Here is a 56,541-nt window from a genome sequence, read left to right on the forward strand (position 1 = left end):
CCGTCGGCCCGATCGTCGCGGCGTTCGGCGTCGCTTTGCTCTACGTGGCGATCCGCGGGCCTAGGAAGCGCTGACCCGGAGCACCGCCCATTGGTAGTGCATGGCGCCGCCGTCGTTCCAGGTCGTCCATTGCTCCAGCTCGCCGTGCCGGCCGAGGACCTCCTGCATCCCCTCGTCGCTGCGGATGCTGAAGAAGCGGCCCGGGCCGTAGCCCTTGCCGTCGTCCCAGACGTGTTCGCTGCCGTTGACGTCGCCCCAGAGGCCGACGGCCAGCGGCGCGCCCGGGCGGAGCACCCGGACGATCTCGCGCAGGGCTTGATCGAGGTCCTCGTCCGCCACGTGCAGCAAGGTGCTCATCGTCCAGCCGGCGTCGAACGTCGCGTCGCCGAACGGCAGGTCGAGGACCGACGTGGCCTCCGCATGCAAGCCGAGCTCGCGGCACGCCTCGACGCTCGCCGGCGACAGGTCGACGCCGGTGTAGGTGAAACCGGCCGCCGCGATCGCCTGGCCGTCGCGGCCGGGGCCGCAACCGAGCTCGAGCACGGCGTCGCGGCCTTCAGCGCGGAGCTGGTCGAGGTACGCCGTACGGCGGGCGACACGTGGCTCGGGCAGGTCCCGGCCGACGCGAGCCTGGATCTCACCGGTGTAGTAGGCGATCAGGTCCTGTTCACGGTCCGCGCGGCTCATCGGATCGCCTTCAGCGCGAAGAACAGCGGGATGCGAGGGGCGTCGTCCGGCAGGCGCCACCAGCCGTCCCGCGTCTGCCGCATCGCCGCCCAGCGGGGCCAGGGCAGGACGTCGGACTCGCGCAACCCGGTGACCTGAAAGCCTGTGGACGCGAGCGTGGTGACGATCTCGCCGAGGCCGTGCCGCCACTCGTAGCTGGTCTGGCGGCCGGGCACCTCGTCGCCGGTGTAGGTGACGGTGGAGTCGTGCGCGATCGGCCCGCGCCCCTCCAGGTAGTCGGCACGGAGCACCAACTCGTCGGACTCGCCCGGGAGCGAGAGCTCGCGGAGCGCGTTGAGCAGCGGGTGGAACTCGACGATGTAGAGGACGCCGCCAGGCTTGAGCAGATCGCGGACCACCTCGGCCCACTGCTGCAGGTCGGGCAGGTAGCATAGCGCGCCCTTGCCGGTGTACACGACGTCGAACTGCCGGCCACCGACCGCACCCACGGCGTCGTACACGTTGGCGTGCAGGTAGTCGACCTCGACACCGGCCTCGGCTGCAATCTCCCGGGCCGCTTCGAGCGACTTCTCCGACAGGTCGAGTCCGCTGGTGCGCGCACCCCGGCGCGCGAACTCGATCGTCTCGGTGCCCAGATGGCACTGCAGGTGCAGGACGTCGCGGCCGTCGAGCGGGCCGAGGTCCTCCCACTCGTAGTCCGCGAACCAGAACTCCGCGGGCCGGTCGTAGAACTCGCTCGCCGCGTGCAGCGGGGCGCGAGCGTTCCAGTCGGCCTCGTTGGCGGCCACCATCCGTTGCGTCTGCGCGTCCAGGGTCACAGGCAGAAGTGTGCCCACAACCGGGGTCCAGTCGGCGTTGGTTTTCCACAACCCTTGTTCAAGGTTTGTGGATAAGCTTGAATAAGGGTATGGCACGGGTTGAGTTGCACCGCTGGCCCGGGCACCCCGACGGGTTCACCCGGGCGGAGCGCCTGGGCGGGTCGTACGAGCTGTACTTCCCGGATCCACTGGCCGGGCGTGAGTTCGACCTGAGCGACGACGTCCTGGCGCTGCTCGAAGACGCCGCCGGCGACCTGGCCCGCCTGGACGCGACCGCCGCCGTGCTGACCAACAGCGAGGCGCTGGCGCGGTTGCTGCTGCGCGCCGAAGCGGTCGGGTCGTCGCACATCGAAGGCCTCGTCGTCGGTGCGCGCCGGTTGCTGAAGGCCGACGTACTGCGCGACCGCGTGCACGACGTGACCGCCGAGGAGGTCCTCGGTGCGGTGGACGCGATGACGTGGGTGACCGAGTCCGTCCAGGCCGGCGACAAGCTCGAGGTCGACCACCTGCTCGAGGCGCACCGCCGGCTGATGGCGCACTCGCCGAACCCGGAGTACGGCGGCGAGATCCGCTACCTGCAGAACTGGATCGGCGGCCGCTCCCCCGCCGAGGCGTACTACGTGCCGCCGCCGGCCCAGCTGATCCCGGACCTGCTCGCTGATCTGATGACGTTCGTGCGCGAGTCACCGTTGCCGGTGCTGGCCAAGACCGCGATCGCGCACGCGCAGTTCGAGACGATCCACCCGTTTGCCGACGGCAACGGCCGCACCGGGCGCGCGCTGATCCACCTGATCCTGCGCGCCGACGGGCTGGTCACGCGCACCGTGCCGCCGGTCTCGCTCGCACTCGCCACCCACGCCGCGGAGTACGTCGACACTCTGACCGCGTTCCGGTACGTCGGACGCGCGACGACCGCGAAGGCCCGCGCGGCCGCGAACCCGTGGTTGCGGATGTTCGCGACCGCCTGCACGCACGCGACGGCCGAGGCCGCGCGCTTCGAGCAGACCGCCGCCGACCTGAAAGCTGCCTGGCGGGAGCGGGCGGACCCGGTGCGGGCCGGCTCCGCGGCCGAGCTGCTGATCGAGGCGCTGCCGGCCGCGCCGGTCCTCACCCTCGCCGCCGCGGCTCAGCTCATCGACCGCTCGCAACAGGCCGCGAACCAGGGCCTGGCCCGGCTGGTCGAGGCGGGCATCCTGCGCGAGATCACCGACGGGCGCCGCAACCGCGTCTACGAGGCGCCGGAGCTGATCGACGCCTTCACGCTGCTGGAGCGCCGGTTCGCGAGCCCGGCCGCGGACACCCGGGTCGAGCCGCCTAGCAGACCGGTCCCGTCGAGGCCACGACCGACACACCAGAAGGTTTGACTTTCCGGTCGCGATCGAGCAAGAATTCGAACACATGTTCGATCGTACAGGGGAGTTGTGATGCCGGAGGCGTTCGACTGGGACATCCTGCACCGGCCGTCGGCGATGGCGATGGTCCGCGGACAGCTCGGCTTCAGCTGGATGGTGCTGTCCGGACGACTCGCCCAACTGACCGACGAGCAGTACTTCTGGCGACCGGGCAGCGAAGCGCTCACCGTCGTCCGGCGGCACTATGCCGGGCAGTTCCGCGCGCTCGGCTCCGGCGAGTGGGTCGCGCAGTGGCCCGCCGAGCCGGACCATCGCGGGCCACGCACGATCGCGTGGCTGATCGCGCACCTGACCGAGATGTTCTTCGAGCGCTGGGAGTGGACGTTCGGCGAGAGCAGGCAGGGGCGTGACGACATCACGCTGCACGGCAACGCCCGGGACGCGGTGGCCTGGTTGACCTACTGGGTCGATGCCTGGCAGGACGCGATCGCCGCCCTCGACGAGGACGAGGCGATGACGGTCGGCCTGAGCCAGGCGAACGAACTGGACGCCTCCGAGCCGTTCGGCCACGTCGTCCTCCGGCTGAACCGTGAGCTGATCCATCACGGGTCCGAGATCATGACCCTGCAGGACCTCTACGCGGTCGCGGCGTGAGGACCACAACATGTGCGACACGCGGCGTGGCGCTACCACAAGATCTAGGAGACTCGGCCTAGCATCACTACTGCTGGTGGTTCGGGGCGAGCAACACCACAAGATGTTGATCGTCCCGAGGCAACAGGGGAATCCGGTGCAACTCCGGAGCTGCCCCGCAACGGTGAGCGGACACGCTGTCGAACGGTGCCCGCGAGTCCGGATACCTGCCACCGGCGCGTGCACCGCCGGTGCACGCGGTCCGAGATCTCGCGGGTGGATCGCAGGACGTGACGGCGGTGTTCCCGGCCGGTGCTGCCGGTCCCGTCGTGCGTCCGCTCGCGTGGTCCCGGGTATCCGAACTCTCCTGGAGCACACACCTGTGACCATTGCTTCCTCATCGGCTGCGGCCACCGCAGACCTCCGGACGGAGCTCACCGTCATCCGCCGCGACGGCAGCAGCACGCCGTTCGACGCCACCAAGATCTCCGTCGCCATGACCAAGGCCTTCCTCGCCGTCGAGGGCTCCGAGGCCGGCGGCACGCACCGGGTCCGCGGTCTGGTGACCGACCTGACCGGCCGGGTCGTCACCGCCCTGACCAGCCGCGGCGCCAGCGCCCGCAGCGTGCAGGTCGAAGACATCCAGGACCAGGTCGAGCTGGCGCTGATGCGCGCCGGCGAGCACCAGGTCGCCCGCGCCTACGTCCTGTATCGCGAGGAGCGGACCAAGGCGCGCACTCCCGCCGACGCGGCGGGTGTCACCGAGCCCCCGCCGCTCACCGTCCGCGCGGCCGACGGCAGCCGGGCGGCGCTCGACGTCGACCGGCTCCGGGTTGTCGTCGCCGAGGCCGCCGCCGGACTCGACGCCGTCGACCCCGACAAGATCCTGAACGAGACGCTCGGCGCCTGCTACGACGGCATCGCCGAGCACGAGGTCGAGCTCGCCCTCGTGATGGCCGCCCGAGCTTCTGTCGAGACCGAGCCGCAGTACAGCTACGCCGCGTCCCGCCTGCTGCTGGACCAGATCCGCCGCGAGGCGCTCGGCCGCGTCCACGGCGAGCCCCGTCAGGCCAGCCAAGCCGACATGACCACGGCGTACGCCGACTACTTCCCGCGCTACATCCAGGTCGGCATCGACGCCGGGCAGCTCGACCCCGAGCTCGGCCGCTTCGACCTCGACCGGCTCGCGGCGGCGATCAAGCCCGACGCCGATCTGAACTTCACCTTCCTCAGCCTGCAGACCCTGTACGACCGCTACCTGTTGCACCTCGGCAAAGTGCGCTACGAGTTGCCGCAGGCGTTCTTCCTCCGGGTAGCGATGGGGATGGCGCTGCGCGAGGACAACCGCGACGCGCGGGCGATCGAGTTCTACGAACTGCTCAGCTCGTTCCGCTTCATGTCCTCGACGCCGACCCTCTTCAACTCCGGCACCACGCGGCCCCAGTTGTCGTCCTGCTTCCTCACCACCGTTGACGACGACCTGTCCGGCATCTTCACCGGCATCCGCAACAACGCCCTCCTCGCCAAGTACTCCGGCGGCCTCGGCAACGACTGGACCCCGGTCCGCGGCATCGGCGCCCACATCCGCGGCACCAACGGCGAGTCCCAAGGCGTCGTCCCCTTCCTGAAGGTAGCCAACGACACGGCAGTAGCCGTGAATCAGGGCGGACGCCGAAAGGGCGCGGTCTGTGCGTATCTGGAGACGTGGCACATCGATGTCGAGGAGTTTCTCGAGCTGCGGAAGAACACCGGGGACGAGCGGCGGCGGACGCATGACATGAACACGGCCAACTGGGTGCCGGATCTGTTCATGCAGCGGGTCGAGGCCGGGGGCGAGTGGACGTTGTTCTCGCCGGACGAGGTGCCGGATCTGCACGATCTGTACGGCGCGGCGTTCGCCGCGGCCTACGTGCGGTACGAGGAGGCGGCGGACCGCGGCGAGATCCGGGTGTTCAAGCGGGTCAAGGCGGTCGACCTGTGGCGGCGGATGCTGACCGTGCTGTTCGAGACCGGGCATCCGTGGATCACCTTCAAGGACGCCTGCAACCTGCGCTCGCCGCAGCAGCACGACGGCGTCGTCCACTCGTCGAACCTGTGCACCGAGATCACCCTGAACACCACCGTCGACGAGACCGCGGTCTGCAACCTCGGCTCGGTCAACCTGGTCGCTCATCTCACCGAGGACGGGCTCGACGCCGACCTGCTGCGGGACACTGTAAAGACCGCGGTGCGGATGCTCGACAACGTCATCGACGTGAACTTCTACACCACCCCGGAATCGGAGCGCGCCAACCAGCGGCACCGCCCGGTCGGCCTCGGCCTGATGGGATTCGCCGACGCGCTGTTCACGCTGCGCATCCCGTACGCGTCGGACGCGGCGGTCGAGTTCGCGGACCGGTCGATGGAGCAGATCAGCTACCACGCGATCGAGGCCTCGAGCGCGCTGGCCGCCGAGCGTGGCCGCTACTCGTCGTACGACGGATCGCTGTGGAGCCTCGGGATCCTGCCGATCGACTCGCTCGACCTGCTGCACACCGCGCGCGACGGCGACGTGATCATCGACCGGAGCACACAGCTGGACTGGGACGCGCTGCGTGCGAAGGTCCTGCGCGACGGCCTGCGCAACTCCAACGTCATGGCGATCGCGCCGACCGCGACGATCTCCAACATCTGCGGCGTGAGCCAGTCGATCGAACCGACGTACAGCAACCTGTTCGTGAAGTCGAACATGTCCGGTGAGTTCACCGTCGCGAACCCGTACCTGGTCGCCGATCTGAAGGCCCGCGGGCTGTGGGACCAGGTGATGGTGTCGGACCTGAAGTACCACGACGGCGTGCTCGCCCGGATCGAGCGGATCCCGGCGGACCTGCGCGAGCTGTACGCGACGGCCTTCGAGATCGATCCGCACTGGCTGGTGAAGGCGGCGTCGCGGCGGCAGAAGTGGATCGACCAGGCACAGTCGCTGAACCTGTACATGGCGCAACCGTCGGGCCGCGCGCTCGACGAGCTTTACCGGTCAGCTTGGCGTTATGGACTCAAGACGACTTATTACCTGCGTTCCCAGTCAGCGACCCACGTGGAGAAGTCCACCCTGCAAGGCACCGACGGCCGGCTGAACGCCGTACCGGTAGCACTCCCTGAACCCACCGGAGCGGTCTGCTCCCTCGACGACCCGGACTGCGAGGCCTGCCAGTGAGCACCATTTCGGTTGGAGCTGCAAGGGTGGAAGTTGCCGACAAGGCGATGATCAACTCGCGCGCGGACGTCAACCAGCTGCTGCCGTTGAAGTACACATGGGCCTGGGAGAAGTACCTTGCCGCCTGCAACAACCACTGGATGCCTACCGAGGTCTCCATGCAGGCCGACATCTCGCTCTGGAAGTCGAAGGACGGCCTCACCGAGGACGAGCGGCTGATGCTCAAGCGCAACCTGGGATTCTTCGCCACGGCTGAGTCCTTGGTTGCGAACAACATCGTGCTCGCGGTCTACCGCCAGCTGAGCAACCCCGAGTGCCGGCAGTACCTGCTCCGCCAGGCGTTCGAGGAGGCCGTGCACACGCACACCTTCCAGTACATCTGCACGTCACTCGGTCTCGACGAGGGCGAGCTGTTCAACATGTACCGGGAGGTCCCGTCGATCGCCGACAAGGACGCCTGGGCGCTGAAGTACACCCGGCATCTGGAGGATCCGGACTTCCGCACCGGGACACCCGCGGCGGACACCGCGTTCCTGCGCGACCTGATCGCGTTCTACGTGGTGTTCGAAGGGATGTGGTTCTACACCGGGTTCGCGCAGATCCTGTCGCTCGGCCGGCGGAACAAGATGGTCGGCATCGCCGAGCAGTACCAGTACATCCTGCGCGACGAGTCGATCCACCTGAACTTCGGCATCGACTGCATCAACCAGATCAAACAGGAGAACCCGCACCTGTGGACGGCCGCGTTCCAGGCCGAGGTCCGGCAGATGCTGACCGAGGCGTGCGAGCTGGAGGTCGCCTACGGCCGGGCCACGATGCCGAACGGCATGCTCGGCCTGACCGCGGACCTCTGCGAGCAGTACATGCACTTCGTCACCGACCGCAGAGCGGAACAAATCGGTCTCGAACCGATCTTCGGTGAAACGCGGAACCCCTTCGGATGGATGTCAGAGGTGATGGACCTGAAGAAGGAGAAGAACTTCTTCGAGACCCGCGTCATCGAGTACCAGTCCGCCGGCGGACTCAGCTGGGACTGACACCCGACCGACCGGGCGACCCACCGAGACCGGAAGGCCCGCGGCGCAACTCGCCGCCCCGCGGGCCTTCCACCTCAGGCGTACTTGTGGACGAAGTCGAGTGCGGTGCGGGCGACCTGTTCCCAGCCGTTGTCGATCACCAGCGAGTGGCCGCGGCCCGGGAGCTCGACGAACTCGGTGACGCCGGGGTTCTTCGTGTGCCGTTTATAGGCCGCGTAGGTCATCGCGTGCGGTACCGTGTGGTCCTTCTCTCCCGAGATCAGCAGGATCGGCCCCCGGTTCGCCGCCTTGAAGTCGACCTTGGTCTCGCTGAACGGGTTCAGGTTGGCGACAGCCGCCTGGAAGATCGGTACGCCGGACGCCGCCACGTGGAACTCGTCGTACAGCTGCCGGGCCTCCTGCTCGTCGAGGCTGTTCGCCCAGCCGTACTTGAACTCGTCGAATGTCAGCGTCACCGACCGCCGCGCGTTCGCCGGGTTCCCCAGCACTGGCGAGCCGGCCTTCAGCGCGGACGGCGGCAACGGCAGCACACCGCGCCCCGGCGCGGGATCGATCGCGACCGTGACGGCCGCCGCGCCCTCGCCGGCGATCTTCTGCGCGATCAGTCCACCGAACGAATGCCCCACGACGGCGGGCTTGCGATCCAGCCGCCCGATCGCGTCCAGGTAGTGGTCGGTGACCGCCTGGACCATCTTGTGCGCGAACGCCTCAGGGTGCTCGCGGGCCTCGGCCACCGTCTCCGGGTCGTCCGGCCAGCCCGGCGCGACGGTGGTGTAGCCGTTCTCCTCGAACAGCCGGCGCCAGCGGTCCCAGCTGCTGGAGAGCAACCAGAGACCGTGAACGAACACCACGGGTTGCTTGCCGGACGTGTTGGCCTGCTCGATCTGCGCCTGTTCGCCATCAGTCAGCGGCATGAATCCCCTCCTACGCTCGACCTGATCGCGACGCTAGCCCGGTCACCTCCGGCCAGGCAACGAAAACGCGAAATGTCAGCCGAGCAGGGCGAGGATCTCCGCCGTCGCGCCGGTTTCGCCAAGATCCGGGTGAGCGAGGTCTCGTGGGCGTCGGCCGACAGGTCGGTCATAGCGTCAGTGGCGAGCGTGACGCGGTAGCCGTGTTCGTACGCCGCGAACCCGCGAGGCGACGACTACACCGAGGTCGGGGCCAGCGCACCGACCAGACCGGCGACGCCGACGAGCCTGGTGGCGATCAGGTAGAGCGGCCGCGGGCCGAAGAGGTCGGGCGGCGTTACAGCTGACGTCACCGCGGGACCGCCCCGGAGGCCCAACCGGTCAACGGCCGCTCGCCGCGTCGATCGCGTGATCCAGCAGTGCAAGCGCCTTGATGATCTCCTGCCGCTCGCCCTCCGTGCAGTGGTCTTGCGACGTACGCGCCAGCCACTCCTGCCGCACCTTGCGGTCTCCCTGCAGGCGATGCCGACCGGCCGTGGTCAGCAGCGACACCACCTGCCGGCGGCCGTCCTCGGGATCCGGATGCCGCTCGATCGTGAACTGTCCAGTTTGAACTGCTCAGTTGGAACTGATGGACACCTCGAGGACGCCGATCACCTTCTCCAGCCGGGCGGCGACCCGGTCGGCGTCGAAACCGTTGCCCTCGACGACGATCCGGAGCGTGCCGTCGTCCAGCGACAGCGACAGCTCACGGACGTCGTACGGGTTCAGCAGTACGGCGACCCGCGCCAGCAGTCCCTCGACCTCGACGACCTGCGCCGAGAAGGTGGTGACGGCGCGTTCCACCGCGACCAGGCTCATCGCGCGACCTCCTTGTGGCGGAGCAGACCGAAGGTGACGCCGTCGACGAGCGCCTCCCAGGACGCCTCGACGATGTTGTGGCCGACGCCGACCGTCACCCAAGAGCCCTCGCCGTCAGCGGTCTCGATCAGCACCCGGATCACCGCGTCCGTCCCGTGGCCCTGGTCGAGGATGCGGACCTTGTAGTCGACGAGGTCGAACTTGTTCACCACCGGGTACGCGCGCTCGATCGCGGCCCGCAGTGCGTGGTCGAGCGCGTTGACCGGCCCGTTGCCCTCGCCGGTGACGACCTCCCGCTCGCCGCCCGCGACCAGCTTCACCGTCGACTCCGACACCGCCTCGCCGTCGGCGCGCGACTCGGTGATCACCCGCCACGACTCGACGTCGAAGAAGCTCGGCCGCTTGCCGTCGACCTCCTCGGTGAGCAGCAGCGAGAACGACGCGTCGGCCGCCTCGAACGTGTACCCGCGGGCCTCCAGGTCCTTCACCCGCTCGGTCACCCGGCTGACCAGCTCACGGTCGTTGCCGAGGTCGAAACCGAGCTCCCGGCCCTTCAGCTCGACGCTCGCCCGGCCGGCCATCTCGGAGACCAGCATGCGCATGTCGTTGCCCACGCGAGCCGGATCTGTGTGCTGGTAGAGGTCCGGGTCGACCTTGATCGCGCTGGCGTGCAGGCCCGCCTTGTGGGCGAACGCGGACAGCCCGACGTACGGCTGCCGGGTCGACGGCGGCACGTTCGTCACCTCGGCGATCGCGTGCGCGATCCGGAACGAGTCCGCGAGGTTGCCGGGCGGGAGGAGTCGCATGTCCCGCTTGAGTTCGAGGTTGGCGACGATCGCCAGCAGGTCGGCGTTGCCGGTGCGCTCGCCGTACCCGTTGATCGTGCCCTGGACGTGCGTGACGCCGGCCTCGACGGCGGCGATCGAGTTCGCCACCGCGCAACCGCCGTCGTTGTGGGCGTGGATGCCGAGCCGGGCCCCGGTCGAGGCGAGGACATCGCGGACGACGTCCTGCAGCTCCCGCGGCAGGGTCCCGCCGTTGGTGTCGCACAGCGCGACGACGTCGGCGCCGGCCTCGGCGGCTACTCGTACCACCTCGAGCGCGTAGGCGCGGTTCGCGCGATAGCCGTCGAAGAAGTGTTCGGTGTCGAGGAAGACCCGCTGGCCGTTCTCCCGGAGGTGCTGGACGGTGTCGGCGACCATCCGCAGGTTCTCGTCGAGCGTCGTGCGCAGGGCCCGCTCGACATGCGCGTCGTGGCTCTTGGCAACGAGCGTGACCACGGCGGCCCCCGACTCCCGCAACGCGGCCACTTGCGGGTCGTCGGCGGCCGCCGACCCCGGCTTGCAGGTCGCCCCGAACGCCGCGAACGTCGCGTTCCGCAGGTGCAGCTCGGTCTTCGCCCGCTCGAAGAACTCGGTGTCCTTGGGGACGGCGCCCGGCCAGCCGCCCTCGATGAATCCGACCCCCAGCTCGTCCAGGTACTGCGCGATGGCGATCTTGTCGGCCACGGACAGCGCCAGACCCTCCTGCTGCGCACCGTCGCGCAAGGTGGTGTCGTAGACGTGGAAATCGTCCGAGATGCTCATGGGCCGGCCTTCCGGAGGGGTTGTCAGGCAAACAAAAAACCTCCCGCAAGGTGCGAGAGGTCTGCGCGCTCAGGTACAGCTTGCTGAGCGCGCCTAGGAAATAATCACCCGATAGTGCTTCATGACGTTTTGCAGTCTGCCACACAATGTCCGGACCATGAGGTCCCCGTCTCGCATCACGAACATTCAGTACGCCGACCAGTACTCCAGCGCCCGCCCCAGTGCAGCACTCCCTGCCGGTCCCACCCACCACCGCGACATCCGTCGCACCAGCGGATAACCGCTCGTGTTGGGGGTTCTTCGCTGGCGTGAGAACGAAGAACCCCCAACACGAAGGGTTATCCGCTCGAACGAGTCCCGTCCCGTCGTGCGAGCCAAGGGCGGCGGCAGGCCGGAGTTCAGGCGGTGAGGGACCAGCCCGGGTCGTCCCAGGCGGTGTAGAAGTCCTCGCGGGTGAGCGGCCGCAGGCCCCAGTCGTCGCGGTCGAGGGACCGGTCGGTGAGCATCCCCTCGTCGTCTTCCAGTCGCTGCCACCAGTACCGCGTGACCTCGCCGTCCTCACCGACGCCGAGCTGCCGGACGACGACCCATTCGCGCTCGTGCCAGACGGCCTCGTAGAGCCAGTCAGTGCCGTAGTCGTCGACGGCCGCGCCGTACGTCCGCGACGCCGTCCCACGATCCAGGTCCCGGATCAGCTCGACGGTCGACCGGATCGCGGCGACGGTCTCCCCGGACCACCCACGCCGCTCGCCCAGCTCCGCGTAGTACGCCTCAACCTCGTCCGGGAAGCCGCTCATACCGCCCGACCCTATCGAAAAAACACAACGTCCGAAGAACCCGAGGGGATCTTCGGACGTCGTGGTGGAAAGTCAGGCGATGCGGGTCATCCAGCCGTGCGGGTCGGCCGCGCGGCCGTACTGGACGTCGAGGAGGGCGGTGCGGACGGCCGCGGTGACCGGGCCGCCGTCGCCGTCGCCGATCCGGGTCTCGCCGTCCTTCCACTTCAGCGACGCGACCGGGGTGACGACCGCGGCGGTGCCGCAGGCGAACACCTCGCGCACCTTGCCGGACTCCGCGCCGGCACGCCACTCGTCGACCGAGATCTTGCGCTCGGTGACCGTGTAGCCGAGGTCGGTGACCAGCTTCAGGATCGAGTCCCGGGTGACGCCCTCGAGGATTGTGCCGGACAGCTCCGGCGTGACGACCGAGTTGTCGTCGAGGACGAAGTACAGGTTCATCCCGCCGAGCTCCTCGACCCACTTCTTCTCGACCGCGTCGAGGAACGCGACCTGGTCACAGCCCTGCTCGATCGCCTCGGCCTGGGCGAGCAGCGAGGAGGCGTAGTTGCCGCCGGTCTTCGCCGCGCCGGTGCCGCCGGGGGCCGCGCGGGTGTACTCCTCGCTGAGCCAGATCCGGACCGGCTTCACGCCGTTCGCGAAGTACGACCCGGCCGGCGAGGCGATCACGCAATACGTGACCTGGGCCGACGGGCGGACGCCGAGGAACGGGTCCGAGCCGAACATGAACGGCCGCAGGTACAGCGAGGTCTCGCCGCCGCCCGGCACCCAGGCCTTGTCGATCTCGACCAGCTTGTGCAGCGAGTCGAGGAACGCCGCGGTCGGCAGCTCGGGCAGCGCGAGCCGGTGCGCGGAGCGCTGGAACCGGACCGCGTTGGCCTCGGGACGGAACAGGTGGATCGAGTCGTCGGGATGCCGGTAGGCCTTCATCCCCTCGAAGATCGTCTGGGCGTAGTGGAACACCGAGGTCGCCGGAGACAGCTCCAGCGGTCCGAAGGCGGTGATCCGTGCGTCGTGCCAGCCCTTCTCGGCCGTCCAGGTGGCGATCGCCATGTGGTCGGTGAAGTACTGCCCGAATCCCGGGTTCGCCAGGATCTGGGCGCGCTGGTCGTCGCTGGCCGGTTGGGTGTCGGGCTCAACGGTGAACTGCAGATCGGCGCTCATAAGCGCACCGTACCTCTAGGCCAAGTGGTCATGCGAGTGTCGCCCTTCAGCCGGCTGCGCGCTTGGCGATCGCGTCGCCGATCTCGGACGTACTGCGGGCGGCGCCGGTGCGCTCCTCGATGTCCGCCTCGACGGCCGCCTCGATCGCGCGGGCCGCCTCGGTCAGGCCGAGGTGCTCGAGCAGCAGCGCCGCGGACAGGATCGCCGCGGTCGGGTCGGCCTTCTGCTGGCCGGCGATGTCCGGCGCGGAGCCGTGCACCGGCTCGAACATGCTCGGCGCGGTCCGGTCCGGGTTGATGTTGCCGCTCGCGGCCAGCCCGATCCCGCCGCTGATCGCGGCCGCCAGGTCGGTGATGATGTCGCCGAACAGGTTGTCGGTGACGATCACGTCGAAGCGCGCCGGGTCGGTGACCAGGAAGATCGTCGCGGCGTCCACGTGCAGGTAGTCGACGGCGATCTCCGGGAACTCCTCGGCGACCTTGTCGACGGTCCGCTTCCAGAGGTGGCCGGCGTGCACGAGCACGTTGTTCTTGTGTACGAGCGTGAGCTTCTTGCGCGGGCGGGCCTGGGCGCGGGCGAACGCGTCGCGGACGACCCGCTCGACGCCGTACGCCGTGTTGACCGACACCTCGGTGGCGATCTCGGCCGGGGTGCCGACGCGGAGCGCGCCGCCGTTGCCGACGTACGGGCCCTCGGTGCCCTCGCGGACGACGACGAAGTCCACCGCACCCGGGTTCGCCAGCGGGGAGCCGACGGACGGGTAGATCTTCGAGGGCCGCAGGTTCACGTAGTGGTCGAGGGTGAACCGGAGCTTGAGCAGCAGACCGCGCTCGAGGACGCCGGACGGGACGCTCGGGTCGCCGACCGCGCCGAGCAGGATCGCGTCGTGCCCGCGGATCGCCTCCAGCTCGGCGTCCGGCAGCGTCTCACCGGTGGCGTGCCAGCGCTTCGCGCCGAGGTCGTACTCGGTCCGCTCGAACGTCACGCCGTGCTGCGCGGCTACCGCGTCGAGGACCTTCAGGGCCTCGGTGGTGACCTCCGGTCCAATCCCGTCACCCGGGACGACGGCCAGCGTGAAGTTCTTGTTCTCGCTCACTTCTTGGGTTCTCCCCCATTGTCGCGGCGGTTCATGGCCTCTTGGACAGCCTTGACCTCGTCACCGGCCGGACGGGCGGTGCGGCGACGCCGGGTCGCCTTGCGCTCGCGGGCGTCGATCGCGGGCCAGTTGGCTGGATACATCTCGTACATGCTGCTCCTCCCAAGGATGTCGCGGGCGGCAGGATGCGCACGAATTTACTCGCACATCCGACTATTCCTCCACCATGCGGGCAGGTTGTCCCGATATCTGAGATCGCAGTGCGGGCGCTGGACCGGACCTGTGCGACTCTCACCCGGTGAGTGCTCCTCCAGAACTGCCGCCGCTGGTATCGGCGGCCCTCAGCCTGTCCGGCCGGCGCGGGTTCGTCAGCTCCACCAGGAACGAGACCGGCCGGTTGCTCGCCGCCCTCGCGGCCTCGAAGACCGGCCTGCTCGGTGAGCTCGGGACCGGCTGCGGCGTCGGCTCGGCGTGGCTGCGCAGCGGCGCGGGTGAGGGCACCAACATCGTCACCGCGGAAAGCGATCCGCAGCTCGCGCAGGCGGTCGCGGAGCTGTTCGCCGCCGACGAGCGGATCGAGGTCGTCTCGGCCGACTGGACGGCGCTGATCGAGCGCGGGCCGTTCGCGCTGCTGTTCGTGGACGCGCGCGAGGCGAAGCTGTCCGCCCGCGACGTGATCGCGGACGTCGTCGAGCCGGGCGGTTTCGTCGTACTCGACGACTTCACCCCATCGGCCGTCTGGCCGCCGATGTACGAGGGCCGCGTCGACACGCTTCGCCAGGAATGGCTGATGGACAAGCGCTTCACCACCGTCGAGGTGATGGTCGCCCCCGACGCCGCCGTCCTCCTCGCCACCCGCCACTAGAGCCCGTCCGCGGACCCCCGCTCCACACCCGCCTCCACCCTGGCCGTTTGAGTGGTTAACCTCCGAAAACGCCCCTTCCCGCCTCGCATGCAGCGGGTGAAGGGACCAGATCGGAGGTTAACCACTCAAACGGCACTGCGGGGCGGCCGCCGCCGTGGGGTGAGCGCGGGCGCGGAAATGAAGCGGGCCCGAGCTATGGAGCTCGGGCCCTTGTCAGCCGCCATGCGCCTGCGGGCGGCTGACCGCCTTCAGTAAATCAGCCGTTGGGGTGAATCACGCCTCGAGGTCGACCGTGCGCGCGGTGTCGGCCTGTACGGCGGCGCTGATGTCGTCGAGGACGGCCGGGTCGATCTTCGAGTCGACCGACAGCGCGACCAGCGCCTTGCCGCCCTTGCGGTCCCGGCTGACCTGCATGCCGGCGATGTTCACGTCCGCGTCGCCGAGGATCCGGCCGATCTGGCCGACGATGCCCGGCCGGTCCTCGTAGGTGAGGAAGGCCAGGTGCGCGGACAGCTCGACCTCCAGGTCGAACCCGTCGATCTCGACCAGCCGCTCCGACTGCCGGACGCCGACCAGCGTGCCGGACACCGACACCTGGGCGCCGTCGGCGAGCGTGCCGCGCAGCGTGATCAGGTTGCGGTGCTCGGGGCTGTCGTGGTCGGTGACGAGCCGGACCTCGAGGCCCCGCTCGGCGGCCAGCAGCGGCGCGTTCACGTACGAGACGTTGTCCTCGACGACGTCGGCGAACACACCCTTGAGCGCGGCGAGCTCGAGCACCTTCACGTCGTACTGCGTGATCTCGCCGCGGACCTCGACGTCGAGCTGCTGCGCGACGCCGCCGGCCAGGGCGGTGAAGATCCGGCCGAGCTTCTCGGTCAGCGCGATACCGGGCCGGACGTCCTCGGCGATCACGCCGCCCTGGACGTTGACCGCGTCCGGCACCAGCTCGCCCGACAGCGCGAGCCGGACCGACTTCGCGACCGCGATCCCGGCCTTCTCCTGCGCCTCGTCGGTGGACGCGCCGAGGTGCGGCGTGACGACGACGTTCTCGAACTCGAACAGCGGCGAGTCCGTGCACGGCTCGCTCGCGAACACGTCCAGGCCGGCGCCGGCCACCCGCCCTTCCTTCAGAGCAGAGTAAAGCGCCTGCTCGTCGACGATGCCGCCGCGGGCCGCGTTCACGATGACGACCTCGGGCTTGACCTTGTGCAGCTGCTCGTCGCCGATCAGGCCGATGGTCTCCGGGGTCTTCGGCAGGTGCACCGAGATGAAGTCACTGGTCGCCAGCAGCTCGTCCAGGGTCGCGAGCCGGACGCCCATCTGCGCGGCCCGGCCGGCCTGCACGTACGGGTCGTAGGCGATCACGTTCATGCCGAAGGCGGCCAGCCGCTGCGCGACCAGGACGCCGATCTTGCCGAGGCCGACGATGCCGACGGTCTTCTCGAACAGCTCGACACCCGAGTACTTGCTGCGCTTCCACTCGCCCTTCTTCAGCGACTCGTTCGCGGCCGGGACCCGGCGCGCGGAGGCGAGCAGCAGCGCGACCGCGAGCTCGGCGGCGCTGACGATGTTGGAGGTCGGCGCGTTCACGACCATCACCCCGGCCTGGGTGGCAGCCTTCACGTCCACGTTGTCGAGGCCGACACCGGCCCGGGCGACGACCTTCAGGCGCTTGGCGGCGGCGAGTGCCTCGGCGTCCACCTTGGTGGCGCTGCGGATCAGGATGGCGTCGACGTCGGCGATGGCCGGGAGCAGCTCGGCGCGGTCGGCGCCGTTGGTGTGCCGGATCTCGAAGTCGGGGCCGAGCGCCTCGACGGTGGCCGGGCTGAGCTCTTCGGCGATCAGGACGACGGGCCGGGTTACGTCAGTCATGGAGGAATCTCCTGCAGAAGCGGTAGGGGCTCATCAAGAACAGAGCACCGCGCTGTGCCCGCTGAGTCGATGGTACCGCGTCGGTCGCGCGGCCCGCGCGGGCACCCGGATGCCGGTCAGTTCGTGTCGCAGGCGGGTGAGCCTCCCAACGCCTTGGTGGCATCGATGACCAGCTTGCCACGCGACCTGACCAGGGAGAACCTCGTGTCCAGCCGGCTGCAGTTCTGGCCGCCGGCGCCCTTCGCTTCGGGCGAGTACATCACGTTGTACGCCATCCGGACCGAGGACCCGTCCGGCGCCAGGTCGGTGATTCGCGGGTTGAAGAAGTACGTGGTCTGGTGCTTGTTCCGGTCCACGGCCTCGGTCATGCCTTTGGCGTACTTCGGCGAGTACAGCGCCTGCAGCGCCGCGAAGTCCTGCTGGTTCTCCAGCGTCAGATAGCCGGCGAGCAACTGCCGCGCCTCCTGTGCGAGCGGCGTACCGGCGACCTGCAGCTCCGGCGCGATGGCGCCCTGCGGACCGCGGGACTGCGCACAGTCCCCGAGAGTCCCGACCGTGACGCCGGACGGCGCCTGGGCGACGTATCCGCGGAGCTTGCTGAGCGCGACGATCGTGCTGGCCTGGACGGTGTCGCCGGTGACCAGTCCGACGAGCTCGCCGGACTTGCTGACGACCGGGCCGCCGAGCTTGGCCGCGTTCATGAACTGGCTCAGCGCCTCGGGGTCGGCCTCCGACCCGACCGCGTTGACGACCTGCTTGCCCGCGGCCGTGTAGCCGACCAGTGCGCGTTCGGCCTTCGGGTCGGGGTCCGCCTTCGGCAGCCGCAGCGGCGACTCGTCGAAGCCGATCGACTGCAGGATCGCGACGCCATCCGCGCTGGTGGCGAGCAGGTTGGCGCGCCGGATCCGGCCGTCCGGCGCCATCACGACGATGGACTTCGGCTGGTCGACCGCCGAGGTGGCGGTCAGGATCCGCCCGTTGTCGATCAGGACGCCGGACGCCTCACCGGTGCCGGCGCACGTGGTCGCGAGCACCCGGACGACGGCCGGGCCGGCCGACGCCAGCACCGCGGCGGTGTCGATGCGGAGGGTCTGCTGCCGGATGTACCAGCCCGCGCCGGCTCCGCCCGCGACGATCACCAGCAGGACTACGAACCCGGCCAGGACCCGGCCGAAGATCCACGGGCGGCGCGGCTGCGGCTCGGACGGGTGGGCCGGGCGGCGCGGGGTCTCCATCTGCGTGAGCGTCCCGGCGCCTGCCGGAACCCGCCGCGGCGGTCGCGGCAGCTCGCGACCGTCCATAGGAAACCTCCCCCATCACCCGCTCACAACGAACCCCTCACTGATTGTGCCAAAGAAAAGGGCCCGGACCACCACCTGGATGGTCCGGGCCCTGCACTGCGTGTTCGTCAGCGGGCGGCGCTGCCCTCGACGTAGTCCTCGTCGTGGGACTTGACCCACGCCATCAGGCCGCGCAGCTCCTTGCCGACGGCCTCGATCGGGTGCGCCTCGCTCTGCTTGCGGAACTCGGCGAACTCCGGCGCGCCGGCGTCCTGGTCGGCGATGAAGCGGGCCGCGAAGGTGCCGTCGGTGATGTCGCCGAGGACCTCCTTCATCCGGGCCTTCACCGACGCGTCGATGATCCGCGGGCCGGACACGTAGTCGCCGTACTCGGCGGTGTCGGAGACCGACCAGCGCTGCTTGGCGATGCCGCCTTCGTAGATCAGGTCGACGATCAGCTTGAGCTCGTGCAGGCACTCGAAGTACGCGACCTCGGGCTGGTAGCCGGCCTCGGTCAGCGTCTCGAAGCCGGCCTGGATCAGCGCCGACACGCCACCGCAGAGGACCGCCTGCTCACCGAACAGGTCGGTCTCGGTCTCCTCGGTGAAGGTGGTCTTGATACCGCCGGCGCGCAGGCCGCCGATGCCCTTGGCGTACGACAGGGCCAGGTCCCAGGCCTTGCCGGTGGCGTCCTGCTCGACCGCGACCAGCACCGGGACGCCGCGGCCCTCGGAGTACTCACGGCGGACCAGGTGACCCGGGCCCTTCGGGGCGACCATGAACACGTCGACACCCGCCGGCGGCTTGATGTAGCCGAACCGGATGTTGAAGCCGTGACCGAAGACCAGCGCGTCGCCGTCGACCAGGTTCGGCTCGATGGCCTCGGTGTAGAGCTTGCGCTGGGCCGGGTCCGGCGCCAGGACGACGATCACGTCGGCCTCCTCGCAGGCCTCGGCCGGCGTGACGACCCGCAGGCCCTGGGCCTCGGCCTTGGCGCGGCTCTTCGAGCCCTCGGGCAGGCCGACGCGGACGTCGACGCCGGAGTCGCGCAGCGAGAGCGCGTGGGCGTGGCCCTGGGAGCCGTAGCCGAGCACGGCCACGTGCCGGCCCTGGATCACCGACAGGTCGGCGTTGTCGTCGTAGAACATTTCAGCAGCCACTTCGGGCACTTCTCCTTAGTGTTGATTCGGTACGGCGGCGGCGGTACGGCCCGGCGGCGGCGCCGGTACCGGGTGCGAAGGCTGGCGATCAGCGGGTCGCGCCTGCACGTTCGGGGGTCCGGACTGGACGTGCGGCGGCGGCACCGGGACCGGTCGCAGGGTGCGGTCGGAGATGGAGCGGCTGCCCCGGCCGATCGCCACCATGCCGGACTGCACCAGCTCGCGGACGCCGAACGGTTCCAGCACCCGGAGCATGGCTTCGAGCTTCTCGGGATTGCCGGTCGCCTCGATGGTGATCGCGTCCGGCGCCACGTCGACCACCTTCGCACGGAACAGCTGGACGGTCTCCAGCACCTGTCCGCGGGTCAGGGTGTCCGCCTTGACCTTGACCAGCAGCAGTTCGCGCTGGACGGTCTGCGTTGGCTCGAGTTCGACGATCTTGATCACGTTGACGAGCTTGTTGAGCTGCTTGGTGATCTGCTCCAGAGGCTGCTCGTCCACGCTGACCGCGATGGTCATCCGGGACACCTCGGGGTGCTCGGTCGGACCGACCGCGAGGGAGTCGATGTTGAACCCGCGACGCGAGATCAGCGCCGCCACCCGGGCGAGCACACCGTGCTTGTTCTCGACCAGGATCGACAAAGTGTGCTTACTCATCACAGTTCCTCGCTGTCCCAGGTCGGGGCCATGTCGCGGGCGATCTGGATCTCGTCGTTGCTGACGCCGGCGGCGACCATCGGCCACACCATCGCGTCGCGGTGCACCACGAAGTCGACGACCACGGGCGCGTCGTTGACCGCCATCGCCTTCTCGATCGTCGCGTCGACCGAGTCCTTGTCCGAGCAGCGCAGCCCGACGCCGCCCATCGCCTCGGCGAGCTTGGCGAAGTCCGGGATCCGGGCCGAGTGCAGGTCGGTGTTGGAGTAGCGCTTGTCGTAGAACAGCGTCTGCCACTGCCGGACCATCCCCAGCGACTGGTTGTTGATCACGGCAACCTTGATCGGGATGCCCTCGAGCGCGCAGGTGACGAGCTCCTGGTTGGTCATCTGGAAGCAGCCGTCGCCGTCGATCGCCCAGACGGTCTTGTCCGGCCGCGCGACCTTGGCGCCCATCGCGGCCGGCACCGCGTACCCCATGGTGCCGAGACCGCCGGAGTTCAGCCAGTGGCCGGGCTTCTCGAAGGGCAGGAAGTGCGCGGACCACATCTGGTGCTGGCCGACGCCCGCGGTGTAGACGGCGTCCGGTCCGGCGATCTCGCCGATCCGCTTGATCACGTGCTGCGGCGACAGCGTGCCGTCCTCGGGCTCGTCGTACCCGAGCGGGTAGCGCGCACGGACCGCGTCGAGCTGCTTGCGCCACGCGTCGTACGACGGGGTGCGGCCGGTGTTCGCGATCTCGGTGCGCAGCGCCGCGATCAGGTCGGTGATGACCTGCTTGCAGTCGCCGACGATCGGCACGTCGGCGGCGCGGTTCTTGCCGATCTCGGCCGGGTCGATGTCGGCGTGGATGACCTTCGCCTCGGGCGCGAACGAGTCGAGCCGGCCGGTCACGCGGTCGTCGAAGCGGGCCCCGAGGCAGACCAGCAGGTCGGACCGCTGCAGCGCGCCGACGGCGGACACCGAGCCGTGCATGCCGGGCATCCCGAAGTGCAGCTCGTGGGTGTCCGGCAGGGCGCCGCGGGCCATCAGCGTGGTGACGACGGGGATGCCGAGCAGCTCGGCGAGCTCCTTGAGCTCGGCGCTGGCCTGCGCACGGATCACGCCGCCGCCGACGTACAGCACCGGCTTCTCGGCCGCGGCGATCAGGCGGGCCGCCTCACGCACCTGCTTGGGGTGCGGGCGGGTCACCGGCCGGTAGCCGGGCAGCGAGAGCTCGGTCGGCCACTGGAAGTCGACGCCCTTGGTCTGCATCGCGTCCTTGGTCACGTCGACCAGCACCGGGCCGGGCCGGCCGGTGGAGGCGATGTGGAAGGCCTCTGCGATCGTGGTGGCGATCTCGTCCGGGTCGTTGACCAGGAAGTTGTGCTTGGTGATCGGCATCGTGATGCCGCGGATGTCGGCCTCCTGGAAGGCGTCGGTGCCGATCGCGGCGCTCGCGACCTGACCGGTGATCGCCACCAGCGGCACCGAGTCCATGTACGCGTCGGCGATCGGGGTGACGAGGTTCGTCGCGCCCGGTCCCGAGGTGGCCATACAGACGCCGACCTTGCCGGACGCCGCGGCGTACCCCTGGGCGGCGTGGCCGGCGCCCTGCTCGTGACGTACCAGGATGTGGCGGATCTGGGTCGAGTCGAGCATCGGGTCGTACGCCGGGAGGATCGCGCCACCCGGGATGCCGAAGACGGTGTCGACGCCGGCATGTTCCAGTGCGCGGATCAGAGCCTGTGCCCCGGTCAGCTGCTCACTCATGAGTGCCTTCCCTCAGTCAGTCACGCGGTTTTGCCCAAAAAAGCTGCACTGCTCGCGACCGATCCATCCTCGCTCGTGGTCGTTCCCGCCGCGCTACTGGGTCGCAGATAGTCGCATTGGCAACAAAAAACCCCTTCCGCCGGGTTGGCTGAAGGGGCGCGCTCGACTCTGTGGTCGCGTCAGTCGGCGCGCCGCACAAGTACGAGGAGAATCGATCGCATGTAGGCATTATTCGCCGACAACCGGCGACCGGGTCAAGTTAGGCTCGCCCGTGTCTCAATATCTGGGACAACCGTCTTACGATCAGCGGGTCGGTAACTTGATGCCGCCGCAATGGCTCTGCGAGGTTAATCAGTCACATACTGAGGTCGCGCGCTCGAAGGTTTCCACCGCCCCCTCTCCCGATCGGAGTGACCCACACCTGGGGCCAGGGCAAGGGCCGCACGCATGACGGCGACACCGGCATGCAGCCCGGTGACATCGTGCTCTACGGCACCGGCCCGGACACCACCGACACCAGCGTGCACACCGGCGTGGTCGTTGCCGTCGGCACCGACGGCAGGATCACCACGGTCGAGGGCAACTCGGGCAACGAGGTGCGCAAACACGGGCCGTTCGACCCGCAGCACGCCGAGAACGCCGGCCGTCCCGCCGACATCTACGCCTGGGTCTCCGCGGTCTGATCCCCTGATCGAGCCGGTGCGGCACTCGTCCCCCGCACCGGCTCCCCGATATTCCTGGTCCGCGGCCGACGCGGCTGCCTAGCATGCGATACGTGACTGACGATCCGTACGGCGACGAGCAGCTGGTGCATCTGTACGACCTGGACAACCCGCCGGGCGACGACCACGCCTACTACCGGTCGCTGGCCGAGGGCACGACGAAGGTCATCGACTTCGGCTGCGGTACCGGTCTCCTCACCCGGTCCCTCGTCGCGCCGGGTCGCGCGGTGATCGGCATCGACCCGAGCCCGACGATGCTCGGCTACGCACGCCGCCAGCCGGGCGCCGAGGCGGTCACCTGGATCGACGGCGACCATCACGTGGTCGAGCCGAGCGGCGACGCGGATCTCGTGGTCAGCAGCGGCAACACGATGATGCACGTCGCGGAACACCAGGCGTCGGTGACGGCGCTCGCCGCCGCGCTGCGTCCCGGTGGGATGTTCGCGTTCGAGTCGCGCAATCCGGCGGCCCGCGCGTGGGAGCAGTGGACGAGCGACGCGACGTACGGCGAGCGCGACACGGCGGCCGGACATCTGAAGGAGTGGCTCGAGCTGATCGAGATCGCCGGCGGGCGCGTGGTGTTCGATGCCCACAACGTCTTCCCGGACGGCCACGACGCGGTCTACCGCAACGTCTTGTACTTCCGGACGGCCGACGAGATCACGGCCGATCTGCGGCAGGCCGGGTTCAGCGGCGTGACGATCGAGAGCGGATGGCACGGGCAGCCGCTGACCGCGGACGCGCCGATGCTCGTCGTCCGCGCCACGAAGTAGTCTGGCCCCACCGCGACTGGCGAGGGTGGATCACCACCAGGGAGCGAACTACAGGGCGTCGTCCGCCTGGGCGCCTCCGATCGACTCGGAGGTCCCGATGCGCCTGCGGTACGGAACGAATCCTCATCAGACGGCTGCTGTCGAGCACCCGCCGTTCACGGTGGTCGCGGGCGAACCGTCGTACATCAACATCCTCGACGCCCTGACCGGATGGCAGTTGGTGCGCGAGGCCACGGAGACGCTCGGTAGGCCGGCGGCGGCGTCGTACAAGCACGTCTCGCCCGCCGGCGCGGCACTCGGCGAGACCGTGGCGGCGGCGTACGCCCGGGCCCGGGACGCCGATCCCAAGTCGTCGTACGGCGACTTCGTGGCGGTCTCGCATCCGGTCGACCTGGAGCTGGCGGCGGTGCTGAAGCGGGTCGTCTCGGACGGGATCATCGCGCCCGGTTACGACGAGGGCGTCGTCGAGATCCTGGCCGCGAAGAAGCGCGGGACCTACCTGGTGCTCGAGGTCGACCCGGAGTTCGAGCCGCCGGCCGAGGAGGTACGCGAGATCTTCGGCGCGCGGCTGACGCAGGAGCGCGACGCGCTGCCGGTGCCGCGCGACCTCCCCGACGACGCCGTGCTCGGCCTGATCGTCGCCCGCTACACCCAGTCGAACACCGTGGTGATGGTGAAGGACGCGGTGGCGATCGGCATCGGCGCCGGCCAGCAGTCCCGGGTCGACTGCACCCGCCTGGCCGGCGAGAAGGCCGCACTCTGGTGGTCCCGCCGCTCGGACGAGCCGCTCACCGGCGTCACGATGGTGTCCGACGGCGTACTCCCCTTCAGCGACAACGTCGACGAGGCGCAGCGGTACGGCGTCACGCACATCGTGGAGCCCGGCGGGTCGATCCGGTCCGGCGAGGTCGCGACGGCGTGCGCCGAGCGAGGCATCCGCCGGACCGTGACCGGTGTCCGGCTGTTCCGGCACTGATCAGGGAGCCGAGCCCACCTTCTCCCGTGGCGCCGGGGGCGCCGGCGGCGATCCGCCCTCGAGCTGGATGTCGGGCACGATCCGGTCCAGCCAGCGCGGCAGCCACCAGGCGCGCGGGCCGAGCAGCGTCATCACGGACGGGACCAGGATCATCCTGACGATGCTGGCGTCGATCAGCACGGCCACGGCCATGCCGACCGCCAGCATCTTCACCGTCGGGTCGTCGTCCTGGACGAAGCTCAGGAAGACCACGATCATGATCGCGGCCGCCGTGGTGATCACCCGCGCGGTCGCGCCGATCCCGATCGCGACCGCGCGGTGGCTGTCCCCGGTCGCGATCCAGGCCTCGTGCACCCGGGACAGCAGGAACACCTCGTAGTCCATCGAGAGCCCGAACACGATCGCGAACATCAGCATCGGCACGAACGACGGGATCGGCACCAACTCGTCGATCCCGACCAGCGACGATCCCCAGCCCCACTGGAAGACCGCGACGATCACGCCGTACGCGGCCCCGACCGACAACAGGTTGAGGATCGCCGCCTTCACGCCGATCAGCAGCGAGCGGAACGCGACCGTCAGCAGCACGAAGGCGAGCAGCACCACGGCCCCGATCAGCCACGGCATCCGGCTGCCCACCTTCTCGGTGAAGTCGACGTACCCGGCGGTGGTGCCGACGACGTACGTCGGTTCCTTCTGGCCGGGCAGCACGTCGTCACGGATCCAGTTGACCAGGTCCTCGGTATCGGCCGACGACGGCGACGTGGTCGGGACGACGTTGATGATCGCGGTGGTCCCGGCGCTGTTCGTGCTCGGCTGCTGGACGGCGGCCACGCCCGGGGTCTTCTGCAGCGTCGAAGCCAGGCCGCTGAGCACCGACTGCTTGTCGGCCGCACTCACCGACTCCAGTTGGACGACGACCGTCAGCGGACCGTTGGCTCCCGGGCCGAATCCCTGCGCGATCAGGTCGTACGCCTTCCGGCTGGAGTCCTGGGCCGGGTCGGTGCCGGCGTCGAGCTGGCCGAGGTTCATCGACAGCAGCGGGATCGACAGGATGAGCAGCACCAGCGTCGCGGCAATGCCGAACGGCCACGGCCGGGCGCTCACCTTGCGGCCCCAGCGCGCGAACGCACTCCGCTCGTGCGCGGCGTCGCGGAGTTCGTGTTCCTCCGCACGATGCGCGGCGACCGCAGAATCGTCCGGGAGAGCGGCCTCGAGTTCGCGTTCCTCGGTGAGGTGGTGCCGGTCCTTGCGGTTCAGGACCTTCAGGTTCGCGAGCCCCAGCAGCGCGGGGATCAGCGTCAGGGCGGCCAGCACCGTGACCGCGACCACGATCGCCGACGACAGCCCGAGCGCGCCGACGAACGGTACGCCGGACACGTACAGACCGAGGATCGCGATCACGACCGTCCCACCGGCGACCACGATGGCCGCACCGGAGGTGGACGCGGCCCGTCCCGCCGACTCGCGGACGCTCATCCCGTCCTCCAGCTGCTCGCGATGGCGCGACACCAGGAAGAGTCCGTAGTCGATCGCGACCCCGAGGCCGAGCAAGGTCGCGACCGTCGGCGCGGACACCGGGAACGTCTTCACCGCCGCCAGCAGACCGAGGATCGCCAGTCCGCCGCCTACGCTGAAGACTGCCGACAGCAGCGGCAGTCCGGCCGCGACGACGGACCGGAACATCAGGAACAGCAGCACCAGCGCGAGCAGGAGACCGATCGCCTCCGAGGGCAGGTCGTCGGCCTGTTTGCCGATCTGACCGGCGCCGCCGCCGTACTCGACCTGGAGGCCGGCCGCGCGGGCCGGCTCGACCGCCGCGTCGAGTTTGTCGAGGTACGAGCTGTCGAGTGAGGCCGGGACCACCGAGAACGAGACCGGCGCGTTGACGATGCCTCCGTCCTTGGAGATGTACGCCGTCTGCGAGGTCGCCAGCGGGTCGACGGCGCTGACCACGTCGGGCAGCTTCGCGACGGCGTCCATCGACGACTTGACCTGCGCGGAGTGTTCGGCCACCGTGCCGGTCTTCGCGTGGAACACGATCGAGCCCGAATAGCCGCCGGCGGTGCTGAAGTCCTTGTTCAGGATGTTCAAACCAGCGGATGACTCACTGCCCGGAACCGTGTAGTTGTTGGAATAGGTGCCGCCGAACGCACCCTTGAGCACGAACAGCGCGACGACGGCCACCAGCCAGCCGCCGATCACGAGCCAATGGAAATGTGCCGCCCCGCGACCGAGGCGGTGCAGAAATGCATGCATGAGGTGCCCCTCCCCCCGGGCACCCCCCAGGCGACGGCCCAGCCGCCGGCCCCCACCCGCGAATCTAGGTCGGCCGGGACAGGGTCACAACCCCTCGGCGCCGACGGTCACAGCCTGTCCTCATCCGCTGGCGTTGAGCAGGTAGGAGCCGGAGGCAACGGCTTTGCGGACCTCGGCGGCCGTTCGGTCCGGGTCGAGCCGGGTGGTGTCGAGCGCGTGCGGCTCCAGCGCGCCGAGGTCGGCGAACGCGCCGTGCAGCCCGGTGAGGGCGTCGGCGTCGGTCAACTCGGGCTGGGGCCGGGCTTGTCCGCGCTGCAGCGTCGTCCCGAGGTCCGGGCGCAGGACGACGTACGACATCGCCCACTCCCCCGCTGCCGCGGCCGCACGGAACGGGGCGAGGAACCACGGGCCGATGATGCCGTCGACCACCACGTCGTACCCGCCGCGCGCATAGACGGCGACGGTGGCGACGATCGCCTCGACGACCACCTCGTTCTGGCGTTCCGCACCGGGCAGGTACGGCGCGACGAAGCCGGTCCGGATACCGCGGTAGAACTCGTCGGTGGTCAGGTGCATCGTGGGCCGTGGCGCGTCGGTCGCGACGAGTCGCGCCACGGTCGTCTTGCCGGAGCCGGACGGCCCGGTCAGCAGGAGGACGTTGCTCATGCCGCCCGACGCTAACCAAGCGGCGCCCGGAAGTGCAGTCTTTTGTTTTCCCGCGCTGTCAGCCGCCCGCGACGCTGGGCAGGATCAGTAGCTCGTCGCCGTCGTCGAGCGGCGTCCCCAGACCGTCGAGATCGCGGATGTTGTCGTCGCCCAGGTAGATGTTGACGTGCCGGCGGATCGCCCCCTGCTCGTCGGTCAGCCGCCGGCGCAGCGGTGCGTCGAGCGCGGCGAACGCCTCGGCCACGGTCCGCGCCTCGACCTCGACGCGCTCGGCGCCGCCCGCGAACGGCCGGAGCACCGTGGGCAGCCGGACGCCGATCACCCGACCACCGCGGCGCGCACGGTCAGGACGTCGGGCAGGTGCCGCGCGACCTCGACCCAGCCGTCGCCGGCGTCGGGGCTCGCGTAGACACAGCCGTCCCGCGTGCCGACGTACACCCCGGCGGGATCGGCGGTGTCGGTGGACATCGCGTCCCGCAGCACCGGGACGTAGGAGACGTCGGGCAGTCCGGCCGACAGCGGCTCCCAGGTGGCGCCGGCGTCCCGGGACCGGAAGACCCGGCACTGCGCGCCGGTGGGAATCCGGTTCGCGTCCGCGACCAGCGGGAACACGTACACGGTCTCGGGCTCGTGCGGGTGCACCACGATCGGGAACCCGAAGTCCGACGGCAGGCCGTCCGCGATCGACGTCCAGACCGCGCCGCCGTCGTCCGAGCGGTACACGCCGTGGTGGTTCTGCGCGAACAGCCGCTCCGGTGCGTCGGGGTGCGCGGCCAGCTTGTGGACGCACTGGCCGAACTCCGGATACGGGTCCGGGAAGAACTTCGCCTGGATCCCCTGGTTCGCCGGGGCCCAGGTCGCACCGCCGTCGGTGGTCCGGTAGACCCCGCCGGTGGACATCGCCACACTCACCCGGTCGGGATCGGTCGGATGCGGCACCACGGTGTGGATCGCCGCGCCGCCGAACCCGGCGCCCCACTCCGACCGGTGCGGGTGGTCCCACAGACCGCGGACCAGCTCGAACGTCACCCCGCCGTCGGTCGACTTCCACAGCGCCTGTGGCTCGGACCCGGCGTACACGACGCCCGGCTGACCGGGCGGTCCCGGCTGGATCTGCCAGACCCGCTCCAGCGACGCGTCGGCGTCCTCCGGGAACCCGATCGAGCCCTCCGGCGGCTCCGCCCAGCTCTTGCCGAGGTCGTCGGAGTGGAAGACCGCCGGCCCCCAATGCTCGCTGGTGCCGCCGACGAACAGCCGAGGCCGGTCGCCGCGGGTGTCGATGCCCACGGCGTACACGCCCTGCATCTCGAACTCGGGCACCGGCCCGTCCAGCTGCCAGTCCTTGCGGGCAGCGTCGCTCCGGCCGATCCAGAGCCCCTTCTTGGTACCGATCAGCAGTACGGCCTCGGACATCGTCGTCCTCCTCCTAGCCTGTTCTAGCGTGGCGGGCCAGCCACCACGTTGATCAACGGTTCCCCGGACGCGTAGCGCTGCAACTGCGCACGCACCAGCCGCGCGACCCGCGGCGCGAACGCCGTCGAGGCGCCGCCGCGGTGCGGGTTGATCAGCACATTCGGAGCAGACCACAGCGGATGTCCGGCGGGCAACGGCTCCGGGTCGGTCACGTCGAGCGCGGCCCGGATCCGGCGCGTCCCGAGCTCGGTGAGCAGCGCGTCGGTGTCGACGACGACGCCGCGGGCGACGTTCACCAGCAGGGCGCCGTCCTTCATCGAGGCCAGGAACTTGGCGTCCACCATCCGCTTGGTCTCCGGCGTCGCGGGGGTCAGCAGCACGACGACGTCGGCGCGCGGCAACAGCTCGGGCAGCTCCGCGATCGGGTGCACGCCGTCCCGCGCCCTCCGGGCGACCCGGATCACGTCGCACTCGAACCCGGTCAGCCGCCGCTCGAGCGCCTCGCCGATCGCGCCGTACCCGAGGATCAGCACCGTGCGGTCGGCGAGCGAGTCGTCGACCTCGTCGTACGACCCCGGCCAGACCTGGCGCTCCTGGTCACGGACCGCACGCGGCAGGTTCCGGAACGACGCGAGGATGAGCCCGACCGCCAGCTCGGCCGTCGACGCGTCGTGCACGCCGCGCGCGTTGCACAGGGTGACGCCGTCGGCGAGCCGCGACTGCGCGTGCTCGAACCCGGCCGTCTGCAGCTGCACGACCTTCAGCGCCGGCATGTCGCGGACGACGTCGAACACGTCACCGCCGCCCATATAGCTCGGCACGTAGAACTCGACCTCGTCGAGCGACGTGGGCCGCTCGCCGCCGGCATAGAAGTCCACGTCGAACCCGTCGGGCACCCCGCCGAGGAACCTGGCGGGGTCCTCCCACGGAAGCCATGCCTTCACCACGTCAACCATGCGTTTCAACCTACTCGGGATCGTGGACAGTTTTGAACTCCGGTGCCACGGAGCGGCCGTCGTCGTACTCTGGATCGGTGCCTTCGACATCGGACAGGGCGGTCGTGGTCGCGCACGATCAGGCCGTCGGGCGACTGCGGGAGTCGTACGAACTGATCCCGCCGGGCGAGCCCGTCCGGCTGGCCAAGCGCAGCTCGAACCTGTTCCGGCCGCGGGACGCGGTCGACCGTCCGGGGCTGGACGTGTCGAAGCTGACCGGGGTCCTCGGCATCGACCCGGCCGCCCGCACGGCCGACGTCCAGGGCATGTGCACCTACGAGGACCTGGTCGCGGCGACCCTTCCGTACGGCCTGATGCCGATGGTGGTGCCGCAGCTGAAGACGATCACGCTCGGCGGCGCGGTGACCGGGCTCGGCATCGAGTCGTCGTCGTTCCGCGCCGGCCTGCCGCACGAGTCCGTGCTCGAGCTGGACATCCTCACCGGCGCCGGCGACGTGGTCACGGCGCGGCCTTCCGGCGAGCACGCGGACCTGTTCCGGATGTTCCCGAACTCCTACGGCACGCTCGGGTACGCCACCCGGCTGCGCATCGAGCTCGACCGCATCTCGCCGTACGTCGCACTCCGGCACGTCCGGCTCGGCCTGGACGAGCTCGCGCCGGCCATCGACGAGATCGTTGCCTCTGGCACGTACGACGGTGAACCGGTGCACTTCGTCGACGGCGTCGCGTTCAGCCCGTCGGAGGCGTACCTGACCCTCGGCCGCAACAGCGACGCGGCGATCCGCACCAGCGACTACACAGGTCAGCAGATCTACTACCGTTCGATCCAGCAGCGGCAGCGGGACTTCCTCACCGCCCACGATTACCTGTGGCGCTGGGACACCGACTGGTTCTGGTGCTCGAGGGCGTTCGGCGCGCAGCAGCCCGTCGTACGGCGGTTGTGGCCTCGCCGCTGGCGGCGCAGCGACGTGTTCCACAAGATCGTCGGCTTCGAGAACCGGCACCATGTCGCCGCCCGGCTGAACCGCCGCCGCGGTCATGCGGACCGCGAGCGCGTGGTGCAGGACGTGGAGATCCCGGTCGCGCGGCTGGCGGAGTTCCTGCGCTGGTTCGACGCGAACGTGAGCATGCGGCCCGTCTGGCTCTGCCCGTTGCGACTGCGCGGCGCGGCGTCCTGGCCGCTGTATCCACTGAAGCCCGGCGAGACGTACGTCAACGTCGGTTTCTGGGGCACCGTACCGATCGCGCCGGGCGCCGCCGACGGCGACGTGAACCGGCGGATCGAGGCCGCCGTCACCGACTTCGGCGGCCACAAGTCGCTGTACTCCGACGCCTACTACGACCGTGAGACCTTCGACCGGCTCTACAACGTCGCAGCGCTGGACGTGGTGAAGAAACGGTACGACCCGGACGCCCGGCTCACCGGGCTCTACGAAAAGGCGGTGACGCGCCGATGACGACGCTCGCGACCCAGCAGGTATCGATCGCCGAAGCCCTTACGGCCGTGATTCCGGACGGTCTGCCGTTCCGGTTCTCGGCGTACGACGGCAGCGAGGCCGGGCCCTCGGACTCGCCCATTCACATGCATCTGGCCAACGAGCGCGGGCTGTCGTACATCCTGACCGCGCCCGGCGATCTCGGGATGGTCCGCGCGTACGTGATGGGCGACCTGGAGATCACCGGCGTCCACCCCGGCAACCCGTACGATCTGATGCGGCTGATCCTCGATCAGTTCCACTTCCACCGGCCGAAGGCCGCCGAGGCCGTCCGGATCCTCCGCAGCCTTGGGTGGAGCCACCTGAAGCCGCCGCCTCCCCCGCCGCAGGAGCACCTGCCCAAGTGGCGGCGTACCTTCGAGGGGCTGCGGCACTCGAAGGCGCGGGACAAGTCCGCGATCCACCACCACTACGACGTGTCGAACACGTTCTACGAGTGGGTGCTCGGGCCGTCGATGACGTACACGTGCGCGGTCTACCCGACCGCGGACGCCACGCTGGAAGAGGCGCAGTTCGAGAAGTACGACCTGGTCGCGCGCAAGCTCGACCTGAAGCCGGGCATGCGGCTGCTCGACGTCGGCTGCGGGTGGGGCGGCATGGTGCGGCATGCGGCCCGCGAGTACGGCGTCACCGCGCTGGGCGTCACGCTGTCCGCGGCGCAGGCCGAATGGGCCGCGCAGGCGATCAAACGGGACGGGCTGGAGGACCGCGCCGAGGTGCGGTTCCTGGACTACCGCGACGTTCCCGAGTACGACTTCGACGCGATCAGCTCGATCGGCCTGACCGAGCACATCGGCGTCCGGAACTACCCGTCGTACTTCGGTTTCCTGCACAGCCGGCTCAAGCCGGGCGGCCGGCTGCTCAACCACTGCATCACCCGGCCGGACAACCGGTTCCGCAACACCGGGGCGTTCATCGACCGCTACATCTTCCCCGACGGCGAACTGATCGGCTCCGGCCGCATCATCACCGAGGCCCAGGACGCCGGCTTCGAGGTCCGCCACGAGGAGAACCTCCGCGAGCACTACGCCCTCACCCTCACCGCCTGGAACGAAAACCTGGTCGCCCACTGGGACGAGGCCGTCGCCGAGGTCGGCCACCCCACCGCGAAGATCTGGGGCCTCTACCTAGCCGCCAGCCGAGCCGGCTTCGAACACAACACCATCCAACTCCACCAGGTCCTCGCCGTAAAACCCGACCGCCGCGGCAACTCCCACTTCCCGCTGCGACCTACCTGGTGACTCATACGCCGGGCGCATCAAGTCCTGCCGCGTCCGGCGTGCGGTCTCTCGAATTGATTGCAGGTCGGGTCATTCCGGCGGTGCGGGCTGGTGGTTGTCGCTAGCTTGGGGGCAGGGCTAGTGGAGGAGATTCGCGTGCGCGGTCGGGCTGCGGTGGTGGTGGCGGCGTTGGCGTTGGTGGTGGGGTGTTCGGAGGACTCGTCGTCGGGGGCGGGTACGGCGCCGGCGACTGTCAGCTCGGGTACGGCCAGCGGGGCTGTGGGGGCGGTGAAGTTGACGGTGGCTTCGACGGTGGCGACGGGGATCGAGGTGCCGTGGGGGTTGGCGTTTCTGCCGGACAAGAGTGCGTTGGTGGCGGAGCGGGATTCGGGGAAGATCAAGCGGATCGCCGACGGGCAGGTGAGTGACGTCGGTGCGGTGGATGGCGTGAACCCGTCGTCCGAAGGTGGGTTGCTCGGGCTCGCGGTGGATCCGGGGTATCCGGGGAAGCCGTACATCTACGCCTATTACTCGGGTGGCGACGACAACCGGATCGCGCGGATCACCTACCAGAGCGGGAAGTTGTCGGACCAGCAGGTGATCCTCGAGGGGATTCCGGCCGCGGCGATCCACAACGGCGGGCGGCTGCGGTTCGGTCCGGACGGGTTCCTGTACGCCGGGACCGGCGACGGGTCGGACCGGCCGAACTCGCAGAACGACGACTCGCTCGGCGGGAAGATCCTGCGGATCACCACCGAGGGCAAGGCCGCGCCGGGCAACCCGGACGGGCGGGTGTGGATCACCAAAGGCCACCGCAACGTCCAAGGGCTCGCGTTCGACGGCGACCAGTTGTACGCCGCGGAGTTCGGGCAGAACACCTGGGACGAGCTGAACGCGATCACCCCCGGCTCGAACTACGGCTGGCCGGCCGCGGAGGGCATCAGCGGGCTCGACGGCATGACCGACCCGATCGCGCAGTGGCACACGGCCGACGCGTCGCCGTCCGGGATCGCGTTCGCCAAGGGGTACATCTTCATGGCGTCGTTGCGCGGCCAGCGGCTCTGGGCGATCCCGGTCGCGGGCGGCAAGCGGGTCGGTGAGCCGCAGGCGTTCTTCACCAACCAGTACGGGCGTTTGCGCACGGTCGAGACCGCACCGGACGGGTCGTTGTGGGTGACCACGTCGAACACCGACGGCCGCGGCGACCCCCGCGACGGCGACGACCGGATCCTGCGCGTGACGATCGGCACCTCCTGAGCAGAAGTCAACCGTTTCAGCTCTTCGGTCGTCTGGTACTTGTTGGAAGGAAACGACCTGAGGAGGAGATCGGTATGCCGACCGGCCAGGCGTCTGGCGTCCCCAGCAGCGTGATCGCATCGGTGAGCAGATTCGACGATGCTCAACGAACAGTCGAGTACCTCAGAAGCTACGGGATGACAGCGGCCAACCTGGAGATCGTCGGCGCCGGACTCCGGCAGGCCACCAGACGCAGAACCGTCCCGGCCGTGAGGCTCACCCTGGTCAGTGCCGCGCACGGCGCGCTTCTCGGCGTACTCGCGGCGGTCTTCGTCACTCTGGTGGCCGAGACGACGCTGAACGGTCTCGCCGTTGTGGTGTGGGGGTTTGTGTACGGCGTACTCGTCGGGGCGCTCGGAGGGCTGTTCCGCGGGCTGGTCCGTAATCGCCCGGAAGCCGTGACCACCGAGGTCCTGCCGACCCGCTACGAGGTCCGCTGCACGGCCGAGGAACTGTCGGTCGCCCAGACCCTGCTCGCGGATGCGGCCGACGTCGACGACGGCCGAGTCGAGCGCACCGTGATCGCCGACGCCCCGCATCCGGGGCAACAGCAGCGCGACGCCGCCTGACCATCTGAGGGGTCAACCCTTCGGATGGCCGGTTGCGGACGATGATTCTCAGGTGCCAACCGGCCATCTCGGGGGTTGACCCCCGAGATGGCCGGTCAGGTGGCGGGTGAGAGTCAGATGCCCAGCTTCTCGTTGAGGAGTTGGCGGACCTTGGCGGCGTCTGCTTGGCCGCGCATGTCCTTCATGACCGCGCCGATGAGGGCGCCGGCGGCGGCGGGTTTGCCGGAGTTGACCTTTTCGACCACGTCGGGGTTGGCGGCGATGGCGCGGTCGATCGCCTCCAGGAGGGCGGAGTCGTCGGAGACCAGGGCCAGGCCGCGCTTCTCGATGATCTCGGCCGGGGTGCCCTCGCCGGCGAGCAGGCCTTCGAAGACCTGGCGGGCGAGCTTGTCGTTCAGCGTGCCGTCGTCGACGAGCTTCTGGACCTCGGCGACCTCGGCGGGGCCGACGCCGAGCGCGTCGAGCTCCTGACCGGACTCGTTCGCCGAGCGGGCCAGCTCACCCAGCCACCACTTCTTCGCGGCGGCCGGCGTGACACCGAGCTCGACCGTCGCGACGATCGGCTCGAGCGCGTTGCCGTTGATGACGTCGCGCATCTCGAGGTCGGTGAAACCCCAGTCCTGCTGCAGCCGCGCCCGCCGGACCGACGGGGCCTCGGGCAGCGTCCCGCGCAGCTCCTCCACCCACTCGCGCGACGGCGCGACCGGGACCAGGTCGGGCTCCGGGAAGTACCGGTAGTCGTCCGCGTCGGACTTCTCCCGGCCGGACGTGGTGATGCCGGTGTCCTCGTGCCAGTGCCGGGTCTCCTGCAGGATCTTGCCGCCGGACGACAAGATCGCCGCCTGCCGGGTGATCTCGTAGGTGATCGCGCGCTCGACCGAACGGAACGAGTTCACGTTCTTGGTCTCGGTCCGCGTGCCCAGAGCAGTGGAACCGTGCGGCTTCAGCGAGACGTTCGCGTCGCAACGGAGCGAGCCCTGGTCCATCCGGACGTCCGAGACGTCCAGCGACAGCAGCAGATCGCGCAGCATGCTCACATACGCCCGGGCGACCGCAGCTGCCTTCGCCGGCGGGACCTCGATCGTCTTGGTGACGATCTCGATCAGCGGGATGCCGGCCCGGTTGTAGTCGACCAGCGAGTGCGAGGCGCCGTGGATCCGGCCGGTCGCGCCGCCGACGTGGGTGGACTTGCCGGTGTCCTCCTCCATGTGCGCGCGCTCGATCTCGATCCGGTATGTCTCGCCGTCGACGACGACCTCGGTCCAGCCGTTGAACGCGATCGGCTCGTCGTACTGCGAGGTCTGGAAGTTCTTCGGCATGTCCGGGTAGAAGTAGTTCTTCCGGGCGAACCGGCACCACTCGGCGATCTCGCAGTTCAGCGCCAGGCCGATCCTGATCGCGGACTCGACCGCCTTCGCGTTCACCACCGGCAGCGCGCCGGGCAGACCGAGGCAGACCGGGCAGGTCTGGGTGTTCGGCGGCGCGCCGAACTCGGTCGGGCAGCCGCAGAACATCTTCGACTTCGTGTTCAGCTCGACGTGGACCTCGAGGCCCATCACCGGGTCGTACTGCGCCAGCGCGTCGTCGATCTCGAGGACCTCGGCAGTCATCGGGTCACCTCCAGCTCCGGAGCCTTGGTCATCAGTACGCCGCCCCACTGCTCGGCCAGCGCGGACTCCAGCGCGGCGCCGACCTTGTAGAGCAGGTCGTCACGCATCACTGGCGCCATCACGTGGAAACCGACCGGCAGGCCGTCCTCGTCGGCGAGGCCGCACGGGAACGACGCGGCCGCGTTACCGGCCAGGTTGGACGGGATCGTGCACAGGTCGTTCTTGTACATCGCGATCGGGTCGTCGATCCGGTCGCCGATCGCGAACGCGGTCGTCGGCGTGGCCGGCGAGACCAGCACGTCGACCTGCTCGTAGGCGTTGGCGAAGTCGCGGGCGATCAGCGTCCGCACCTTCTGCGCCTGGCCGTAGTACGCGTCGTAGTACCCGCTGGACAGGGCGTGCGTGCCGAGCATGATGCGGCGCTTCACCTCGGCGCCGAAGCCGGCCTCGCGGGTCAGGCTCATCACCTTCTCGGCGCTGTTCTCCCCGTCGTCGCCGACGCGCAGGCCGTACCGCATCGCGTCGAACTTGGCCAGGTTGGACGAGGCCTCGCTCGGCAGGATCAGGTAGTACGCCGGGAGCGCGTACTGGAAGTGCGGGCAGGAGACCTCGACCACCTCGGCGCCGAGCTTGGTGAGCAGCTCGACCGCCTCGTGGAAGCGGGCCTCGACACCCGGCTGGTAGCCCTCGCCGCCGAGCTCCTTGACGACGCCGATCCGCAGACCGGCGACATCGCCGTTGCGCGCCGCCTCGACCACCGGCGGGACGTCCTGGTTGATCGACGTGGAGTCCATCGGGTCCCAGCCGGCGATCACCTCGTGCAGCAGCGCCGCGTCGAGCGTCGTCCGTGCACACGGGCCCGGCGTGTCCAGCGAGGAGGCCAGCGCGATCAGCCCGTACCGCGAAGTGCCGCCGTACGTCGGCTTGACGCCGACCGTGCCGGTGAACGCACCGGGCTGCCGGATCGAGCCGCCGGTGTCGGTGCCGATCGCGAGCGGCGCCTCGTACGCCGAGACGGCCGCGGACGAGCCGCCGCCGGAACCGCCCGGGATCCGGCCCAGGTCCCACGGGTTGTGGGTGGTGCCGTACGCCGAGTTCTCGGTGGAGGAGCCCATCGCGAACTCGTCCATGTTGGTCTTGCCGAGGATCACGATCCCGGCGTCCTTCAGCCGCTTCACGACCGTCGAGTCGTACGGCGGCATCCAGCCCTCGAGGATCTTCGAACCGGCCGTGGTCGGCACACCCTCCTGGGTGAGCACGTCCTTCAGCGCCAGCGGCACACCGGCCAGCGGGGACAGCTGCTCACCCGCGGCGCGCTTGTCGTCGACGGCCTTCGCCTGCGCCAGCGCGCCCTCGGTGTCCACGTGCAGGAACGCGTGCACGGCGCCGTCGACGGCGGCGATCCGGTCGAGGTGGGCCTGGGTGATCTCCACCGAGCTCGCCTGCCCGGACGTCATCAGCTCCGCGAGCTCGGCCGCGGTCTTCCTGGTGAGGTCGGCCATGATCAGTCCTCCTCCAGGATCCGCGGCACCCGGAAACGCTGCTCCTCCGCGGCCGGCGCGCCGGACAGCGCCTGCTCGGGCGTGAGGCACGGGACGTTCTCGTCCGGGCGCATCACGTTGGTCAGGGGCAGAGCGTGCGAGGTCGGCGGGATGTCGTCCGCCGCCACCTGGCTGACCTGCCCGACCAGGGTGATGATCTGGTCGAGCTGCGGCGCGAGGTGGTCGAGCTCGTCGTCGGTGAGCTCGATCCGCGCCAGTCGCGCCAGGTGCGCGACCTCTTCGCGGGTAATCGATGGCATGAACTGATCCAATGGTTCGCAGGACTTCCCGTAGCGCTTTCCGCCACGACCCAGTCATCCTAGTGGTCCGGTGTGACGGTCGCGTTTCCCCGTCCCCAGGGGTGTGGACAACGGCCGGATGAGATGGGCGGGCGTGTCCTCCCCTACCGCTCTGTAACATGGGCGGCGACAAGGCGTTACGCGCAAGGTGATCGGCTGGGAGATGATCGTTCGGTGTTCCTGCTGCGCTTGATCATCCCGGACCGACCCGGTTCGCTGGGCACCGTGGCGACGGCCCTCGGTGAGGTGAACGCCGACATCCATGCGATCGAGATCGTCGAGCACCGGCGCGAGAACGGCACCGCCGTCGACGACATCGTGGTCGACCTGCCACCGGGAGTGCTCCCGGACCGGCTGGTGTCCGCCTGCAACAGCGTCCCGGATGTCGAGGTCATCTGGTTCTCGCGGTACGGCGCGGGCGGCGGGCTGCACATGGACCTGGAAGCGGTCGAGCAGATGACGTCAGCACCCGCGGACGCGATCGACATCCTGGTCGAGCAGTCACCGGCCGTGCTGCACGCGGACTGGGCGGCGCTGCTCGACGGCACCGGCAGCGAGGTGAAGGTCGCGCTGGAGACCAGCGCGACGCCGGAGTTCGGCGACGTGGCCGGCCGCTGGCTCCCGATGGAGAAGGCGACCACGCTGGAGGCGCCGGATCACAAGGGCCTCTCGGAGTCGGTCCTGGTCGCCGCGCCGCTGGAGTCCGACCGCCGGATCCTGGTGATCGGCCGTCGCGGCGGCCCCGAGTTCCTGGGCTCCGAGGTCGCCCGCCTGTCCTACCTGGCCTCCCTGGCCGTCACCATCCGCGCCACCTCCTGACCGCGCGCACCAGACCGTACGGGCCGCCCCTCGGTCGAGGGGATAACCGCTCGGGTGCCGGTGCGTCCGCGGGCGTACGGCGGGCGTGGCCGGGGGGCTGGGGGCTGGGGGCTGGGAAGGCGAAAGCCCCGCTCGACGGATCGAGCGGGGCTCAGCTGTGGCTGAGGTGTGGCTCAGGTGAACTGGAAGTAGGCGAGGGCCCAGAGGCCGGCGATCACCAGCAGGACGATGAGCCCGACCAGGCTGACGATCAGGATCGCCTGGCTGTTGCTGCCGTTCCGGTCCGGGAGGTCGAACTGGGTGGGGCCCCAGGGCCCGCCGCCGTCGACGCGCTGGACGGCCTCGGGCGGTGGCTGGGCCACCGTCCGCGACTCCCGCTTCTCCCGGGGGAACTTCACACCGTCCTCCGTGCCACTCCGTCAGGATGCTCAGGCGTAGAACGACTCGTACGAGATCGAGACCTGCTGCGACGTGTAGCTGGCCGAGCTGTTCCCGCTGATCTCGACCTTCCACCCGCCGACATAGGCAGCGTACGACTTTCCGTCGTTGTGCGCGTCGACGTACGACTTCACGGCCTCGATGTTCCCGCCCTTGAGGGCGCCGAACGCGTCGCCGAGTGCGGCCGGCAGCGCCTTCTTCGCGTCCGCCGCCTCACCGGAGGCGCTGACCTCGATGTCCTTGATGCCCTTGCCGCTGCTGGCGTAGAAGAAGACCCGCTGGTAGCCGTACTTGCCGACGTCCTTCTTGCAGGACGTCGTGCAGACGTAGCCCTTGGCCTTCAGCGCCGCCACCAGCTGCGCCTGGGTGGTGTCGAAGGTCTGGTCCGGCAGGTCCATCGAGTCCTCGCCGGACTTGTGGCCGGACACCCGCACGCTCTGACCCTGGTTGCTGAGCTGGAACTCGCCCCAGGTGGTGCCGACCTCGTCGGAACGCTGACCGGTCTTCACCGACTCCTGGATCTTCTTGACCTGGTCGGCGCCGAAGGTGTCGTTGCCGAGCGCCTGCAGCAGCTGGTCGAAGGAGACCTGCGCGTTGTTGAAGTTGTCGTCGTCCTGGGCCTGCAGCCGGACCGCGATGATGGTGCCGTCGGGCGAGAACTGGAAGATCGCCTCGGACTCCTTGCGGCCGTCCTGCTTGAAACAGCCGCGGTGCGCGCCCTGACCGGTGTTGAACAGGTCGCTGCAGCCGAAGCCGAGGCCCTGCAGCTTCTCGGTCGCAGCCTTGGCCTGACCGGTCGCGTTGCCGAGCTCGCCGTTCTGGCCGGGTCCGCCCGATGTCGACGGGGAGCCGGTCGGGTTCGGGGTGCCGTTGCCGGTCGGCTCCGAGGTCGTCGTGGGCTGCGTCGTGGGCTCGTCGTCACCGCCGAACGCACGGATCCCGAGGAACACCAGCAGGCCGATCACCACGAGGCCGACCACGCCACCGCCGATCAGCAGTGGGAGCTTCTCCTTGCTGATGCCACCCGGGCCTTTGGAGCCCGGACCGCCCGGCTGCCACTGCTGGCCCGGACCGCTCTGCTGCTGGTGCCACCCGCCTTGCTGCTGCTGGCGCTGGCCCCACGACTGCTGCTGGTAGGCGCCGCCCTGCTGCTGCGGCGGCTGACCCCAACCGCCCGCCGGCGGCTGACCGTACTGACTGGGCTGCCCCTGACCAGGCTGCTGGCCCCAACCACCCTGCTGCGGCGGCTGGTCCTGCTGCGGCTGGCCTTGCTGAGGCTGACCCTGCTGGGGCTGCTGCGGACGCTGGCCCCAGCCACCGCCCTGGCCCGGAGGCTGTTGTCCCCAGCCGCCCTGCTGCGGCGGCTGGCCACCCTGTCCCCCGTGCTGCCCGCCTGGCTGGCCCCCCGGCTGCCCAGGACCCCACGGTCCCTGCGGCGGCGTCGTCATATTTGCTCCTTCTGACCCAGTGTCGACGTGCAAAGTTAACAGTCGGACGGCTCAGAGCCGTCACTGGATCCATCCGGTTCGCAGTCTGGCGAAATCGTTACGACTCGTCCGCCGCGGGCGTGGTCGCCACCGCGGCGGCGGCGTCCGCGCCGTCCTCGAGCAGCACCCGGAAGCCGGCGGCATCCAGGATCGGTACGCCGAGTTGCACGGCCTTGTCGTACTTCGATCCGGGCGACTCGCCGACGACCACGAACGAGGTCTTCTTCGACACCGAGCCGGCGACCTTCCCGCCGCGCCCGACGATCGCCTCGGTCGCCTCGTCGCGGCTGAACCCCTCGACGGTCCCGGTCACGACGACCGACAGCCCGGTCAGTGTCTGCGGCAACGCCGGCCCGGTGCGCTCCTCGCGCATGACGACGCCGGAGGCCTGCCACTTGTCCACGATCGCCTGGTGCCACGGCACCTGGAACCACTCGATCATCGCCTGCGCGATGGTCGGCCCGACGCCCTCGATCTCGGCCAGCTGCTGCTCGCTCGCGGCCCGGACGTCGTCGATGTTGTCGAACACCTCGGTGAGCGCCGCGGCCGCGGTCGGCCCGACGTGCCGGATCGACAGCGCCACCATCGCCCGGGACAGCGGCTTGGTCTTCGCCTCCTCGAGGTTCGCCACCAGCTTGCGGGCGTTCGCCGACAGCGCCCCGGCCTTGGTGGTGAAGAACGCGCTCTCGGCGAGCTTCTCCTCGGTGAGCGCGAACAGGTCGCCCTCGTCGGCGATCAGCCCGTCGCGGATCAGCGCGTCGGCCGCCTTGAACCCGAGCCCCTCGATGTCGAACGCGGAACGCCCGGCCAGGTAGAACAGCCGCTCGCGCAGCTGCCCCTGGCAGTACTGCGAGTTGGGGCAGCGGATGTCGACGTCGGACTCCTTGGCGGGCGCCAGCACCGTGTTGCACCACGGGCACCGGGTCGGCATCTCCCAGGCCGGCAGGCCTTCGGGGCGCAGGTCGACGACCGGCCCGAGGACCTCGGGGATCACGTCGCCGGCCTTCCGCAGAACGACGGTGTCGCCCGGCCGGACGTCCTTGCGGGCAACCTCCTTGGCGTTGTGGAGCGTCGCGTACTCGACCGTGGACCCGGCCACCCGGACCGGCTCCATGTGCGCGAACGGGGTGACCCGGCCGGTGCGGCCGACGTTCACCTCGATCTCGATCAGCTTGGTGTTGACCTCTTCCGGCGGGTACTTGAACGCGATCGCCCAGCGCGGCGCACTCGAGGTCGACCCGAGGGCGCGCTGCAGATCGACCTCGTCGACCTTCACCACGACGCCGTCGATCTCGTGGTCGACCGAGTGCCGGTTCTCGCCGTAGTACGCGATGAACTCGTTGACCTCGTCGAGCGTGCCGACCCGGCGGGCGCGGTCGCTGACCGGCAGGCCCCACTCCTTCAGCTGGTCGTACGCCTCGGAGAGCCGGCCGATGTGGTGGCCCTCGACCTTGCCGAGGCCGTGCACGACGAACCGGAGCGGCCGGCCGGCCGAGACCCGCGGGTCCTTCTGGCGCAGCGAGCCGGCCGCGCTGTTGCGCGGGTTGGAGAACACGACCTTGCCGGCCTCGACGAGCTGCGCGTTCAGCTCCTCGAAGTCCTCGACCCGGAAGTAGACCTCGCCGCGGACCTCCAGGAAGGCCGGCAGCTCGTCGCCGCGCAGCTGCTCCGGGATGCTCTTGATCGTGCGGACGTTCGGCGTGACGTCCTCGCCGATGCGGCCGTCACCGCGGGTGGCGCCGCTGACCAGCTTGCCGTTCTCGTACACGAGATCGAGGGCGAGGCCGTCCACCTTGAGCTCGCAGAGGAACCCGCTGTCGGTGATCTGCTCGACCGTGACCTCGCGCTCCAGCCGCTTCGCCCAGGCCTCCATCTGCTCGGCGGAGAAGGCGTTGCCGAGGCTCTCCATCCGCATTGGGTGCTGGACCGGGGTGAACAGCGTCGAGATCGGCACGCCGACCTTCTGGGTGGGCGAGTCCGGTGTCCGGAGCTCCGGGTACTCCTCCTCGATGCCCTGCAGCTCGTGCATCAGCGCGTCGAAGTCGGCGTCCGAGATGATCGCGCTGGCCAGGTAGTACCGCGCCCGGTGGTCCTCGATCTCCTTGCTCAGGTCCGCATGCCGCGTCCGCACATCCGCCGGAGCCCCGCCGTTCTCGCTCATGAAGAGAACTTACAACCGCCCACCGACGTTTCGTGGTCACGCCGCCTCCGGCGGCGGGTGTGGAGGCGGGGGCTCACGGACAGTTCCGGCTCATTCGTCGGCGGCTTCTCCGACCACGTCGGCGATGTCGCGGAGGAGTTTCAGGCGCGCCCTGGCGTCGGCCGGTGACGGAGCGGCTGCGAGCCCGCAGGCCGGCGTGATGACGACCTGCTTCAGCAACTGCGGGTCGAGGCCGAGCTCCCGCCAGCGGCGTACGAGCGGCTCGGCCGCCTGTTCCGCCTTGGGCAGGGCGCCCGTGGTGGGTACGACGCCCGCGTAGATGCTCGTGCCGGCTTCAGCTGCGACGGCGATCTGGTCCCAGGCCGCGGTGTTGAGCAGTGCCGTGTCCACAGCGACCCCGCTCGCGCCTGCCTTGGTGAAGACCTCAATCGGCGGGCGGGCTGCGCAGCAGTGAACGACGGTCGGTCCGCCGGTGGTGAACAGGCTGAGCAGCTCCACGGCATCAGGGCCGTCGACAGAGCGGTGCTTGCTCCAACCGGACGCCGTCGGCACCGCCCCGGCCAGTACGGCGGGGAGCCCGGGCTCGTCCACCTGCAACACGACCTCGGCGCCCGGAACCCGCTTCCGTACCTCAGCCACGTGCTGCTGCACACCATCCGCCAGCGCCTGCGCCAGGTCCCGCCGTGCACCGTGGTCCGCCAGGACCTTGTCCCCGCGCGGCCGCTCGATCGCAGCCGCCAGGGTCCACGGGCCGGTGACCTGTACCTTCAGCCGGCCCTCATACCCGTCGCCGTACTCCTCCAGCACGTCCAGGTCTTCCTGCAGCAACGCCCGCGCCCGCCGCTGGTCCAGACTGGCCCGCGCGTCCCCGCCACCGGTCAGCCGCCACCCCACCGGCTGCAGGTCAGCGGCCAGCTCCGTCAGTACGGCGACGGTCCGGCTCAGCATGTCGCCGTACGGGCGCGCCGGGAGCTCGGGCAGGAACGGGAGGTCGACCAGCTCGAGTACTGCGCGCATCCACTCGCGGATGTCGTCGCCGGGGACGGAGCCCAGGCCTGTAGTCGTCATACGCCGGCGGTGGCGCGCTGGACCGAGTCGATCGTCGCCGAGCCGATGACACGGGTGCCGTCGTACAGCACAACCGCCTGCCCAGGGGCGACAGCGGATGTGGGCTCCTTGAAGGAGACCTGCACTCGATCGTCCAGAACTGTTGCTGTCACTGCCACCTCTTCGCCGTGTGCGCGGAGCTGGGCCGTGGCGTGGAGCTCCGCCGCCGGCGGCGGGCCGCACCAGCGAGGCTTGGAGGCGGTCAGCTCCGACACGGCCAGCTCCTCGCGGGAGCCGACGGTGACGGTGCGGTCGACGGGGCTGATGTCCAGCACGAAGCGCGGCTTGCCGTCCGCGGCCGGCGTACCGATCCGCAGGCCCTTGCGCTGGCCGATGGTGAAGCCGTGGGTGCCCTGGTGCTCGCCGAGCTTGTTGCCCTGCGCATCGACGATGTCGCCCGGCGCCTCGCCGAGCTGCGCGCCGAGGAAGCCCGCGGTGTCGCCGTCGGCGATGAAGCAGATGTCGTGGCTGTCCGGCTTGGCCGCCACCGACAGCCCCCGCCGCTCGGCCTCCTCGCGGACCTCGGTCTTGACCGTGTCGCCGAGCGGGAAGAACGCGTGCGCCAGCTGCTGCTGGGTCAGGACGCCGAGCACGTACGACTGATCCTTGGCCGGGTCCACCGCGCGGTGCAGCTCACGCCCGGACGCCGTATCCACGATCCGCGCGTAGTGCCCGGTCGCGACCGCGTCGAAGCCGAGCGCGAGGGCCCGCTCCAGGACGGCGCTGAACTTGACCTTCTCGTTGCAGCGCAGGCACGGATTCGGCGTCCGGCCGGCGGCGTACTCGCTGACGAAGTCCTCGACCACGTCGGCGTGGAACCGCTCGGCCAGGTCCCACACGTAGAACGGGATGCCGATCACGTCGGCGGCCCGGCGCGCGTCGCGGGAGTCCTCGATCGTGCAGCACCCGCGGGCGCCGCTGCGGTACGACTGCGGGTTGCGGCTGAGCGCCAGGTGCACTCCGGTCACGTCGTGCCCGGCCTCGGCCATCCGCGCGGCCGCGACGGCGGAGTCCACGCCGCCCGACATGGCTGCGAGTACCCGCATCAGGTGTTCCTTCCCACGTTCTGCAGGCCGGCGGACTTCGCCCGCTCCACGACCGGCCCGATGGTGTCCAGTACGGCGTCGATGTCGGCGCGCGTACTCGTGTGCCCGAGGGTGAACCGGAGCGAGCCGCGGGCCCGCTGGTCGTCGTACCCCATCGCCAGCAGCACGTGGCTCGGCTCGGCGACCCCGGCGTTGCACGCGGATCCGGTCGAGACCTCGATGCCGCGTGCGTCGAGCAGCAGCAACAGCGAGTCGCCCTCGCAGTCACTGAAGGACAAGTGTGCGTTACCGGGCAAACGGCCCGTGGGGTCCCCCGACAGCAGCGCGCCCTCGACGGTGCGGGTGATGCCGTCGATCAGGGTGTCGCGCAGCTCGGCCAGCCGGAGCGCCTCGTCGGCCTGGTGCTTGACCGCGTGCTCGGCCGCGACCGCGAACCCGGCGGTCGCGGGGACGTCGAGGGTGCCGGACCGGACGTCGCGCTCCTGGCCGCCGCCGTGCAGGATCGGCGTCAGCTGCGTCTCCTTGTGGACGACGAGCGCCCCGATCCCGTACGGCCCGCCGAGCTTGTGCGCGGACACCGTCATCGCGTCGACGCCGAGCTCGCCGAAGTCCACCGGCAGCTGCCCGATCGCCTGCACGGCGTCGGTGTGCACGGGCACGCCGTACTCCTGGGCGATCGCGGCGACCTCGGCGACCGGCTGCAGCGTGCCGACCTCGTTGTTGGCCATCATCAGCGTGACGAACGACACCGACTCCGGGTCGCGCTCGATCGCCCGCCGGACGTCGTCCGGACCGACCCGGCCGAGCTCGTCGACGGGGAGCCACTCGATCTCGGCGTGCTCGTGCCGGCCGAGCCAGATCGCCGGGTCGAGCACCGCGTGGTGCTCGATGCCGCTCAGCAGGATCCGGCGCCGGCGCGGGTCCGCGGCCAGCCGGGACCACCACAGGCCCTTGAGCGCGAGATTGTCCGCCTCGGTCCCGCCGGAGGTGAACACGATCTCGCTCGGCTGGGCCCCGAGCGAGGCGGCGAGCGACTCGCGCGCTTCCTCGACCGTCCGCCGCGCGCACCGGCCGGAGCCGTGCAGTGACGAAGCGTTACCGGTCCGGGCGAGGTGCTGCGTCATCGCCTCGATCGCGGCCGGGAGCATGGGAGTCGTCGCCGCGTGGTCCAGGTACACCGTGCGGCGGTCGGGAGGAGTCATAACAGTTTCAAGGGTATGTCCGGCACCCGTGTTCCCGCTCCTCGGGAGTCAGCGCGCGAGTTCCAGCGTGTGCCGCTGCTCGAAGGACGCACCGATCTGCCCGAACATCCCGGCCGCCTCCGCCAGCGCGGCACGGTCCCCGGTCAGGCGGGCCCGAGCCCTGCGCAGGACCGCGTCGGCCCAGGCGTTCTCGCTCGCCGCCCGGTCGAGGTACTGCGCCGCGCCGGGATCGCCGGACACGACGGCGAGCTCCGCGCCGGCGGCGTGCGCGTACGGCGTCCACCACGGCTCGGGAAACGGCTCGAAGGCGCGCCGGACCACCGCCGCCGCTCCCGTGACCGCAGCACCGGTGTCGTGGCGGTGGACGAGCAGCCGGGCCTCCACGAAGGCGGCCGGCGCGGCCAGGCCGGGATCGTCGGCCGGGTCGGTGACGCGCGCGATCTCGAGGGCGCGGGCCTGCCACACCGTCTCCTGGCCGGTGCCGAGCAGCCCGTGGGCCAGCGCGGCCGCAGCGGCGGCCGAGGCCATCCAGACCCGCGGCGGGCAGCCGGCGGCCCGCCAGCCGTTCCACATCACGTCGGCGGCGGCCACGGCCTCGTCGAACATCCCGCTCAGCGCGTAGGCACGAACCTTGCGCGGGGCGGTGATGTACGGGTGCCCGTGCACCGGGTCGTCGGTCAGCCGCGCCAGCCGGACCGCTTCGACGAGATCGCCGACCGCGACCGCCGACGTCGAGGCGGAGTGGAACGCGTCGACGATCTCGGCAACAGCCCGCGGCTCGTGATCGGGCAGCGTGGCCGCGATGGCGAGCCGCTCCCTCGCGACCGCGTCCGCGTCGCGGAGCCGCCCGGCGGCCGCGACCGCGATGCCGGAGGCGTCCAGCGCGCTCAGCAGGTCCAGCGGGTGGTTACCCTGCCGGGCCGCGCGGACGGCGGCCTCGGCCGACGCCAGGTCGAATCGGTCGATCCAGGCCCGCGCGACTTGGAGCGGCACGCTGACCAGATCGTCTCCGCCGGTGTCGGGCAGCAGCCCGGCGCCACGGTCGTCCGGCAGCCTGGCAGGGTCGGTCATCTCGTAGCGGTTCAGGATCGTGACGGCGTACCCGAGCGCGTCCGGGTTGCCGTCGGCGCCGGCCCGCATCATCAACCGGTACGCGTGTTCGCCGTCTGCGACCACCATCGCGGCATCGGCGGCGTCGCGCAGATCGTCGTACAGCTCGGCGGCGGTGCCTGCGTTGTCCGCGGCGGCCAGGTAGTGCTCCCGCGCCTCCAGGAAGCGCCGCCGGGCGAAGGCCAGGTGGGCGACTGCGCGAGCGAGCGGCCGTACGTCGCCCCGCGCCGCGCGCAGGTCGGGCGCCAGCAGGTCGAACTCCCGTTGCCAGTCCTCCCCTGCCTCCAGTTGCTGCTCGAGCCTGGTCGCCACCGCGGCGGCCCACGCCACGTGCAGCGCGGCGACCTCGTCGTACTCGTCCTTCAGCTGTTCCAGGGCGAAGGCGCGCACTGTCTCGAGCATCCGCCAGCGGCTCGTCCCGGCGTACAGGCTGCGCTGCAGGAGGCTCTTGTCGGTCAGCCGGCCGAGGAGGTCGCTCAGCTCGCTCTTCGTGCTGTCCGGCGACACACCGGCGGCCCCAGCGAGGTCGAAGCCCCCGACGAAGACCCCGAGTCGCCGGAACAACCTGCGCTCGTCCTCACCGAGCAGGTCGTAGCTCCAGCCGATCACGTGGGCCAGCGAGTTATGTCGCTCGTCGGGCCCACGCCCTCCGGAGAGCAGCCGCAGCCGGTCGTCGAGCGCTGCCAGCAAGCCGTCCGGCCCCAGCGAGCCCGCACGGGCCGCAGCCAGCTCAATCGCCAGCGGTATGCCGTCCAGCTCGGCGCACACCTTGCGCGCGAGCTGACTGTCGTCGGCCAGCTCAGGCGCGACCAGAGCCGCCCTGTCCCGGAACAACTGCTCCGCCTCGGTCCCCAGCGTCAGCGGACCGAGCTGTACCGGCCGCTCGCCCGCTACGCCCAGACGCTCGCGGCTGGTCACCAGTACGGCGGTCTCGGTCGCCTCAGTGAGGATGCGGGCGACCAAGCCGGCTACGTCGTCCAGCAGGTGCTCACAGTTGTCCAGGACGAGCAGAGTGCGGCCACGCTTCAGCCGCTCGAGTGCTGCGTCAGTGAGGGTCTGCGGTGGTTGCTCGGTGGCCTGCAGCGCCTCGGCGACCGCCGCGATGACGAAGCCGGGCCGTACGGGGACCAGGTCAACCACGGCACCGCCGTGCGGGTACCTGTCGGCGACCTCTGCGGCGACTTGGAGCGCAAGGCGGGTCTTGCCGACACCACCCGGGCCGAGCAGGCTGACGAGACGGTTGCTGCCCAGTGCTCTGATCAGCTCCGAGCGGTCGTGTTCGCGTCCGACGAACGTCGTCCCCGGACCGGTCGGTGTGCTGAAGCCCTCCGGTTGCGCCTCGGCCAGGGCGGCGAGCTCGTGGCGGTCCGCGACGCCGTACTTGCGCAGCAGCGAGGAGATGTGGCTCTCGACGGTCCGGACACTGATCTGCAGCCGCCGGGCGATCTGGGCGTTCGAACGGTCACCCGCGAGGGCGGCGAGCACCTCGGCCTCCCGCGCCGACACGTCCTTCGGACCAGCCATTGGCCCATCATGCGGGATCCGTGGTCCTTCCGTGGCCGGTACGGACGACTTTCCGTACCGGCCGCGCCGAAGGTGGAACGACAACCTCGGAAGTCAGGAGAAGACCATGGGACGAGTACTGCTGGACATCACGATGTCGCTGGACGGCTTCGTCACCGGGCCGGGCGCGGACCTCACGCACGGTCTCGGGATCGGCGGCGAACCGCTGCACGACTGGATCACCGGCGAGCAGACGGACGCGGACCGGGAGGCGTTCGAGAGCACCTCCACGGGCATCGGCGCCGTCCTGATGGGCCGCCGGACGTTCGACCTGATCGACGGTCCGCAGGGCTGGAGCGCCGACGGGTTCAGCGGCGAGCGGCCGGCGATCTTCGTGGTGACGTCGAACCCGCCGAGCCGGGTCCGGCTGGACGGCTGGTTCGAGTTCGTACCGGACGGGATCCGGCCCGCGCTGAAGCTGGCCCGCGACGCGGCGGGTGCGCAGGACGTGATGATCATGGGCGGCGGGCACCTGTGCCGGCAGTACCTGTACGCCGGGCTGGTGGACGAGTTGCGCGTCCACGTCGCGCCGATCGTGCTCGGCGACGGTACGCCGCTGTTCGAGCGGACCACGCTCGCACCGATCCGGCTGGTGCCCCGCGAGAGCACGAGCACGCCGAACGCGAGCCACCTGACGTACGACGTGGAGAAGCCATGACCCAGGAGATCCTCGACCGGCGTGCGGCGGCGGTCGTCGAAGCGAACAAGTACCTGGTGCTCGGCACGGTCGGCGCCGACGGCCTGCCCTGGGTGACGCCGGTCTACTTCACCCCCGACGGGCACGACGCGTTCTACTGGGTGTCGTCACCGGACGCGCTGCACTCGCGCAACGTGGCCGAGCGGCCGGACGTCAGCATCGCGATCTTCGACTCGAGCGTCCCGATCGGCGGCGCGTCGGCGGTGTACTTCCGCGCCCGGGCCACACAGGTGCCCGACGACGAACTGGAGCGGTGCGTGGCGCTCTACGCCGCGCGCTACCCGGAGCTGCGCGCGTATTCCGTCGACGAGCTGCACGACGACATCCGCCTGTATCGCGCCCGCCCGACCGAGCACTGGATCCTGGTCACCGGCGGCGACCCGCAGTACGGCACGGGCATCGACTCGCGGCGGCCGGTCTGGTTGTGATGACCCGCTCACCCGCCATCCTTCCGGAGAGCAACATCCGGTGGAGCGGAAGGCGGAGCATGTCCGACTGGTGGACCGAGCGCAAGCAGAACGAGCAGCTCTCCAACCTGGAGAGCGAGATGTCGTACGCGCGGCAGGAGACCTCGAGCCTGCGTTCCCAGTTGTCCCGGATCCAGGGCGGCCTGCAGAACCGGGTGGACAGCCTGACGCGGGCCTTCGACGCCTTCGTCGAGCTGTCCGACCTCCGCCACGAGACGGCCGGCTTCGTCGACGCCGCCGAGCTCCGCCGCTACGCCACGCGGGTCCTGTCCGCGATGGCGTCCAGCACCGAGCTCCCCGAGACCGGCAAGCCCGTTCCCCGGTACTGGTTGGGTCCCGCCACCGAAGCCCTGATCGGCCTGCACGCCGGGAAGCCCGCCGAGCAGGCCGCCAGTACGGCGATGGAGCTCGACCAGCGCCGTACGTCGATCTACCTGTCACTGGCGTTGGCGGTCCTCGGGCAGCGGCACCAGGTGCGCACCGAATGGCTGGACGTCGCGTTCGGCGCGCCGGCTGCCGACGGGGGCCTGACCAGGGTGCAGCGGGTGCTGTGGACGACAGCCGCGCGCGGCGGCTTCGGACCGGATGGCCTGGAGCTCGTCGTGAAGCGGCTGCAGTCGGCCGCGTCGCCCGACGGCGCCTGGCTGTCCCGGCTCGAGATGCGCGGCAGCTCGTCCCGCCCGCGCGGCCCGCGGCTGAAGGCGACCGAACCGCAGGACGAGGCCGGGGACCGGTTGAGCCGGATCCGGAACGCCGTCGAGACGATCGTCGGCAACACCGCGGCCCGTGAGCCCGACCCGGAGCTGAACTACCCCGAGGAGCGCAAGACCGACCGCACCCCCGACGACGCGGCATCCCGTCGCGACGGCAAGTCCCGGCGCGACGCCGACGCGGACGGCCGGCCCGACAAGGACAGCCCGGCGGCGATGCTGCGCCTGCTGATCTCCGAAGGCAGCGACCCCGAGCGCGAGACGCTGGCCCGGATCGCCGTACTGCGGGCACGGGTCACCGGTTCACCCGAGTCGGCCGCGATGACGCTGGACGATCCGGCCGGCACGGTCGACACGTTGCTCACCGAGGACCTCGGGCTGTCCGCCGACCCGCACCTGTCGGCGACCGCGCTGCGCGTCGTCGGGCCGCTGGCGCTGCCGGGGGTCGAGTCCTTGGCGCAGACCGCCGAACTCCCTGGACCGACGCAGGTGTCCGTCGAGAGCGGCGGCCACACGATCACGATTCGCGCCGACGGTCCCGACCCGCTCGAACTGGGCAAGGCGACCTCGACGCTCACCGCGGCCGGCGGTGTCGTGACCACCGGGCAGCGCGCGGTCCCGATCGGTCTGCTCGCCGGCGGCGCCGTGGTGGCGCTCGGGCTCGGACTGCTGCTGCACTGGTTCTGGATCGTCGTCGGTCTGGTGGTGATGGCGTTCGGTCTCAACAGCTACCTGTCGTTGCGCCGGGCCGTCGCCAACGACAAGGCCCGGGCCGCGAGCGAGGTCAGCAACCTCAACGAGCGGTGCACCACGGCCGCTACCGCGCTCGCCGACTACCTCAAGAGCGCCGATGCCCGGCACGCCGCGACCACCGAGGACCTGGCCGCCGTCCGCCGGGAGCTGACCACCTAGCAGCGCTGGTCAGCGGATGCTCGCACCACGGAACCACACCTCGTCGTACCCGTCGAGCATCCGCTGGGCGCTGGACGAGACGTGCGAAGGCCCGGCGCGGAATGATCCGGGCCGGGCCTTCACGGGGCTTGCTCAGGCCTTGCGCTTGGTGACTTCCTCGGTGGCAGCCGGGAGGACCTTGTGGAGGTCGCCGACGACGCCGTAGTCGACCAGCTCGAAGATCGGGGCCTCGGGGTCCTTGTTGACCGCGACGATCGTCTTCGAGGTCTGCATACCGGCGCGGTGCTGGATCGCACCCGAGATGCCGGCCGCGACATACAGCTGCGGCGACACGGTCTTGCCGGTCTGGCCGACCTGGTAGGCGTGCGGGTACCACCCCGAGTCGACGGCCGCGCGGGACGCACCGACCGCGGCGCCGAGCGAGTCGGCGAACGACTCGACCGGGCCGAAGTCACCGCCGGTGCCACGACCGCCGGAGACGATGATCGCGGCCTCGGTCAGCTCCGGACGACCCGTCGCCTCGCGCGGCTTGGAGTCGGTGATCCGCGCCGTCTTCGCGGCGTCGGAGATCGTCACGTCGAACTCCTCCACCTCCGGCGACGACTCGGCCGCCTCCGGGGTCGCGGCGTTCGGCTTGACGGTGATGATCGGCGTGCCGTGCGTCACCTTCGCCTGGACGGTGAAGTTGCCCGCGAACACCGACTGCGTCGTCACCGGACCGCCCTCGCCGGACTGGACGTCGACCGCGTCGGTGATCAGCCCGGAGTCGAGCTTGACCGCGAGCCGGGCCGCGATCTCCTTGCCCTCGGCGCTCGACGAGATCAGGATCGCCGACGGCTCGATCTTGGCCGCGACCTGCTGCAGCGCCTCGGCCTTCGGCGCCACCAGGAACTGCGACAGCTCCGGGTTGCTCAGCGCGATCACCTTGGTCGCGCCGAACTGCCCCAGCGCCGGCAGCGCGTCGGAGACACCCTCGCCGATGAACACGGCGACCGGCTCGCCGAGGCGACGGGCGATCGTGAGGAGCTCGGCGGTCGTCTTGCGGACCGTGCCCGCGGTGTGGTCAACGAGAACCAGAACGTTCGACATTACTCAGCCGCTCCTCAGAGGAACTTGTTCGTGGACAGGAACTCGACCAGCCCGGCAGCGCCGCTGCCGTCCTCGTCGGTGACGATCGTGCCGGCGGTGCGCGCCGGACGGGCGGTCACCTCGACCACCTCGGTCCACGCGCTCGAACCGCCGACCTGCTCGGGCGTCAGCTCGAGATCCGCCAGCGACCAGGTCTCGACCGGCTTCTTCTTCGCCGCCATGATCCCCTTGAACGACGGGTACCGCGGCTCGTTGGCCTGGTCCGAAACGCTCAGCACCAGCGGCAGCGTGCCCTCGATGGTCTCGCTCGCGGTGTCACCGTCACGGCGGATCCGGACGGTCTGCCCGTCCACGGTCACCTCCGAGCCCAGCGTCACGGCCGGCAGCCCGAGCCGCTCGGACACCATCGCCGGGACGACGCCCATGCCGCCGTCGGTCGACCCCATGCCGAACACGACCAGGTCGGCCTCCAGCTTGGCCAGCGCCTTGGACAGGATCAGCGACGTGGCGACCGCGTCCGAGCCGTGGATCGCGTCGTCGAGCACGTGGACGCCCGCATCCGCGCCCATCTGCAGACCCTTCTTCACCGCGTCCGCGGCCTGCTCCGGGCCTACCGTGAGAACGGTCACCTCGGCGTCGCCGGCCTCCTTGACAGTGAGTGCGGTCTCGACGGCATACTCGTCCAGCTCGGACAGCAGCCCGTCGACACCGGCCCGGTCCACCGTGTTGTCCTCCGAGCGGAAGCGGCGGTCCGCGGTGGCATCCGGCACGAACTTCGCGCAGACGACGATCTTCATAGCGTGTGGGACCCCTTCTGGTTAACGGTCTCTGCCAAGCCTGCCACGGATGTTACCCGCGAGAAACATAAGCTGCATGCGAGTCCCATCACAGTCTCGGATCCGACTAGTCTGACGCAGGTGACCGAGACGTTACCGCTGACCGGCGAGAGGACCGCGCCCGGGATCTGGCACGAGAACTATTGGTTCGCGCGCCACGACGCCGCCTACCGCTGGATCACGGCCGAACTGCCGATCGGGACCGGACGGTTCCTCGACGCCGGCTGCGGCGAGGGCTACGGCGCGGAGTTGCTCCGGCTGGCCGGGGCGAGCTCCGTGACCGGTCTCGACTATGAAGATACGACGTTGCGGCACGTCCGCCGGGTTTATCCACAGGTCAATGTCGCGCGCGGCAATCTCGTCCAGACGCCCTTCGCGGACAGCGCTTTCGGGACCGTCACGTCGTTGCAGACGATCGAGCACCTGTGGGAGCAGCCGCGGTTCGTCGCGGAGTGCGCGCGCATCCTCGTACCGGACGGGACGCTCGTCCTCAGTACGCCGAACCGGCTGACCTTCCCCAGCGGCAACTGGTACCACACGCGCGAACTCACCCCCGCCGAGTTCGCCGAGTTGCTCGAGCCGCACTTCGTGATCACGCAGGCGCTCGGACTGCACCACGGCGAACGACTGACGTCCTGGGAAGCGCAGCACGGCTCCTGCGTCGACGCGCAACTCGCCGCCGGGCACGACCAGTGGGACGACCAACTGGCCGCGCTCGTGCGGAGTACGACGTACGCCGACTTCGAGATCCGCCCAGGAGACCTGGACGAATCTCTCGATCTGCTGCTCGTTGCGCGGCCGAACGGCTAGGCCGGGACGCTAGGGCCGGACGATCCGCTCGAGGAGCTTGCCGGCGATCAGGTAGACCAGCGCCGCGATCCCCCAGTTCACCAGCAGGGTGTTCTTCGCGGTCTCCAGCCGGAACAGGTCCTTGAACGGGCCGACCAGGTCGTGACCACGCTCCAGGATCCAGCGCACGATCTCGTTGCTCTGGTTGGTCTGGTCGAGCGCGGTGAACAGCGCACCGAGCGCGAGGACCGCGGCCGCGAGCACCGCGGCCAGCCAGATCAGCGACGCGATCAGGTTGCGCAGCTTCCGGACGCCGGAACCGACCGAGGTCAGCGCCTGCTTGCCCTTGCCGGACCCCGATCCCGACGAGCCGCCCTTGGCCGCCGGCGGTTTGTTGCCCGAAGCACCGGATGGTTGTGTCACCGGCTTGCCGGTCGCACCTGTCGCCGCACCAGAGGTCGCCGCGGGAGCGGGTTTCTCGTCCCCGGCCTCCTTCGCCGCGCCTTCCGGTGCACCGGCTGCGGCATCCTCCGATCCGGCCGCATCCGGTGTCGCGCCCTCGGCCGCCTTCTCCCGGGCCCGCTGCTCGGCCACGATCTCCGCGGCCGTCTTCGGCCGGGCGGGCTTCGTCGCGGTCGCCGCACCCGAACCGGTGCCGGTCGCCGCCGCGCCGGCGTCCGGCGTCGTACCGGCCTTGCCGGCTTCGGCAGCCGTCGCCTTCTCGTCCTGCGTACCCACGTCGTCCATCTCCTCAGCCGGGGTCCGTTCCTCGTCCGCGCTCACCGCAGCGGCCGGCGGTCTCCGGCGCCGACTGACCGGGACCGGGCGCGGCGACAGCCTGCGGCGGGCACCCGCCACCGGCGCCACCGCCGTACTGCCGTCCGCACCGTCCATATGGTCGGTGCCACCCACTGCCTGTGCTTCCGGGTTCACGCTGGTGTTCACGCCCATATCTGACTCGTTCGTTTCAAGCACTGGTTCCAACGTAGCGCCGCCGGGGGCTCCTGGCCCGGCCACGATCGGGACCGGGTCGACCGCGCGGGTCCGCGCCTGCGTGATCGAGGTGTCGGCCGCGGCCTGGTCGAGCGGCGACCGGTCAGCTGGATCGGCAGTCCGGTCGGCCACGCTACTTCTCCTCTCCGATGCCGATGCCGATGCTCATCCGCTCGTGGGCGTCCGACCGGATGTGGGGGCCATAGTGCCCGACTGGTGAGTAACTTGAGAACCCCTCACGCTCTCTTTTTCACCTTCTGCTTCTACCTCATCACCACCCGCATCCTCCGGCGCCACGCTTCGCGGCGGCGCAGGAGGTGTCTCCGCGGACGGTTTCTCACGGGGCCTCTCACGGGGCGTCTCACTGGGCTTCTCACTGGGCGTCCCACCGGATCGCAGCAGCGCGGCGGTCCGGTCGTTCGCGTCGGCCAGGCCGGCCAGGTACTTGCGCCGCTCGACGTTGGCGGCGTACCGCTCGGTGCGGTCGCCGAGCACCTTGGCCGGTATGCCGGCCGCCACGGCGTACGCCGGAATGTTGCCACGGGCAACGCTGTTCGCGCCGATCACCACGCCGCGGCCGATGTCGGTACCGCGAGTGACCGTGACCTTGGTGGCCAGCCAGCAGTCCGGGCCGATCCGGACCGGCGACTTCACCAGGCCCTGATCCTTGATCGGCAGGTCCAGGTCCTCGGTCTTGTGGTCGAAGTCGCAGATGTAGGTCCAGTCCGCGATCAGCGTCGACGCGCCGATCTCCACGTCCAGGTAGCAGTTCACCGTCACGTCGCGGGCGAACACGACCTTGTCGCCGATCCGCAGCGTCCCCTCGTGGGCGCGCAGCCGGGTCTCGTCGCCGAGGTGCACCCACTTGCCCAGCACGATCCGGCCGTGCCCCGGCCGCGCCACGATCTCCAGATGCTTGCCGAGGAACACGAAACCCTCGGTGATCACCTGCGGGTGGCGCAGCTTGAACCAGGCGAACCGCCAGTAGCGCTTTAGGTAGTACGGCGTCCACGCCCGATGGCGCACCACCCAGCGCAGATTCGCCACGGACAGCAACCGCATCGCAACACCCTACTGCTTGCTTGCCACTCCGGTGATGGAGACGTTGTAGTACAGCTCGTCCGGCACGACGGACGACAGCACCTTGTCGACCTTCGACAGCTGCAGCCACGACTTGTAGGCGAACATCCGCCAGCCGAACCCGAGCTTCTGCTCCGGTACGGCGGCCTCGAACGTCCGGATCGGCCAGCCCACCCAGGCCGCCAGCAACTCCTCGGTCACGGTCTTCACCCCGGCCGCGCCCGCCCGCGCCGCGGTCCGCGCGAGCGTGTCGGGGTCGAACGTGTGCAGGTCCACGACCGCTTCCAGCGCGGCCGCGCGGGACGACTCGTCGAGCTCCTCCTGCGGCCGCCGCCAGTGCGCCAGCGCGGGCAGCTTCGTCACGTTGGTGGTCGCCCACCAGGTGAACCGGGACAGCCGCCGGGCCACGAAGTCGCCGTACCGGGTCGGCTCACCGCAGATCACGAACCGGCCGCCCGGCTTCAGCACCCGCAGCATTTCGCGGAACGCCAGCTCGACGTCCGGGATGTGGTGGAT

Annotated in this window: 52 protein-coding genes, 1 pseudogene and 2 riboswitches (2 of these 55 cut by a window edge); of the genes and pseudogenes, 18 read left to right on the forward strand and 35 right to left on the reverse strand. The window is 70.0% G+C overall.

The annotated features are described in order from the left end of the window. Positions 1-74, forward strand: the 3' end of a protein-coding gene (locus AB0L64_RS28550) for a hypothetical protein (RefSeq protein ID WP_363714914.1). It extends 121 nt beyond the left edge of the window; only the last 74 of its 195 coding nucleotides appear in the window; its start codon lies beyond the left edge, outside the window; the stop codon is at positions 72-74. Here AB0L64_RS28550 and AB0L64_RS28555 read toward each other — a convergent pair. Then, on the reverse strand, positions 61-687 hold the full coding sequence (locus AB0L64_RS28555) for a class I SAM-dependent methyltransferase (protein WP_363714916.1): 627 nt from the start codon (positions 685-687) through the stop codon (positions 61-63). The two genes, AB0L64_RS28550 and AB0L64_RS28555, sit on opposite strands and share 14 nt — an antisense overlap. Continuing rightward, positions 684-1,505 carry a class I SAM-dependent methyltransferase gene (locus AB0L64_RS28560; protein ID WP_363714918.1) on the reverse strand — a complete coding sequence of 274 codons (822 nt, stop codon included), beginning with the start codon at positions 1,503-1,505 and terminating at the stop codon, positions 684-686. Before AB0L64_RS28560 ends, AB0L64_RS28555 begins: the two co-directional genes overlap by 4 nt. 89 nt (positions 1,506-1,594) lie before the next feature. Between AB0L64_RS28560 and AB0L64_RS28565 the strand changes: the two genes are divergently transcribed. From AB0L64_RS28565 to AB0L64_RS28580, 4 genes are all read left to right on the forward strand, one after another. Then, on the forward strand, positions 1,595-2,869 hold the full coding sequence (locus AB0L64_RS28565; protein WP_363714920.1) for a Fic family protein: 1,275 nt from the start codon (positions 1,595-1,597) through the stop codon (positions 2,867-2,869). A 60-nt stretch (positions 2,870-2,929) separates the two neighbouring features. Beyond that, the gene (locus AB0L64_RS28570) at positions 2,930-3,511 is read left to right on the forward strand and encodes a DinB family protein (RefSeq protein WP_363714922.1); all 582 of its coding nucleotides are present in this window, start codon (positions 2,930-2,932) and stop codon (positions 3,509-3,511) included. A 60-nt stretch (positions 3,512-3,571) separates the two neighbouring features. After that, positions 3,572-3,740, forward strand: a riboswitch (cobalamin riboswitch). A 132-nt stretch (positions 3,741-3,872) separates the two neighbouring features. Next, entirely contained in the window at positions 3,873-6,686 is a 2,814-nt protein-coding gene (locus tag AB0L64_RS28575) for a ribonucleoside-diphosphate reductase subunit alpha (RefSeq protein WP_363714924.1), read from the forward strand. Next, positions 6,647-7,723 carry a ribonucleotide-diphosphate reductase subunit beta gene (locus AB0L64_RS28580; protein WP_363715536.1) on the forward strand — a complete coding sequence of 359 codons (1,077 nt, stop codon included), beginning with the start codon at positions 6,647-6,649 and terminating at the stop codon, positions 7,721-7,723. The genes AB0L64_RS28575 and AB0L64_RS28580 overlap by 40 nt, the downstream gene beginning before the upstream one ends. Before the next feature lie 74 nt (positions 7,724-7,797). Here AB0L64_RS28580 and AB0L64_RS28585 read toward each other — a convergent pair whose 3' ends face one another. The 8 genes from AB0L64_RS28585 to AB0L64_RS28620 form a co-directional block, all read right to left on the reverse strand. Next, a complete protein-coding gene (locus tag AB0L64_RS28585; protein ID WP_363714926.1) occupies positions 7,798-8,637 on the reverse strand; it encodes an alpha/beta hydrolase in 840 nt (279 codons plus the stop codon). Between the two features lie 378 nt (positions 8,638-9,015). Further along, the gene (locus AB0L64_RS28590) at positions 9,016-9,189 is read right to left on the reverse strand and encodes a hypothetical protein (protein ID WP_363714928.1); all 174 of its coding nucleotides are present in this window, start codon (positions 9,187-9,189) and stop codon (positions 9,016-9,018) included. 63 nt (positions 9,190-9,252) lie between these two features. After that, entirely contained in the window at positions 9,253-9,495 is a 243-nt protein-coding gene (locus AB0L64_RS28595) for a hypothetical protein (RefSeq protein WP_363714931.1), read from the reverse strand. Next, complete coding sequence (cimA, locus tag AB0L64_RS28600; protein WP_363714933.1) at positions 9,492-11,081, reverse strand: citramalate synthase; 1,590 nt, start codon at positions 11,079-11,081, stop codon at positions 9,492-9,494. The genes AB0L64_RS28595 and cimA overlap by 4 nt, the downstream gene beginning before the upstream one ends. Before the next feature lie 398 nt (positions 11,082-11,479). Continuing rightward, positions 11,480-11,878 carry a hypothetical protein gene (locus tag AB0L64_RS28605; RefSeq protein ID WP_359930445.1) on the reverse strand — a complete coding sequence of 133 codons (399 nt, stop codon included), beginning with the start codon at positions 11,876-11,878 and terminating at the stop codon, positions 11,480-11,482. 72 nt (positions 11,879-11,950) lie between these two features. Beyond that, positions 11,951-13,042 carry a branched-chain amino acid aminotransferase gene (locus AB0L64_RS28610; protein WP_363714935.1) on the reverse strand — a complete coding sequence of 364 codons (1,092 nt, stop codon included), beginning with the start codon at positions 13,040-13,042 and terminating at the stop codon, positions 11,951-11,953. A gap of 46 nt (positions 13,043-13,088) precedes the next feature. Beyond that, positions 13,089-14,138, reverse strand: a complete 1,050-nt coding sequence (locus AB0L64_RS28615; RefSeq protein WP_355699138.1) for a 3-isopropylmalate dehydrogenase — start codon at positions 14,136-14,138, stop codon at positions 13,089-13,091. Then, a complete protein-coding gene (locus tag AB0L64_RS28620) occupies positions 14,135-14,290 on the reverse strand; it encodes a hypothetical protein (protein ID WP_355483346.1) in 156 nt (51 codons plus the stop codon). Before AB0L64_RS28620 ends, AB0L64_RS28615 begins: the two co-directional genes overlap by 4 nt. A 146-nt stretch (positions 14,291-14,436) precedes the next feature. On the opposite strand from AB0L64_RS28620, the gene AB0L64_RS28625 reads away from it, so the two are divergent. Continuing rightward, positions 14,437-15,003 carry a class I SAM-dependent methyltransferase gene (locus AB0L64_RS28625; RefSeq protein WP_363714938.1) on the forward strand — a complete coding sequence of 189 codons (567 nt, stop codon included), beginning with the start codon at positions 14,437-14,439 and terminating at the stop codon, positions 15,001-15,003. A 273-nt stretch (positions 15,004-15,276) separates the two neighbouring features. On the opposite strand, the gene serA is transcribed toward AB0L64_RS28625, so the two are convergent. The 5 genes and pseudogenes from serA to AB0L64_RS28650 form a co-directional block, all read right to left on the reverse strand. Beyond that, entirely contained in the window at positions 15,277-16,875 is a 1,599-nt protein-coding gene (serA, locus tag AB0L64_RS28630) for a phosphoglycerate dehydrogenase (protein WP_363714940.1), read from the reverse strand. A gap of 116 nt (positions 16,876-16,991) precedes the next feature. Then, positions 16,992-18,176: a trypsin-like peptidase domain-containing protein gene (locus AB0L64_RS28635; RefSeq protein WP_363714942.1), complete on the reverse strand. Its 1,185-nt coding sequence runs from the start codon at positions 18,174-18,176 to the stop codon at positions 16,992-16,994. Positions 18,177-18,283: 107 nt separating this feature from the next. Beyond that, the gene (ilvC, locus tag AB0L64_RS28640; RefSeq protein ID WP_359930900.1) at positions 18,284-19,303 is read right to left on the reverse strand and encodes a ketol-acid reductoisomerase; all 1,020 of its coding nucleotides are present in this window, start codon (positions 19,301-19,303) and stop codon (positions 18,284-18,286) included. A gap of 165 nt (positions 19,304-19,468) precedes the next feature. Continuing rightward, a pseudogene (ilvN, locus tag AB0L64_RS28645) lies at positions 19,469-19,972 on the reverse strand (acetolactate synthase small subunit); the annotation flags it as partial. Next, positions 19,972-21,723, reverse strand: a complete 1,752-nt coding sequence (locus AB0L64_RS28650; protein WP_363714944.1) for an acetolactate synthase large subunit — start codon at positions 21,721-21,723, stop codon at positions 19,972-19,974. The gene AB0L64_RS28650 and the pseudogene ilvN, both read right to left, overlap by 1 nt. 410 nt (positions 21,724-22,133) lie before the next feature. Here AB0L64_RS28650 and AB0L64_RS28655 point away from each other — a divergent pair, with 410 nt between their 5' ends. The 3 genes from AB0L64_RS28655 to AB0L64_RS28665 all read left to right on the forward strand — a co-directional run bounded on the left by AB0L64_RS28655 (position 22,134) and on the right by AB0L64_RS28665 (position 24,194). Further along, positions 22,134-22,406 (forward strand): CHAP domain-containing protein, encoded by a 273-nt coding sequence (locus AB0L64_RS28655; RefSeq protein ID WP_363714946.1) that lies wholly within the window; start codon positions 22,134-22,136, stop codon positions 22,404-22,406. A gap of 92 nt (positions 22,407-22,498) precedes the next feature. After that, positions 22,499-23,218 carry a class I SAM-dependent methyltransferase gene (locus AB0L64_RS28660; protein WP_363714948.1) on the forward strand — a complete coding sequence of 240 codons (720 nt, stop codon included), beginning with the start codon at positions 22,499-22,501 and terminating at the stop codon, positions 23,216-23,218. Positions 23,219-23,227: 9 nt separating this feature from the next. Continuing rightward, positions 23,228-23,297, forward strand: a riboswitch (ZMP/ZTP riboswitch). Positions 23,298-23,315: 18 nt separating this feature from the next. Then, positions 23,316-24,194: a 5-aminoimidazole-4-carboxamide ribonucleotide transformylase gene (locus AB0L64_RS28665; protein WP_363714950.1), complete on the forward strand. Its 879-nt coding sequence runs from the start codon at positions 23,316-23,318 to the stop codon at positions 24,192-24,194. On the opposite strand, the gene AB0L64_RS28670 is transcribed toward AB0L64_RS28665, so the two are convergent. From AB0L64_RS28670 to AB0L64_RS28690, 5 genes are all read right to left on the reverse strand, one after another. Next, entirely contained in the window at positions 24,195-26,453 is a 2,259-nt protein-coding gene (locus AB0L64_RS28670) for an MMPL family transporter (protein WP_363714952.1), read from the reverse strand. 120 nt (positions 26,454-26,573) lie between these two features. Next, a complete protein-coding gene (locus AB0L64_RS28675; protein WP_359930407.1) occupies positions 26,574-27,119 on the reverse strand; it encodes an AAA family ATPase in 546 nt (181 codons plus the stop codon). Between the two features lie 58 nt (positions 27,120-27,177). Beyond that, entirely contained in the window at positions 27,178-27,441 is a 264-nt protein-coding gene (locus tag AB0L64_RS28680) for a MoaD/ThiS family protein (RefSeq protein WP_363714955.1), read from the reverse strand. Next, on the reverse strand, positions 27,438-28,532 hold the full coding sequence (locus tag AB0L64_RS28685; protein ID WP_363714957.1) for an exo-alpha-sialidase: 1,095 nt from the start codon (positions 28,530-28,532) through the stop codon (positions 27,438-27,440). Before AB0L64_RS28685 ends, AB0L64_RS28680 begins: the two co-directional genes overlap by 4 nt. 23 nt (positions 28,533-28,555) lie before the next feature. After that, on the reverse strand, positions 28,556-29,488 hold the full coding sequence (locus tag AB0L64_RS28690; RefSeq protein ID WP_363714959.1) for a 2-hydroxyacid dehydrogenase: 933 nt from the start codon (positions 29,486-29,488) through the stop codon (positions 28,556-28,558). A 77-nt stretch (positions 29,489-29,565) separates the two neighbouring features. Between AB0L64_RS28690 and AB0L64_RS28695 the strand changes: the two genes are divergently transcribed. The 4 genes from AB0L64_RS28695 (at position 29,566) to AB0L64_RS28710 (ending at position 34,069) form a co-directional block, all read left to right on the forward strand. Further along, the gene (locus AB0L64_RS28695; protein WP_363714961.1) at positions 29,566-30,945 is read left to right on the forward strand and encodes an FAD-binding oxidoreductase; all 1,380 of its coding nucleotides are present in this window, start codon (positions 29,566-29,568) and stop codon (positions 30,943-30,945) included. Further along, complete coding sequence (locus tag AB0L64_RS28700; RefSeq protein WP_363714963.1) at positions 30,942-32,225, forward strand: cyclopropane-fatty-acyl-phospholipid synthase family protein; 1,284 nt, start codon at positions 30,942-30,944, stop codon at positions 32,223-32,225. The genes AB0L64_RS28695 and AB0L64_RS28700 overlap by 4 nt, the downstream gene beginning before the upstream one ends. 135 nt (positions 32,226-32,360) lie before the next feature. Next, positions 32,361-33,461: a PQQ-dependent sugar dehydrogenase gene (locus AB0L64_RS28705; RefSeq protein ID WP_363714965.1), complete on the forward strand. Its 1,101-nt coding sequence runs from the start codon at positions 32,361-32,363 to the stop codon at positions 33,459-33,461. A 176-nt stretch (positions 33,462-33,637) separates the two neighbouring features. Further along, positions 33,638-34,069 (forward strand): hypothetical protein, encoded by a 432-nt coding sequence (locus AB0L64_RS28710; RefSeq protein WP_363714967.1) that lies wholly within the window; start codon positions 33,638-33,640, stop codon positions 34,067-34,069. Positions 34,070-34,182: 113 nt separating this feature from the next. Here the strand turns inward: AB0L64_RS28710 and gatB are convergent, their stop codons facing one another. Genes gatB through gatC form a run of 3 tightly spaced genes read right to left on the reverse strand, consistent with a single transcriptional unit; the run spans position 34,183 to position 37,480 of the window. Continuing rightward, a complete protein-coding gene (gene gatB / locus AB0L64_RS28715) occupies positions 34,183-35,679 on the reverse strand; it encodes an Asp-tRNA(Asn)/Glu-tRNA(Gln) amidotransferase subunit GatB (protein ID WP_363714969.1) in 1,497 nt (498 codons plus the stop codon). Beyond that, complete coding sequence (gene gatA, locus AB0L64_RS28720; protein WP_363714971.1) at positions 35,676-37,181, reverse strand: Asp-tRNA(Asn)/Glu-tRNA(Gln) amidotransferase subunit GatA; 1,506 nt, start codon at positions 37,179-37,181, stop codon at positions 35,676-35,678. The genes gatB and gatA overlap by 4 nt, the downstream gene beginning before the upstream one ends. Positions 37,182-37,183: 2 nt before the next feature. Then, positions 37,184-37,480 (reverse strand): Asp-tRNA(Asn)/Glu-tRNA(Gln) amidotransferase subunit GatC, encoded by a 297-nt coding sequence (gene gatC, locus AB0L64_RS28725; RefSeq protein WP_350274544.1) that lies wholly within the window; start codon positions 37,478-37,480, stop codon positions 37,184-37,186. Positions 37,481-37,693: 213 nt separating this feature from the next. Between gatC and AB0L64_RS28730 the strand changes: the two genes are divergently transcribed. Further along, positions 37,694-38,338 carry an ACT domain-containing protein gene (locus AB0L64_RS28730; protein WP_359930377.1) on the forward strand — a complete coding sequence of 215 codons (645 nt, stop codon included), beginning with the start codon at positions 37,694-37,696 and terminating at the stop codon, positions 38,336-38,338. Positions 38,339-38,511: 173 nt separating this feature from the next. Here the strand turns inward: AB0L64_RS28730 and AB0L64_RS28735 are convergent, their stop codons facing one another. From AB0L64_RS28735 to AB0L64_RS28765, 7 genes are all read right to left on the reverse strand, one after another. After that, entirely contained in the window at positions 38,512-38,736 is a 225-nt protein-coding gene (locus tag AB0L64_RS28735) for a hypothetical protein (RefSeq protein WP_359930374.1), read from the reverse strand. A 30-nt stretch (positions 38,737-38,766) separates the two neighbouring features. Further along, entirely contained in the window at positions 38,767-40,224 is a 1,458-nt protein-coding gene (locus tag AB0L64_RS28740) for a hypothetical protein (RefSeq protein WP_363714974.1), read from the reverse strand. A gap of 97 nt (positions 40,225-40,321) precedes the next feature. After that, a complete protein-coding gene (gene ligA / locus AB0L64_RS28745; RefSeq protein WP_363714976.1) occupies positions 40,322-42,424 on the reverse strand; it encodes an NAD-dependent DNA ligase LigA in 2,103 nt (700 codons plus the stop codon). A 90-nt stretch (positions 42,425-42,514) separates the two neighbouring features. After that, the gene (locus AB0L64_RS28750) at positions 42,515-43,492 is read right to left on the reverse strand and encodes a methionine synthase vitamin-B12 independent (RefSeq protein ID WP_363714978.1); all 978 of its coding nucleotides are present in this window, start codon (positions 43,490-43,492) and stop codon (positions 42,515-42,517) included. Next, positions 43,489-44,577 carry a tRNA 2-thiouridine(34) synthase MnmA gene (mnmA, locus tag AB0L64_RS28755; protein ID WP_363714980.1) on the reverse strand — a complete coding sequence of 363 codons (1,089 nt, stop codon included), beginning with the start codon at positions 44,575-44,577 and terminating at the stop codon, positions 43,489-43,491. Before mnmA ends, AB0L64_RS28750 begins: the two co-directional genes overlap by 4 nt. Continuing rightward, on the reverse strand, positions 44,577-45,779 hold the full coding sequence (locus tag AB0L64_RS28760) for a cysteine desulfurase family protein (RefSeq protein WP_363714982.1): 1,203 nt from the start codon (positions 45,777-45,779) through the stop codon (positions 44,577-44,579). The genes mnmA and AB0L64_RS28760 overlap by 1 nt, the downstream gene beginning before the upstream one ends. Before the next feature lie 48 nt (positions 45,780-45,827). Then, positions 45,828-48,413 carry a LuxR C-terminal-related transcriptional regulator gene (locus tag AB0L64_RS28765; RefSeq protein WP_363714984.1) on the reverse strand — a complete coding sequence of 862 codons (2,586 nt, stop codon included), beginning with the start codon at positions 48,411-48,413 and terminating at the stop codon, positions 45,828-45,830. A 106-nt stretch (positions 48,414-48,519) separates the two neighbouring features. Here AB0L64_RS28765 and AB0L64_RS28770 point away from each other — a divergent pair, with 106 nt between their 5' ends. From AB0L64_RS28770 to AB0L64_RS28780, 3 genes are read left to right on the forward strand one after another with little or no spacing between them, the layout of a single operon-like run. After that, positions 48,520-49,110 (forward strand): dihydrofolate reductase family protein, encoded by a 591-nt coding sequence (locus AB0L64_RS28770; RefSeq protein WP_363714986.1) that lies wholly within the window; start codon positions 48,520-48,522, stop codon positions 49,108-49,110. Continuing rightward, positions 49,107-49,577 carry a pyridoxamine 5'-phosphate oxidase family protein gene (locus AB0L64_RS28775; RefSeq protein ID WP_363714988.1) on the forward strand — a complete coding sequence of 157 codons (471 nt, stop codon included), beginning with the start codon at positions 49,107-49,109 and terminating at the stop codon, positions 49,575-49,577. The genes AB0L64_RS28770 and AB0L64_RS28775 overlap by 4 nt, the downstream gene beginning before the upstream one ends. Before the next feature lie 59 nt (positions 49,578-49,636). Further along, positions 49,637-51,238: a hypothetical protein gene (locus AB0L64_RS28780; RefSeq protein WP_363714990.1), complete on the forward strand. Its 1,602-nt coding sequence runs from the start codon at positions 49,637-49,639 to the stop codon at positions 51,236-51,238. Positions 51,239-51,370: 132 nt separating this feature from the next. Here AB0L64_RS28780 and AB0L64_RS28785 read toward each other — a convergent pair whose 3' ends face one another. Next, positions 51,371-52,327, reverse strand: coding sequence for an electron transfer flavoprotein subunit alpha/FixB family protein (locus tag AB0L64_RS28785; RefSeq protein WP_363714992.1), 957 nt, complete (start codon positions 52,325-52,327; stop codon positions 51,371-51,373). A gap of 14 nt (positions 52,328-52,341) precedes the next feature. Beyond that, positions 52,342-53,124, reverse strand: coding sequence for an electron transfer flavoprotein subunit beta/FixA family protein (locus AB0L64_RS28790; RefSeq protein ID WP_363714994.1), 783 nt, complete (start codon positions 53,122-53,124; stop codon positions 52,342-52,344). A gap of 120 nt (positions 53,125-53,244) precedes the next feature. Here AB0L64_RS28790 and AB0L64_RS28795 point away from each other — a divergent pair, with 120 nt between their 5' ends. Next, positions 53,245-53,973 (forward strand): class I SAM-dependent methyltransferase, encoded by a 729-nt coding sequence (locus tag AB0L64_RS28795; RefSeq protein ID WP_363714996.1) that lies wholly within the window; start codon positions 53,245-53,247, stop codon positions 53,971-53,973. Between the two features lie 9 nt (positions 53,974-53,982). Here the strand turns inward: AB0L64_RS28795 and AB0L64_RS28800 are convergent, their stop codons facing one another. The 3 genes in view from AB0L64_RS28800 to AB0L64_RS28810 are tightly spaced (at most 33 nt apart) and all read right to left on the reverse strand, a layout consistent with a single transcriptional unit that may run on beyond the window. Continuing rightward, positions 53,983-55,077, reverse strand: coding sequence for a hypothetical protein (locus tag AB0L64_RS28800; RefSeq protein WP_363714998.1), 1,095 nt, complete (start codon positions 55,075-55,077; stop codon positions 53,983-53,985). Between the two features lie 33 nt (positions 55,078-55,110). Further along, the gene (locus tag AB0L64_RS28805) at positions 55,111-56,007 is read right to left on the reverse strand and encodes an acyltransferase (RefSeq protein ID WP_363715000.1); all 897 of its coding nucleotides are present in this window, start codon (positions 56,005-56,007) and stop codon (positions 55,111-55,113) included. A 9-nt stretch (positions 56,008-56,016) separates the two neighbouring features. Further along, positions 56,017-56,541, reverse strand: the 3' portion of a protein-coding gene (locus AB0L64_RS28810; RefSeq protein WP_363715002.1) for a class I SAM-dependent methyltransferase. 426 nt of this gene lie beyond the right edge of the window; 525 of the gene's 951 nt are visible here — the last part of the coding sequence; its start codon lies off the right edge, out of view; the stop codon is at positions 56,017-56,019.

Origin of the sequence: Kribbella sp. NPDC051936 (assembly GCF_040680955.1) — a bacterium.
GTDB lineage: Bacteria > Actinomycetota > Actinomycetes > Propionibacteriales > Kribbellaceae > Kribbella.

What these genes read in the sequence shown, in the direction of transcription:
- AB0L64_RS28555 (WP_363714916.1), bottom strand. Translation starts at nt 687, where the DNA reads ATGAGCCGCGCGGACCGTGAACAGGACCTGATCGCCTACTACACCGGT.
- AB0L64_RS28565 (WP_363714920.1), top strand. Translation starts at nt 1,595, where the DNA reads ATGGCACGGGTTGAGTTGCACCGCTGGCCCGGGCACCCCGACGGGTTC.
- AB0L64_RS28570 (WP_363714922.1), top strand. Translation starts at nt 2,930, where the DNA reads ATGCCGGAGGCGTTCGACTGGGACATCCTGCACCGGCCGTCGGCGATG.
- AB0L64_RS28585 (WP_363714926.1), bottom strand. Translation starts at nt 8,637, where the DNA reads ATGCCGCTGACTGATGGCGAACAGGCGCAGATCGAGCAGGCCAACACG.
- AB0L64_RS28595 (WP_363714931.1), bottom strand. Translation starts at nt 9,495, where the DNA reads ATGAGCCTGGTCGCGGTGGAACGCGCCGTCACCACCTTCTCGGCGCAG.
- cimA (WP_363714933.1), bottom strand. Translation starts at nt 11,081, where the DNA reads ATGAGCATCTCGGACGATTTCCACGTCTACGACACCACCTTGCGCGAC.
- AB0L64_RS28605 (WP_359930445.1), bottom strand. Translation starts at nt 11,878, where the DNA reads ATGAGCGGCTTCCCGGACGAGGTTGAGGCGTACTACGCGGAGCTGGGC.
- AB0L64_RS28610 (WP_363714935.1), bottom strand. Translation starts at nt 13,042, where the DNA reads ATGAGCGCCGATCTGCAGTTCACCGTTGAGCCCGACACCCAACCGGCC.
- AB0L64_RS28620 (WP_355483346.1), bottom strand. Translation starts at nt 14,290, where the DNA reads ATGTACGAGATGTATCCAGCCAACTGGCCCGCGATCGACGCCCGCGAG.
- serA (WP_363714940.1), bottom strand. Translation starts at nt 16,875, where the DNA reads ATGACTGACGTAACCCGGCCCGTCGTCCTGATCGCCGAAGAGCTCAGC.
- AB0L64_RS28635 (WP_363714942.1), bottom strand. Translation starts at nt 18,176, where the DNA reads ATGGACGGTCGCGAGCTGCCGCGACCGCCGCGGCGGGTTCCGGCAGGC.
- ilvC (WP_359930900.1), bottom strand. Translation starts at nt 19,303, where the DNA reads ATGTTCTACGACGACAACGCCGACCTGTCGGTGATCCAGGGCCGGCAC.
- AB0L64_RS28650 (WP_363714944.1), bottom strand. Translation starts at nt 21,723, where the DNA reads ATGAGTGAGCAGCTGACCGGGGCACAGGCTCTGATCCGCGCACTGGAA.
- AB0L64_RS28665 (WP_363714950.1), top strand. Translation starts at nt 23,316, where the DNA reads ATGCGCCTGCGGTACGGAACGAATCCTCATCAGACGGCTGCTGTCGAG.
- AB0L64_RS28670 (WP_363714952.1), bottom strand. Translation starts at nt 26,453, where the DNA reads ATGCATGCATTTCTGCACCGCCTCGGTCGCGGGGCGGCACATTTCCAT.
- AB0L64_RS28675 (WP_359930407.1), bottom strand. Translation starts at nt 27,119, where the DNA reads ATGAGCAACGTCCTCCTGCTGACCGGGCCGTCCGGCTCCGGCAAGACG.
- AB0L64_RS28685 (WP_363714957.1), bottom strand. Translation starts at nt 28,532, where the DNA reads ATGTCCGAGGCCGTACTGCTGATCGGTACCAAGAAGGGGCTCTGGATC.
- AB0L64_RS28690 (WP_363714959.1), bottom strand. Translation starts at nt 29,488, where the DNA reads ATGGTTGACGTGGTGAAGGCATGGCTTCCGTGGGAGGACCCCGCCAGG.
- AB0L64_RS28700 (WP_363714963.1), top strand. Translation starts at nt 30,942, where the DNA reads ATGACGACGCTCGCGACCCAGCAGGTATCGATCGCCGAAGCCCTTACG.
- AB0L64_RS28710 (WP_363714967.1), top strand. Translation starts at nt 33,638, where the DNA reads ATGACAGCGGCCAACCTGGAGATCGTCGGCGCCGGACTCCGGCAGGCC.
- gatB (WP_363714969.1), bottom strand. Translation starts at nt 35,679, where the DNA reads ATGACTGCCGAGGTCCTCGAGATCGACGACGCGCTGGCGCAGTACGAC.
- gatA (WP_363714971.1), bottom strand. Translation starts at nt 37,181, where the DNA reads ATGGCCGACCTCACCAGGAAGACCGCGGCCGAGCTCGCGGAGCTGATG.
- gatC (WP_350274544.1), bottom strand. Translation starts at nt 37,480, where the DNA reads ATGCCATCGATTACCCGCGAAGAGGTCGCGCACCTGGCGCGACTGGCG.
- AB0L64_RS28740 (WP_363714974.1), bottom strand. Translation starts at nt 40,224, where the DNA reads ATGACGACGCCGCCGCAGGGACCGTGGGGTCCTGGGCAGCCGGGGGGC.
- ligA (WP_363714976.1), bottom strand. Translation starts at nt 42,424, where the DNA reads ATGAGCGAGAACGGCGGGGCTCCGGCGGATGTGCGGACGCGGCATGCG.
- AB0L64_RS28750 (WP_363714978.1), bottom strand. Translation starts at nt 43,492, where the DNA reads ATGACGACTACAGGCCTGGGCTCCGTCCCCGGCGACGACATCCGCGAG.
- mnmA (WP_363714980.1), bottom strand. Translation starts at nt 44,577, where the DNA reads ATGCGGGTACTCGCAGCCATGTCGGGCGGCGTGGACTCCGCCGTCGCG.
- AB0L64_RS28760 (WP_363714982.1), bottom strand. Translation starts at nt 45,779, where the DNA reads ATGACTCCTCCCGACCGCCGCACGGTGTACCTGGACCACGCGGCGACG.
- AB0L64_RS28765 (WP_363714984.1), bottom strand. Translation starts at nt 48,413, where the DNA reads ATGGCTGGTCCGAAGGACGTGTCGGCGCGGGAGGCCGAGGTGCTCGCC.
- AB0L64_RS28770 (WP_363714986.1), top strand. Translation starts at nt 48,520, where the DNA reads ATGGGACGAGTACTGCTGGACATCACGATGTCGCTGGACGGCTTCGTC.
- AB0L64_RS28775 (WP_363714988.1), top strand. Translation starts at nt 49,107, where the DNA reads ATGACCCAGGAGATCCTCGACCGGCGTGCGGCGGCGGTCGTCGAAGCG.
- AB0L64_RS28780 (WP_363714990.1), top strand. Translation starts at nt 49,637, where the DNA reads ATGTCCGACTGGTGGACCGAGCGCAAGCAGAACGAGCAGCTCTCCAAC.
- AB0L64_RS28785 (WP_363714992.1), bottom strand. Translation starts at nt 52,327, where the DNA reads ATGTCGAACGTTCTGGTTCTCGTTGACCACACCGCGGGCACGGTCCGC.
- AB0L64_RS28790 (WP_363714994.1), bottom strand. Translation starts at nt 53,124, where the DNA reads ATGAAGATCGTCGTCTGCGCGAAGTTCGTGCCGGATGCCACCGCGGAC.
- AB0L64_RS28805 (WP_363715000.1), bottom strand. Translation starts at nt 56,007, where the DNA reads ATGCGGTTGCTGTCCGTGGCGAATCTGCGCTGGGTGGTGCGCCATCGG.